Here is a 53,029-nt window from a genome sequence, read left to right on the forward strand (position 1 = left end):
TATATAATTTATTATTACCCATTTTCTTCCAATTACACCTAGGGCTAAAAATTGCCCAGCTTAAGAGTATAGTTACCTTAACGACAATAAACAAAGGATGAACTATGAATAAAAATTACGAACTAATCAAAAGTGAAAATTTCCCTGCTATAGGGATTGAAGCCTTCCACTATAGACATATAAAAACAAGAGCGAATATTGTTTTTGCCAAAAAGGACGATGCCAACAAGACCTTTGGTATTGGTTTTAAAACTCCTCCAACAAATTCAAAGGGCATGGCTCACATCATGGAGCACTCCGTCCTTAATGGATCAGAAAAATTCCCATCCAAGGACCCTTTCATGGCCATGGATTCTTCAAGTTTGCAAACTTTTTTGAATGCCATGACCTATCCAGACAAGACTGTTTTCCCTGTTTCTAGTGAAAATGACAAGGACTTTAAAAACCTCGTTGACGTCTACACCGACGCTGTTTTTGCACCTCTTGTTATAGAAAAAAAGGAAATCTTAGACCAGGAAGGTTGGCACTACGACCTTGATGGCGATAAGGTTGTGGGAGTTTCTGGCGTTGTATATAACGAGATGAAGGGGGCCCTTTCAGATCCAGAAAGCCTTATAGATAATGATATAAATTCATATTTGTACAAAAATTCACCTTACCAATACGAATCTGGTGGCGACCCACGCGTCATTAAAGATTTAACCTATGATGAATTTAAAGAATTTTATAAAAACCACTACCATCCTTCAAATGCCTATATTTATTTTTATGGAAACATAGATGACATTGATACCTACCTGGCGAAATTAGACGAGGACTATCTATCCAAGTACGACTACAAAGACCTAAACCTAGCCATAGAAGTAAAAGAAAATATTTATGAAAACCCAATTGAGTCTACCTATCCAGCAAGTGAGGAAAAATCTGGCGAGGATTATTTGACCTATGCCATGCTTAGCCACTCTGCTCTTGATATCAAGGAAACACTCACAGCTGCTATCCTAGTAAATGCCCTTTTCAACATGGATTCATCAAAAATCAGAACTGAAATCCAAGAAAAACTCGCACCAGAATATTTTTATGCGAGAAATGCCTACGGAAACAGGTCTGCCCTTATAATCCAGGCCCAAAAAACTGATGCAAGCAAAAAGAATGACTTTGTAGGAATAATCGAAAGAGGCCTTAGAAATGCTAGCGAGGGTATCAACAAGGAAGCCCTCAAATCAGCCTTTTCTCTCTTCGATTTTGGTCAAAGGGAAAATCTCAATTCTGTAAATGCCGGCCTAAACTACTACCTATCCATGTCCTTTGATGCTGATCCTTTTGAAGTTTTTAGGTTGGTTGATTATTTAAAAGAATTAAAATCCCTAATCGACACTACCTATTACGAGGACTTTATAAAGAAATTTTACCTAGATAATCCAACTAAACTTGTCCATATTTCAAGACCATCAGTAGATTATAATAAAAATCAAGAGGAAGATTTCCAAAAATACCTGGATATAATCAACAAAGAAATGACTCCAGAAAAACTCGCCCAAATCAAAGAAGATTTGGCAAGGCTAAAGGCCTACCAGGACAGTGAGGATAGCGAAGAAATAAAGGCGATGATTCCAAAACTTGATATAGAAGACGTGCCAACACAGACCAGACCAGTGCCAAGAGAGGTAGAAACCGACAACTTTGAATACGTCTTTAACGACCTTGCCACAGCAGGCTTAACCTACACAGATATGTATTTTAATGTGGGCCACCTAAGTCTTGATGACTTCAAATACGCCCAACTTCTCGGCGAACTTCTAGGTTCCATTGACACAAAAACTATGAAATATACAGAAATTGACGACCTAATCTGGCAAAGGCTCGGCTCACTTAATTTCTCAATTATGACCTTCAAAAAAGGACCAGAAGAAATCGACAGGACCTTTAAGGTATCTTTCAAAACCCTTCCTGCCTACACCAAGGAAGCAACAAAGATTGTAAAAGATTTCATCTCAAATTCCCTATTTGCAAACCAGGCAAGGATTCTTGAGCTTTTGAGGATAAGAAAGGCTGTCTTTGAGTCAAAAATGTATGATACTGGCCACATGATAGCCATCAACAGGGCCAACTCTCACATCGACAAGCACGCCTTTATCCAAGAAAACCTCTCAGGCATAGCCTACTATGATTTCATCAAGGAAAATATCGCCCTTGCTGAAAGTAATTTCAAAGAGCTAAGGGTGCGACTTGAAAATGTTTATAAAAGGATTTTCACCAAGGATCTTTCAATCAATATCACAAGCAAAAAAGCAAACTATGACTTGATGAAAGCAGCGATAAATTCAGAATTTAATAGCCTTGACGAGAGGGAAAATGATGTGGAATTTGCTTTTGAAAGCAGGCCAAGGAAAGAAGCCATAATGACTGATGCCAATGTAAACTACGTTTCAAAATCGGCTAACTTCTACGATTTTGAAGGTGGTTACAAGGGCAAGTTCCTCCTATCTGGCTCAATCATGTCAAACCCTTACCTTTATTCCCTAATCAGAGCCCAGGGTGGTGCCTACGGGGCAGGCATGTTTATATCAAGGTCTATGCTCCTTGCAACCTATTCCTATAGGGACCCAAATATTTCTTCAACTATCGATGCCTTCAATAGTCTTGGAGATATAGCCAAAGACCTTAAAATGACTGATAGGGACTTTGAAAACCAAAAAATTTCTTCTATGGGTTCGATTTTAAGACCAAGAAGTCCAAAGCAAATGGGCGATGCCGACTACTCCTACTTTAGGATTCCTTCTGCAAAAAAAGAAGACGACATCCTAGCTGAAATCAAGTCTGCTAGCCTTGATGACATAAAATCCCTTAGCGAATCTTTTAAAAAGGCCATGGAACTTGATAACTTGGTTGTTTTTGGTGCAAGAGCTGACATAGAAAAAAATAAAGACCTCTTCGATGAAATTAAGGATTTAAAAAATAGCTAATTTAAAGATAATTAATTTTCACATTAAGAATTTTAAAATTTTTTATCCTATAGTATAATTTAAGCAAGAGGAAAATCACCTTTTGCAAGGAGATAAGATGAAGAAAAAAGATAAATTTAGTCAAAAAGATGCTTTTAACATCAATTTTGACTTTGACGATATAGATTTTGAATCTATCGGGGAAACTATAAAAAATTCTGTAAATAAGGCTGTATCAAGCTTTTCCAAGGGATATAAGAAAAATTTACCAGCAGCAAAAAATCCTGATATTTGCGAGCAAAAACCTAAGGAAAAATCCAAGTCAAGCCTCTTAAAAATCGGGGCCTTCATTGTAGGATCGACCCTTTTTGCCATTGGTATGGACACAATTGAAAATTGGGGCCTTGGAGCAAAAATGATCGGCCTCCTATGTCTAGGAGGTGCTGTAGCCGCGCCAGTCCTCATGTGGAAGCTATCTAGCCACTACAAAAGGCTTGCCATAAATTATTCCAGATATAGGCGTGAGCTTGGAAACTCAACCATTATCTCAATAAGAGACTTGGCCAGTGCAGTTTCCCAAACCGAGGAAGAAACCATCAAAGATTTGCTTTATTTTATGAAGCAAAACTATTTCAAACAGGCAAGGATTGTTGAAAATGACTCGATTTTCATCCTCGACATCCCAACCTTCAAGCTTTACAAGGAAAACCTCGGCAGAGTGCCTTCCTACGAAAAAGACCAAATAGGACCTACAGATGACTTTGATACCCAAAAAGCTTCCGATATTCTTACCAATTGCGGAAAAATCCTAATGGATATGGAAGAAAAGGCTAAGAAGATTTCTTCACCTAGCTTTAGGTCTAACCTGGCTCCACTTTTTGAAAACATCAAGGATATCCTAAGTATTTTAGAAAAATACCCGGACAAGGCCCTTGCCCTAAACAAATTCAACGATTTTTACATGCCAACCTCATACAAACTCGTTGAATCCTACCAAGAATTTGAAGCGTTAGAAACCACTGATGCCAAGATTTTGAAGTCTATGGCAGAAATCGAAGGGTCCATCAAAACCATCACCGAGGCCTTTGACAAAATAAAAGTCGACCTCATATCTGACAGGGCCATGGACATAAAGACTGATATTGACACAATTAACCTTGTTTTAAAACAAGAAGGACTAGTGGAAGGAGATTTTAAAGACAATGAGTGATATTGAATTAAAACTAGATGGTATCGAAGAAAACGACGAAAAACTCGACCAAATCCTAAAGGCTGAACCAGAAAAAATCGAAAATAAAATCGTCTTTACAGAAGCTGAGGAAAAGATGATAGACGAATTTTCCAAAAAAATCGACCTAGACAACACCAACATCATCCTCCAATACGGGTCAGGTGCCCAAAAGAAGATTTCAACCTTCTCCGAAAAAACCCTAGACGCTGTAAAAGACAAGGACCTAGGCCAAATAGGAAAGCTCCTAGACACAGTAGTCATGGACATCAAAACCATGGACGATGAAGAAGAGAGCAAGGGACCCCTTGGCTTTTTCAAAAAGGCTGGCAGGAAAATTGAAAACCTCAAGGTCAAATACCAGTCCACCGAAAAAAACATCAATGAAGTTGCCAGAGCCCTAGAGAACCACCAAATCACCCTCATGAAAGACATCTCCATGTTAGATCAAATGTACGACTTAAACGAGGAATATTACAAGGAAATTTCCATGTATATAGAGGCAGGCAAGAGAAAATTAGATGACCTCTACAAAAATGACCTACCTGCCCTAGAAAGAGCTGCAGCAGAGTCAAACCTTCCCCTCGACGCCCAAAAAGTCAACGATCTAAAGGCCCAGGCCAACCGTTTTGAGAAAAAACTCCACGATCTTGACCTAACAAGGATGGTATCAATTCAGATGGCCCCACAAATAAGGATGGTCCAATCATCAAATTCCATTATGGCAGAAAAAATCCAGACAACCATAGTCACAACCATCCCACTTTGGAAAAACCAAATGGTCCTAGCCCTCGGCATGCACCACACCGACCAAGCCATCAGGACCCAACAAATGGTCACCGACCTAACCAATGATCTCTTAAAGAAAAACGCTGACACCCTAAAGCAAAACACAATAGAAACTGCCAAGGCAACAGAACGTGGCATAGTCGATGTGGAAACCATCAAACACACCAACGATGCCTTGATATCAACTATTGAAGAAGTAAGAAATATCCAAATCGAAGGTGCCAAAAACCGACAAAAAGCCCAAGCCGAAATCAGAAACCTAGAAGAAGAACTAAAAAAGAATCTAATCAGGAGAAACTAGGGTATAATATAAATGAGAATGTTTATCAAATAATAAATAATAACTAACTTTAAAGTAAGGCTTTTTTAAAATTTGAGACCCCCTTGAACTAAAAACCGTGTAAGTAAAAAGCTTGCCAAAGGCAAGCCACCCTTTTTTGCCCTCCGCTAAGGAGCCGGCTGCGGGGTGTAACGGGGAGGGGGTTTAAGGGGGAGCCCGATGAGGGACCATCCGGAAGGTCCCTTGGGGCTCCCCCTTTGAACGAAGCAAAATTGTTTATAGTCATAATTTTTTATGTAATGCAATTACAAGGTATTAAGATTTAATAATAATTTATTTTGAATAAAGGGGGACAATTAATTATGCACGACTTTAAACCAGGCGAAAAAATCGAATTCAAGTTCGATTGCCAAATGCTAATCGCAAGAACTGACACAGACTTAGACGAAGACGAAATCTTCGACTATATTTCAGACAACCTAGAAGGTGACAGCCTTCTTGCAGTTGGAGATGAAGATTTAATCAAAATCCACTTCCACTCCAACAAACCATGGGAAGTCCTAGAATACGCAGCAAGCCTCGGCGACATCCACGACATAGTCGTAGAAAACATGCAAAGGCAAGCCGACGGTCTTCAAGGCTAAAACCAAAAAGAGAGCTCGTGAAAGCTCTCTTTTTTATTTCTATTCTAGACTAGGTTCAAATTTTTTATTCACACATCCATGATTTTATAATAAATACCCCAGACTTATCAATTATTATCTTTAACCATAATAATCCTTTGAAATCAAAGAACAACTCAAACCTCCATCACGAACGCAGTGAGAGATCTCCATCGTTCTCTACATCAAGGGTTCCGTAGTTGCATCGTTATTATCTTAATCCTTCATAATTAACCATAAAAAAACCCGATGCATGCGAGAACCCTATTCAGGGAAAACTATAGAGACCTCTCGTCGCCTTGCTTCTCGAGGTGGGAGTCTGTAATTCTTACTTTTTTTCAAAGTTTAAGAGCATATATCATATGAACAATGACATATATTCCCCGAAACCAATATAAACTAACACACACCCATCTCGAACGCAGTGAGAGATCTCCATCGTTCTCTACATCAAGGGTTCCGTATGTGCATCGTTATTATCTTTATACTCATCAAATACCTAAAACTCCCGATGCATGCGAGAACCCAATTCAGCAAGAACTATAGAGACCTCTCGTCGCCTTGCTCCTCGAGGTGGGAGGACGTAATTCGTACTGTTTCCAAAAGTCTGAGAGTAATTTATATATGAAAAACAACATAAATACTCAGAAACCAATATAGACTAACACACCCATCACAAACTCGCACACCAATCAGAAACTCACAGTTGCCATCTCGAACGCAGTGAGAGATCTCCATCGTTCTCTATATCAAGGGTTCCGTAGTTGCATCGTTATTATCTTAATCCTTCATAATTAACCATAAAAAAACCCGATGCATGCGAGAACCCTATTCAGGGAAAACTATAGAGACCTCTCGTCGCCTTGCTCCTCGAGGTGGGAGTCTGTAATTCGTACTTTGCGGTGGGATTTGTTATTCTGACTTTCTTACAAAGTTTAATGCTACTTATTATATAAAAAAGTTAATCCTCATCCCTAATTCATGAGACTACTGAGAAATCTTGGTCTGTCTCAAAATGACGCAATACACTTGATTTTACCACATGAAGGCCTTGCAATCATAGTCTGCTACTTCGCTTAGGCCTAATTTTTTATAAAATTCCTTAGTTTTCTCACTGTCTTCGGTCAACAAAATAAATTGACGGATTTGCTTATTTTCTTGCATGATTTCTTTTAATAAGTAACTACCAAAGCACTGGCCCTGGTAGGCTTTTAAAATCAATAGGTCTTGGAGGTAGCAAATTGTAGCCCCATCGCCTATTGTCCTTGCAAGTCCGATTAATTTTTCACCGTCCCATAGGGTCCACACTTTTAGGGAATTTTCTATTGCCTTCATCAAAAGATCTGGCTCATCTGTGTAGGAAGTCCATCCTGCGTCTTCATAAAGAGCCAAGACTTGGTCTCTTTCTGGTATTATTCCAACTTTTATTTCCATTTTCCTATCTTCCTAGCCCACATATTTACCATTATCCATCACAAAAGGTGGACAGGTGGATGGGTCAGTATAATCTTTGAATTTTTCTTTTAAGTAATCGTAACAAGCCTTTTTGTCTGGGAATTTGATAGCCTGGTAGGGTTCTTCAAAGGAGATTTTTTCTACAAAAAGATAGCCCCCTTCGATTTTTACAAGCACACCAATGTGGCCGATAAACAAATAGTTTCCGTCCAAATTATCATGGATTACCACAGAAATCAAATCTGCCTTGGCAGGAAAAGACCAATTTGCCAAGTAGTCTTCCATCACCTTGCCCTGCTTTATTGGCTCCTTAGAAGCATCCGTAGGCACCCTTGAGAAAAATTTCTTGAAAGCCTCTTCATTGTCCCTATCAAAAATCTTGCCTTCCTTGATTTTTTCCTCATCCATAAAGAGAATTTCATCATCAGCTGCACCTGATTTTCGCTCCTTCATATTGTCTATAGCAAGCAAGAAAGCATTAATCCTGCAATTAGTATCTGGAAATTTTTTCTCTGCCTTTTGCCTATTTTCGATCAAAACACCAGAATCATAGCTAGGCTTTAAGTCCTCTTTGAAGTCCCCGATTAGGTTTTTTTCTCCAACGCTTTGATTGTAATCCTTAACCATAGCTAAAAACTTGTCAACATTCGCCGCTGCCATATCATTGTCAGCACCAAGGTTTTCTTTTAAAACCCCTTCCACAAACTTGAAACTATCTTCATTAGCCATATTAGATAGGCTTGCAGTTTTTATTTCAGTTTTCGCTTTGTTATCAGCCTTATCTGGCATATCTTTCTTGCCACATCCTGTAAAAACAGCGCCCAAGATCATTAAACTTAGTAATATTTTTTTCATAATCCCTCCTTGGGGAATAAAATTTTTTGCAATTGGCATTTATATAATTAATTTTATTTTATCTCAATTCACTCACTTATGCCAATTTCTAGAAAGCTTCGCCCAAGTAAAACTTATGAAAACTCGTGCGATTATTATTAAAAATCACTTGCCATTTTTAAAAAAATTGCCAGGGGTTAAAAAAGATTTTTATATTGATTTTGTAGGAAAAATAAATATAATGAATACAGTATAAGTAAATTAAGATTAAAGGATGATTTATGAATAAATTTAAGAAAACACTCGCAACAGCCCTTGCATGTGCCCTCACCTTTGGCATTGGAACTAAGGCTTTTGCGGATGAAGGAGTGAGAGGCCCATCGCTTTTTGAAATTTTGACAGGCGATACCGGTGGCTCCAAGATAGAAGAAACAAAAAAAACTAGCAAAGAGTCTAGAGAAGAAGTCAATGATTATGAAAAAGATCCTAGCTACCAAGAAGAATTCAAGGCTCGCTATGACCTTTACATGAAAATTCTCGAAGCCAAGGAAATCGAAAAGGTTGACGAAAAGGGCTATATTGATATTTTAAATAAGAAAGCTGCAAGCAAGGAAGACCTTGAAAAAGTCACAGAAGACCTCACAAAAAAAATCAATGACTCAGGCGAAAAAGTCACCCTAGATGTTGATATTGACACAGTCAAGGAAGAAGTAAAAGACTACATACTTTATGGCAAGCTTTTGTTCCTAAACACACTTGATAAGTCAGACATCAAAAACCTCTACCTATTCTATGAGGCAAATGTCAATTCCTACAGCCTAACAAAGGCAGATGAAAATGGCAAAAAACCTTTCAAGCCTGTCCTCGAAGAAATCTACAAATACATCCTAGAAATTGACGAAAAAGTCAAGGAAAAAATTGATATAAGCGAAGAAGATAAGAAAAAAACTTCTGACCTCTTTGAAAAACTTGAAAAAACAATCAAGGACAATCATGAAAAAGTCCTAAGCCATCAAGCAACCAAACTTGTAAAAACATCATTTTTGACAAGTGGCAATGAAATAGACGGCAAAATAAACGAAAATTCTGCCTTCTACAAATCAACAAGACCAGGCATCAAAGAAGCCTACAAAAATCTAAAAGCCAATCAAAGGGACTTCCTTGATCAGATAAACACAAACAACGACGACTATATATCAGACGAAGAAATTAAGGCCAACGGCCAATACACCCTTCCACTAGACGACACAAATTTCATCAAGCCATTCTATGGCAACGCTGAAGAAATAAAAAAATCAGTCGAACTAAGTACCACCCAAGTCCAAGGGCAAACCCCACAAACCACACCACCAACCACCACACCACAAAATCCGGCAACTAGCCTACCAGAAACAGTGACCCTCTCCAAGGGCGACAACCAACTAGGCGCAGGAGATGAAAAATCAAAAGACGTCCCAACCACAGTAACCAAACCAGCCAGCCAAGTAAAAACCGGTATAAGAGGCGTAGGCTACTTGGGAATCGTCCTAGTATTAGCAATCATAGCCTTTGTGGTGTTAGGAAAGAAAAAAGAAAAATAAAGTCAAAAGGACCCACAAGGGTCCCTTTTTGCTTTACAAAATTCAAAAGTTTCTAATTGCCCACGATAAAATACTCAAGTATAGTGATAAAAAAATAATAAGGAGGACGTATGAAAAAGAAAATACTAGTAATCCTTGCCCTATGCTTGGTTTTCACAGCTTGTAAGGCTGATAAGGACCAAAATAAAGAAACTGAAAATAAACCAGTCCAAGAGGTCCAAAGCCAAGAAAAAGAAGAAGGCAAAGATAAAAAAGAAGACAAAGATAAAAAAGAAGGCAAAGATAAAAAAGAAGCTGAAATAGATAAGGAGAAAGAAAAAACCGACGAAGAAAAACTCTCAAAAGACGAAAAAAATTCAGACTCAAAAATATTCTCCATGCTAGAAGACAAGGAATTTGTCGCCTACATCACCGACAGAAGCGATTTTATCTACTTCTACAAAGACGGAACATTTGATGGATGCACCTACTCTGGCGGACCCGAAAAAGTAGCCTGTCTATACACTGGCCGTTTTGGCAAGCCTAGGAAATTAGACGACAAATCCTATAGCCTCACTCTCGAAGAAATAAAATACCAAACCCCAACAAAGGGTAATATTGAAGGCAGCAAAACTAATGACGTATACTACCCATCCATATATTTTGACGAGTCCATGAAAGGCCAAGAATACATTGTCTACCTACCAGGTACAAACCTACACGACCTTGAACAAGTAGGTGTATCCCACGAACTTGGCTATGATGAAAATGTAAAAAATGGGGTAATAAATATGTACACAATAGCCAAAAATCCTGTGAAATCCCTAGATTATCCGGGAGAAGTAATCTTCATGGAAGAAGAAACCAACCGAAAATATTGGTGTGCCAAACCAGAATTAAAGAAAGAAGACCCAGAAAACAACTGTTTCCAAAAACTACTATTCGGAGACAAACCAAACCCTTATAAGGGAAAATTATAATAAAAAGGACCCACCAGGGTCCTTTTTTCTTGGCAAAATTTATCCGAAAATTTTCCCAAATGGAATCTGAAACAAAAATAAAATCAAAATCAAATTTAAAATTGGCTTATATTAGCAAAAAAACCAAAGTCAGCTAATCTTTGCTACGCCAACAAGAAAGACAAAAGCAAAATATTTTAAAATAAAAAGGCTGCAAGTCCTAAAGAGAACTCGCAGGCCTTTTTCTATCTGAGCTAAACTTATTTAAAACCATCCAAAACTTGGACCTTCTTATCCTTATCCAGATAATAAAGCTTGCCCTTAAAAACCCTATAACCATAGGCTTCTAGGTCTTTGGCAACAAAGTCTCCAGTCACGAAATTAAGTATATCCATCTTGAACAAATAAGGATCCTTTTCAGGGTCAATGTAGGTCTGCAAAAGAGCATTAGGGATAAATTAATAACTACATATAAATAGCAAGGGCCTTAACCCTCGCTATTTTCCATGTTTTCTTCGGCTTTTTCTATCCAACTTTTAACCTCTTCTAGCTCTTCTATATCGGCGTATTTTAGTATATAGTTTTTGCAGCCGCTTCTGTAGCTTCTTTTTGTCTTATTGTGTTTATTTTTGCTGTCCCACTTGTCGCGCGCCCTCGCCTGGGCTTCGCTTGTCTTTAATTGCTTTTCCATCTAGGCCGCCTTTCTATGGATTGATTTTATCTTAATTTAGTGTATCATGTATAAGTAATTATTTCCGCTAGTCGGAAGTATTTCCCTAGAAAGCGCAGCAATTCTCCTGTGCTTTCTTTTTTATAAAAGCCAGGCTATTTATTAGCCCGGCTTATTTTTTATTAATCTTCTAGTAGTTCGTAGTATTTTTCGTCAAATTGTTCTTTGTAGAAATCAACTGTATCTCTAGCGTAAGCTTCTACGCCTTTGTCTATGTTTTCGTTTTCGGCATTTAGTAGGAATTCTACATAATCAGTAGCATAATCTCTGTAGAAATCTCTTTTATCTTCGTACCAATCTTCGCTGTAGTCTTTTTCTTCTTCGAATTTTCTTCTTAATTCTTTTACTTCATCTTCTGTTGCAAAATCCTCTAGTTCGCTAGATTCGAAAGCGTCGCTTATTCTTGAGTGTCCGCTTTCTATTTCCCAATCAAGTATAGCTTTGTTTATACCGTAGTAAGTGTCGCTAACGCTTCCGTAATCGCAAGATGGCATTGCGTCAATATCATTATTTTCTGTGTCGACGTAAATTGTGTAGCTTGTTTCTGCGGTTAGTGATAATTCGATAATTAGATCCTCGAATCCTTTTTGGAATTCTTGTCCTCTTACTGTGTAGTCGTATCTGTCTTCATAAGCTTTTAGTTCGTTTGTCATTTTAAATTCTCCTTGTAATTATTTTTTAAAAGTATTTCCCCAACTTTTCTTATATTCCTATCGACTTTTATTGATAATATTTTTTATCAACTAAAGTATTAGTCATGTGTGACCATTTAAGCGCTTTATTATTATCTATGGCGTCTATAAACTGGCTATCAAACGCTTCGTTAATTGTGTTAAGCATATCTTTAATACCTTCTAAATCATGGATTTCTTCGGCGATTTCCTCTAAAAGCTCTTCATCTTCTATCCAATCAAATTTTTCTTTTAAGTTTTCATTCCAACTTTTAACTATTTCCTCTTCATTCTCGCCTTGTGCGTATGTGATGTCGTTAATTAAATCTTTTACTTGTAACATTTTTAAATTCTCCTTGTAATTATTTTTTAAAGTATTTCTTACTTTCTACTTAAATTATACGCTAAGCGTATAATTTTGTCAAGCTTTTTTTGAAAAACTTTTTAAAATTTTTTAAGCACTAAAAAAAGGCCTAGCGTTTAGCCGCTAAGCCCCTTTTTAGTGTAAAGTGAGTATATCTATTTGGATAATTTTAAATTTTTTACTTCGGCTTCGATTGTATTTTCTAGCCATGCGTTCACGTCGCCGTAAGCTTCTTCAAGCGCTTTTTTCGTATCTTCTGAAAGTATTTTTATTATTTCTTTTTTGGCTTCGTTGAAAACTTCTTCTTGCCTTTCTTTTGTAAATTCACCATTCTTTTTAAGTGCGTCTACTGTTTTTTGCGCTCCGGCTTTTACTACGTCAATTATTGTTTTTGTAGCAAGATCTATATATTTATTTAGCTGCTCTTGCTTTGTCCCTTTGTTTTCTTCTTTTAGCTTCTGGGCTTGATAATTTAAAACATTAGCTAAAAAAGTAGCTAGTATTGGTACTACTGCTATTATTAAGGCTGTAAGTGCTGTATTTAATGTATTTTCCATTCTTATTTCTCCTTATACTAATTTGTTTACTTCGGCTTGTACCTGGTTATAGTTGTATCCGGCTGCTTGAAGTTTTCTTTTTCTTTCGCTGCCATTACCCCATTTTCCGGCTATAACCTCTTTTGCTACCTCGGTTACTGACTTTATAGGCTTTCTTAATTGCCTGTTTACTTCGGCTTGCACCTGGTTATAATTGTATCCTGCGGCTTCAAGTTTGCTTTTTCGTGTGGATCCATTTCCCCACTTGCCTTCTAACACTTCTTTTGCTATTTCTGATACTGGTTTTCTAGGTTCGGGCTGTTTTGCTCCGCTTAAAAGCCTGTTTACCTCGGTTTGTACTTGCTGGTAGTTATAGCCTGCCGCTTCTAGGTTAGATTTTCTTTCGTTGCCGTTGCCCCAAGCTCCGGCTAGCACCTCTTTTGCTACTTCTGTGTTAGTTTTCTTGCTGCCTTGGCTTGGTCTTTGTGGTTGGTATCCTACATTGTAGTTGATGTAAGGAATTTTTCCGTGTCTACTCCAACGCCTGCCGTTAAGGCCTGCTATAGGTCCGTGGTTTAAAAGCGCGGTTTCTTGCACTCCGTTAGTCCATTTTGGGGTACACTCTATAACCCTTCCATTTCCTACATATACGCCTATATGGCCCGGAAGCCATACCGCTTCGCCTGGCTGTATGTTATTAAAGTTTGAGGATACTCCTATACACTTATTTATCATTCCGTCCGCTGAAATATCCGGAACGCCATTGCTTGCGTAGATTGCACCGCCCCAAGTGGCATTTCTGTTGCCATTCCAACCCCAAAGAATACCTTTGATTAGGTTGACGCAATCAAAGCCGAAGGCTCCTTGGTTGCCTGCTCTCTTCATTGCTGCTTTTGTGGCTGCGTCATACATATATGGGTATTGCTTGGCTTTATTTTCTACCATAGAATTTGTCATTATTCCGCCGAAGCAACCCCAAGCGTAAATTGTCCTATAGTTATTTTTTACATTATATAGCTTTTTTATAAAATCATTTACATTCATTTTCCCGCTTACTCCTATTCCCGCAGCACTTGTAGCCGCGTTCCATTGGTTAAGATTGTTTTCTTCTATAATTTGTATTAGCTTATTTGCATAGTTAGGGTCGGTCGCGTATCCTGCGGCTTGAATTTCTCTACAAGCTTTTTTGTAGTCTTTTTCGCCCACTACTTTTTTATACCTGCTAAGTCCGGTTAGTAGTTCGCTATGATCTTTGATTGATTCTGCCCAAGAATTATAGGCCCTAAATCCTGCGGTTATGGTTTCGAAATTCCTTCCGTCGAAGCACTCCTGGGTTTTAGTGTTATAAACTTTTCCGTGCCAGTTGCTGCCGGCCTTAATTCCAAAAAGTGCGTTGCCTTTTACGGTTAGTCCGGATTTGCCCCAACCGCTTTCTAGTATAGCCTGGGCTATAGTTAGGCTTGCTAATACTCCGCTTCTTTCTTCTTCCACCTTTGCTAGTGGCCCTATTTTAGCTATGAATTCTTTATTATTCATCTTGCCCCCTATACGCTAGTATTGTTTACGTCTACTGTATAACCTTCTGTTTCTTCTGGGTAAAGCTGCTTCAATTTTATAGCATTTTCTGTCCTAATTACATAGCAATAAGAAAGTATAGCGCCCGTAGTTGGTGCGCCTATAAAGGTAAGCCAAGGGGCCAACTGGCTATAGTCGTACTTAAAAACTATATAGGCCCCAAATCCTACCCCTAAAAAATAGGTGGTTAAGACGGAAGCAACCACTATCTTTTTAAATTCTGGCTTTCTTCCGCCTTTATTTCCCTTTTTCTTTTTGCTTTCTAAGATTTTTTTAAGACAAAAAGTTACTAAAAAGAAGCTTGCTGCACCTAGCAAAAATGTAATTGCTAATTTATACAACTTGATTGCCCCTTTCATTAATTAAATTCATTATGCTGTCTATCCTTTTTTCTGTGCTTAATTGTTGCGCTTCAAGTTTTATAATTCTTTCGGCATACTTGCTAATAGACTGATTAGTTTCCTTTGTAGTCGACTTGATCTCGTTTATCGCTTCGCTTAAATGTGATATTTGCTGACTAATTGTTGCCGACTCTTCGCCATCTTTTTTTGACTCCGTTTTTAGTCCTTTTTGGTATGCAATTACCGTTGAAATTATACCTATCACGGTAGCAACCAAGCCAATTATTAAGTTCGCTTCGTTCATAGCGGCCGCCTTACTGTTCGAATTCTTTGCCAGTAATTATTTTGAATTCTTCCGGGGTAATATCTCCCCAAGGTGTAGCCTTTGTTATTACTAGAGTTTTTAATTCTTCTAGTGTGATCCATTGATATTCCCAAGCCAATTTTAAAAAGTCCATTATTTACCCCCTTTTAATTCTGCAATTTCTTTTTTTAGTCTACTAATTTCTAGCATTTGCATTGCAAATTGCTTGCCTAAAGTTTCTATGATTTTTTCTTTTTCGTTCGCGTCTACGGTAATCTTGGCAATTTGTTTTCCAACTGCCATAAAGCCTTTCTGTTTTTCGGCCTTTTCTTTCTTGATTTCGATTATCGAATCTTTCCTGTGTGTTACTGCCATGCTAGGCCCCCTTTCTACTCAAAGTTACCGCCAGTAGAAGAAATGTAGCACTCGCCTTCGGCTCCGTTTCTTTTGACTGATACGCGGATATTTACGCCCCACTTGCTAGCTGTTTTTGTTTTATTTGATAAAAAGATTTTAGAACCTTTTTCTACTTTCAAGGTTACATCTTCCCAAGTAGGGTTTTTGTCGTATCCATTGTTGCAAATTTCAATTTTGCTTACTGCTCCACTTGGAAGTTTTCCTATAAGTGTTAGCAAAGCTTTTGTTACCATTGCGTCGGAATCTAGCGGGTTTTTTAACTCGAAAAGAATTTCGGTTTCATTCTTTGAGAATTTGAATTCTTTTTCACTTTGTCCGCCTTCACTATCAGTAGCTATAATTTTTATAGTTTGTTCTCCGTTTAGTATTTCTAGCCATTCTGCACTTGAAATATTAAAATTATAGTTAGTTCCGGAAGTTGCGGTAAAGCTTCTTTTTTCTACCCCGTTAAGATATTCTTTGACGTTTAGGCTTTGCCCTGCGTCCGGGTCGGTAACACTATAAGCAAGGCTAAAGGCTCCGGCTTTTGTTCCAAGGCTGCTGCTTGAATTTGAATTTATAACCGGGTCTTCGTTATTGTTTACCATTCTTTCGTTGGAAGTAGCGTATCCGGATTCCAAGCCGTAATTGTCGTAGGCTTTGACCCTATAGCTTACTTTTTGCCACCCTTTAGTGATTGTATCTTGGTAGCTTCTGTTGATTCCTTTGTATATCCTGTCGTAGCTTCTTTCGTCTACTTTTCTTTCAAGTGTATATCCTACCGAATTACCTTCTGGGTCGGTCGAACTGCCCCAAGTAATTTCTACTGTTTTTCCTGCTTGCACCTTTGTTGGTACTGTAATTCCTGTTGGTGTTGTAGGGGGTTGATTCCACTCTATGGTGTATGCTCCGTCCGAATCTGTATTGTTAGATACCAAGATTCCGGATTGTAGATTGCAAAGCGGGCGAACGCCGCCGTTGCCATCGCGCGCGCGGCTCCAGTTCAAGGAACCATCGCTGCTGACATAGCGGACGCTGTACGAATGGGACATATAAGGGGTTCTAAGCCACCAATACCAAGAACTAGAAGAATTTAACCCGCTAGTTTTATAGGTGCTTTTGCTTACTGCTTCTTGGGTTGGGTATGCTTTTCTGCTTGCGTCGCTATCAAATATCGGAAATTTGCTGCCTTCTGCTGTTCCGCCTTCGTTAGCTAGGCCAACTTCTGTGCTTGAAGCCAAAAACATTTTGCTAACTACGCTTTCGCTTCCTCCGCCATCTAGGCTGTGCCTAACGGTTTTTAGGCTAGTTTCCAGCATAGCTTCTTTGAAATTTGCTGAAAAGTTATATAAAAATCCTGGCTCAGTATCGTATGGATTTTGTCTGTCCCAAACATTACCGCTTGATGGCGGAGCGTCGGCTCCGTGTTGGGCTGTGTACCAAGAGTTTTTATCACTATTTAGCCATTGAAGCAAGTTTGAATATTTATAATAGTTATTTCCGTAATCTCTTCTATCGCTATTACTATTCTTTGACTCTTGGGCGTCAAAGGCTTTAAAAGAAATTATTCTATCAGTAATTAAAGTTACCGAATTTGAAGGGTAGCCGCTGTGATTTTTGTCTGCAATCTTCCAAATTATAGGCTTTCCATTGTATTTGGAAAGATTATCTTTGACCTTTGCTCCCACCGGCAAATTACTTAATTTTTGCGCCATTTAATTTCTCCTTTACGATTTTTTGATTGTAGTATTGGTCCATTTTCTTTATTAGGTAGTAACAGTCGCCGTGCGAAGCGTGCGCCTTCCATGATTTGTAAGACTTTTCCACTTCATCTGGTGTAATTTCTCCTTTTTCAAGCATACTTGCATACTTACGGATTTTCTTTTTCATTCGATTTTTGCTACCACGCCTTAACTTTCGAACTACTTTGCCGCTTTCTGTTAAGTAGGTGTGAAATCCTAGAAAATCTATACCGTGACGAAGCGGGAAAATTTGTGTCTTTTGATTAAGTTCTAGTCCAATTCCTTTTAGATACTCTTCTATTTCTCCTAAGCAATACTTTAAGTAGTCTTTGTCTTCATGGATCAAGTAGAAGTCGTCCATATATCTGCCATAATATTTTATTCCTAAGCGTTCTTTTATAAGATGGTCCATATCGTTCAAAAATAATAGGGCTAGCCATTGTGAAAGCTGATTTCCTATAGGAATTCCCGGGTCCACGTCTGAATCTATAATATGGTTTATTAACCATCTGACGTTTTGCTCGTGAAAATACCTTCTTACCATTCTTTTTAATTCTTTATGCTGTATGTTGTAAAAATACTTTTTTATATCGCATTTTAAAACATAGCCTGTCGAATAGCTTTTTATATCCTCTTCGCTTGGCCTTTTCCCTTCGCTTCTTCGCTCTTTTTCCATTTTTGCTTTTCTCGAAAAATAGTAATTTCTTAAAAAGCCTTGTAATCTCTCTAGTCCAAAGTGCGTTCCTTTCTTCGGCTGCGAAGCGTAATTATCTTTGATTAATACATTTTTTAGGATAGGTCTTACTACTTCTTCGCATAGCGCTTGCTGTGCTACCTTATCTTTAAAACTATTTGTTTTTACAAGCCTTTTCTTGGGTTCGTAGACGTAAAATTCGTAGTATTCCGAAGTTTTGTACTTGCCCGTCCTTAAAAGATATTGTAAGTATAAAATAGCTTCTATCTGGTTATTTTCGAATCTGGCTACGCTTTCTTTTTCCCTGTTACCAAGTTTTGCCTTATTAAAGGCTTTGCGTAGGCTCTCGAATTCTGTTAGATCTCTATAATATTTCATTTTTTATCTCTAATTGTGTATAACTCCTTGCCCGTCTTACCTTTTTTGTGCGGTGCTTGGGTATCAATTATCCTGTGTTTACCTTTACGGTGGGAAATGGCTTCCTTTGATTGATAGGGTATTGCTTTCTGCTTTCGCTTACTCGGTCTAACTTACTATCTAAGCGGGCGAACGCCGTTGTTGCCATTGCGCGCGTTGTTCCAGTTCAAGGAACCATCGCTGTTGACATAGCGGACGTTGTACGAATTGGACGTTACAAGCCATTCCCCAAATTTATTTATTTTCTTTGTTTATCCTTCATGTGCCAGCTAACGGCCATATTTTTGACATTTAATATATACCTAGCCCAATACTCGGCTTGGCGGTCGTCAATACCTATGTTTTCATTTTCCAAGCATAAAGTAATTAAAAATAACAAAGTTTTACACTTTGTTATCGCTAGGTTTTGTAATTTCAATCTTTCTTTTAGTGCTTCTTCGTCGTTTGTGTTAAGCTCATTTGCCGTATTTATAAGTTCGTATATATCCAAGCTTATATTTTGCATACGGTTTACAAAGGTAAAGCGGTATTTCTTCGGAAATCTCCTTGGATTGTCCGTAATTTTTATAGTATGATTTGCAAGGTCTTTCGCCTTTGTAAGTAGCTGAAAGTCTTTATCTATTTCTATCATATATGCACCTGCCGCCCCTTATAGCTTGTAGTTCTTCCTCGATCTCTTTATCTCCTTCAAGATAAAACACGCCTTCTTCTTTGATATACATTGTCGCTTTTTTACCGTTGTAAGTTTCGCCTTTTATGACAATTGCTTCTGTATCCTCGCTACACTCTTTACACGGCAATTCTAGGCTTTGGAAAAGGTGTGCAACTATGCAAGAAATTTCTTTCTTTGTTGCTGCGTGTTTTTCCATCTTTAGCACTCTATACGGTTTTTACTCTTATTGTAATTACCTTTAATTAGTTTTATTCCCTCTAGGTCTTTGAAATTTACCGTAAAAGGATTACCAGTAATATCGTTGAAGACTCCGTCTTCTAGCCTTTTTAATTTTCCTTGTATATCTGATAGGTCTATACCAAGTGATAATAGGCCTTGTTCGTTCTTTTCCGCTTTGTTTTTGGCGTTTTCCCAACCGTCTTTTTGGTCTTTTGTAACGTGTATATCTAAGTTTTCTATATGTTCGGTTAGCCCTATCAAGGCCTTGTCATAGTTGGCCACCATTCCTGGTGTAACGTGTATATCTTGGTTTCCGACGTGCGAAATAAATTGGCCGTTATCTGCAAATTGCCCTATGTGTGCGCCTGGGTCCCTGTCGTGATTTTCAAGGTCGGCTTTTGTAGCTGATACCGTGAAAGGGTCGACTTTTAGTTCGATTACTTCCGCATTTGCTATCTCCATGTAAATTACTAGCTTGACTTCGCCTGCTGCGCCTGTAGTGATGACTACTTTTTCGGTATCCGGACAATTCGCAATAACAATCAAATTTCCGTCGTCGTCAAAGGCTCCAATTTCCCTTATTGTGAAGCCGCCTTCATCTGGTGGAATTACCGCTATAATCTCTATTAAGTTTGGGCTGTCGGTGTTTACCTTACATTCTTGCACCGCTCCGCGCCATTTTTCGCCGTTAAGTGCTGTTTGAATTTCTGTAGGTTGGTAGTATTCTCCGCCCCCGTCGCCTGCTGCAAACTCGGTAATATTTACCTTTTTGCCTTCAAGGATTGCTTTTGTTATTTTTTCTTTTCCTTTTGTGGTTACTATAGAACCATATTTTGCCATTGTTTTTACTCCTTTCTTATTTTGGTTTCACGCTTACTTCGATTCTGTAAATCAAGCAATTTGCAAAGCCAATAAACCTGGTATTTGGAATCTCTCTTTTTACATAAGGATAAACCTTCACTTCTTGACCTATTCCTTCACTCGCTCCTATATATAGCCTTCCGGATTGGATAATATCTTCTGGCGTAAAAGGATATATGCCTAAAGTATTACCGATAAGGGCTGCGCTGCCTGCGTATAGGTTGGCTTTGCTTTCCATGATATAGGTAATTTTATTTAAGTGTGATCTTAAATTTTTGTAGTACCTAATTCTATCAAGGGCCATTGCCTGCAAGTTTGCTGGCGCCCCATTTTCCGACGCATTAATCTCTATAGAAAAGGTGTAAGGCTTATCGCCTGTTTCGAACCACTCTTTTATAGTAGTTTTTGGAAAAATATTTCCAAGCGCCCTTTTTACCGCGTAAGGTGTGCCAAGTTTTCTGTATATCTTTATACAGTCTTTTATGATTTCCCTTTTTATCTCTAGCTTATAGTCGTAGTCATACCATAAGACGTTAAGGTCGTAAGCTAGTATATCCAAGGTTTCTTCGTCTAGTTCGTCGATTCTCGAAAAAATAATATTTTTCGGGATCTCTGTATTAATTTTTTGCAATTCAAGCGATATTAGCTTTCCAAGCGCTTTTATATCCTCATTTTCTGCTATAGCTGGCGGAATAGTCTTCGTAAGGTCGAAATTATCTATCCTATTCATCTTCTACGCCCCCATTTATAAGGTTTGCGCTTTCTGCTATCGCTACTGCTGTGTCGCTTACCTCTTTGAATTGTGGCTGCCTTATCTCTACACGCTTGATACCTTCTTCCATAAGCATTTGGTTAAGCTTTGACGGGTTTATATCTCTTCCCATCTTTTCGCTTTGCCAAGCCTTGTACTTTTCTACCGCAAATTTCGCAGCCTTTTCTATACCTTCGGCGCTTAATTGTCCGTGTTTAAATCCGTAATAGCTTATATCTATCTTGTAGCCTACTTTATCCGCTGCCTTGACTACTACCTTATCTGTTAGCGGTCTTATATCTTCTGCGGATAAAAGCTTTTCTATAGCTTTTATAGTTTCTTCTTCCGGCAATCTTCCGTCCTTCATAAGCACCCTAATTTCGGCCACTCCTGGTGTAGGCGATACCGTCTTCACGTCCGCTATACTGGCGTTTGCGGTTTTTGCATAGAATCTATACGCACCTTCCGGCCCTGCTGTACTATAAGTCGATAGGGCTTCCCTGTACCTACTGTATAAGCTGTCGTCGCTTTCTGTATCTGCTCCGCCCGCTGTCGCTGTAAGGTTTTCTATTTTTTCAAGATAAGGTACAAAATCTACTATCTTTGAAATTTGTCCTGGCAAAAATCCGTTTCCAATCTCTCCTACAACCGTACATACCGCTTCTATATCTCCTGCGGTTTCTCCAATAGGGATTACAAGGTCTTTTGTGGTTTCAAAAAATATTTTGCCATCTACTGTTGACCTGCTGCCTTTTGGAATTACTGTCGCTGTTTCTCTCTTTGTAGAAAGCGTGTACCTAATTCTAGTTGTAGCCGCCTGTGGTGGCAATCTCTTAATTGTGTTATTTAAAAATTCGACTAGGTTATCTAAGTATTTACCTTCGGCAAATCTCGGTATATTTTGCTTGGCCGAATAGTCTATAAGCACGCGCTGCTGCACCATAATATCTGCTACCCATAAAATGAAAAGCCTTAAAGGGTCGGCGGGGTATAATCTCTTATTTGCTATACTTTCGTAGCCTTGTATCAGTAGGTTTACAAGCTCTTTTGTATCCGTGTTTACATACTGAATATCCGGCTTTTTTCTTTCGCTACTCATCTTTTATCTTCACCCCCACTACAGGTATAAGCTTTCCTGCTTTTGCTTCGTCTACTTTGAAATTAATCTTCGTTATTTCCGCCCTTGGTTCGTACTTTTCTATAGCGTCTACTATCTCCATGATAAGTTTAGGCTGTGCCACGTTTACTGGTGTGTCTAGCTGTTTGTGGCTCGTTCCGAAATCTCTATCTAGCGGCACGCTATATTTTGGGCTTATCAAAATCATCTGTACGTTTTGTGTTACTTCTTCTATAAGGTTTTTTGGAAATAAATTAATTTGTGAATCTTGCTTTTCTATTGTAATTTCCATTTTGCACCCCTTAATTGTAGGCCTGCAAGGAAATATTTATCTTTGCTGAAAGTAAATTGCCGCGATTGTCAAATTTTTCTAGGTCTTTAGAAGTTTTAGTAATTACCCACCTTCTACCATAAATTTTATTGCCAATTACTAAGCGCATTACTTCGCCTGTTATCCTTGCCCTTGCTATATTGTTTATTTCTCTTACAGGATCTATTCCATAAAATACGGAAAAAGACATATCGAAGCTAATATTATCACTTTCAATTCCTGTATATTCTAGTTTTGGGGCTTGTAAGTGTACGTCATGCGACGCATATTTCGCCCCGGATTCCCACTTCATGTTATCAAAGGTTTTTATGGCATTTCTTGATACATGAAAAGTTATATCTCCTAACGCTCCAATTAGTGCCACACTTTAGCCCCCTTTCTAAAATCCGCCTAAAATAAAGCCGTCGCCAGCACCTATTGACGGAAAAGCGCATAAAACGAATTGACCTACATAAGGTAACCACGGGTGGATTTCCACGTTCAATTCGTGCGTGTGTGGTTCGCCCTGGTAGGTAATAACCTTTTTTAGCTTGACTGTATCCGGCAATTCTTTTTTGTAGCTGTCGCCGCCTAAATTTCTAGGCTCCGAATTGTAGGCTCCTACTCCGTCCCAATTTCCGCCATTGTCTTTTTTGCTAATCTTTATAAGCGGTTGGTTTATTAGAACTTTTAATTCGGCGCTTACCATATCTTCTTTGTCTTCAAAAATAACGCGTGCTGTTCTTTTTTTTACGTCCACGCTTGATACTTTCCCAATTTTGATTTGTTCGTGTAAGTCATTCATCTTTAATAACCTTCTAAAACTTTTCTTAATGATAGGGATACTTTGTATCCACCATTTGAAATATTGTGGTCGGCCGACTGAATCATATATTTACCGTCGTAAATACCCCAACCGTCGATTTTTAGGTTTACGCCTGCTACATAATTGATATTGCCTACCAATTCCAAGCTTGCCTGGGTTTCTTTTTTGTTTTTTTCTCTTAATTGTTTTTTGGCTAGTTTGTCGGCTTCTGCTTTGTCTTTGACTTTTGTATTGATCTTTAAAATCCTACCTGTCGACTGGTCGGCTTTTGGATTTTTAAATTCTCCTTTTATAGTTTCTTTTGTTTTTGGGTCGGTGTAAGTAACTTCGCACTTGCTGTAGCCCGCTTCTATAAAGTTTGTACCGAACGTCCACCTTAAAACATTGCTTTCGCCCCTCTTTATAGTGTCAATAGGGGTTAGTTTTTCGAATTTCGAAGCGTCAAAAAGAACTATCTTTTTGTCGGTAACCTTTAGGCTGATTCCCGCGTCCTTACATAGTTCTTTTAAAAATTCTATATCACTTTTTTTGCTTTGCTCTCTTCTGTCGTATAGTGGGTCTTCTTCGCTTTCAAACTCGCTTTTTAGTTTATTTTTACCGGCTATATCTTTTGCAATAGCTGATAATTTTATATTTTCCCAAGCTTTGTTTTTTTCTTCCGCTATGATCTTTGAGTCGGTAGGAATTGCGCTAGCTTTCAATGTTACTTTTGTAGGCGGGCCGCTTTCGTTCACGGTATCCACCTTAAATTTTCCGCATTTTAATTCTCTTTCGTTTAGGTCTTCGTCAATTTGAATTATGCTCGCTTCAATTTCTCCACCTTTTCCAAATCCTGTTTGTTTTAACCAATCGCGCGCCCATCTGCCTTCTTTGTCCTCTACGGCTATCTGTAGGTCGTCGCTCTCGTCTTCCTCATTATCTGTATAAGTCAAGGAATTTAGGAAGTATTCTAGGTCTTTTGATATATCGGCACCGTCGTACTTGACTTCTAGTTTGGTTCTTCTGGCGTATTTTACACTCATCTTTTGCCACCTCTCTTCCAAGGTGGCAAAGTTAAGTTATCTTCTTTTGGTATATAAGGTATTTTTATTTCGATTCCTGCCGGAAATATAAAAATATCCTTATATTTTATATTTTCTTTTATAAAGAGGTCCATTTTTTCGCAATCTCCGACGGTCTTATAAGCTATGGTGTCCCACTTATCGCCCGCTATTGTTATATATGTTTCTTGCAAGTTTTAGTACCTCCTTCTTCTTCTGTTTTCTTCGTCGTCTTCTATTTCTTCTTTTATTTCTCTTTTTATCTTTTCGTTATTTTCGTCAAGAACCTTTTGCATTTCGTGTGGATCTCCGCTCATCATATAGAATGTTGGGTGGCTATCTATTTGAATATTCATTCCGCCCCCTGCTCCTACAACTGCCATTCCTGGTGCTGGCGCAAAGTTTGGTGTTGGGAAATTTGTTAGCATTTCTTTTGCCGAAATAAAAGATTCTTTTAAGCCTGTAAAAATACCTTTTGTTGTATGGGCTGTGAATACCTTGCTTCCGCCACCGCCCATTACTAATTCTGGCCCCTGTTCGCCTGCTATAAATGTATCTGGCGCGTGTGCCGAACCTTTCCATAATTGAGGTACTAAAGGAATATTTATTCCTTTGCCGCCTACTCCTGGCACCCAATCTGGTATTTTTATTTTATTAAGTCCGCCTATCGCCTTATTTACCAAGCTTATTACTGCATTTATTGGCGCTTTCGCAATTCCAACTAACGCGTCAAAGGCTGACTTAAAGATATTTTTTACCCCTTGCCAAGCTTGACCCCAATTTCCGGTAAATACTCCTGTTATGAAATCTATTAGCCCTACAAATATACCGGTTAGGCCTTGAATTATAGCTGATATTTGCTGTACTGCTGCGCCAAGAACTGTTGTAAATACCGTTGCTAGTGCTTGTATTACTGGCATTAGTACGTTTAGTAGCTCCATAAATAAAGGAATTAAGAAATTAACTATTGGTGCTATATCTTCTGCTACTCTATTTATTGCTTCTGCTAATAAAGGTATTATGGTTTGCGCTGCTCCTGCTATAATTGGCAAAATCTGACTTATCATATCAAGTAAAACTGGTAGCACGGCTTGAAGAACTCCGCCTACTACTTCCGCTACTGTAGTTATAACCGAAATCAAAGTAGGTAGTATAGCTTGCGCTGCTTCCGCAATTACACTAATAATTGTTGATACTGTTCCGGTTAGGCTTTCGATTACGCCTTTGACCGATTCTATTATTGGGCTGCCTTGACTAAATTTATCAAAGAAGCTGCTTACTCCTTCGGCTGCTCCACCGCCCAAGATTCCTTTAATCGCTCCGCCAATTTGCCTTATAGTTGCTACGAACTTATCAAAAATAGCTACGCCGCCTTCTCCGAAGACTCCACGAATTTTTTCGCGTATAGCGTCGACATTTCCCATTACAAGCTTAATGGCTACCGCAATAGCTGTGATTGCTGCAATTACCGGCAAAATTCCGCCGCTCATTCCCATAATTAAGCCTTTGACTTTGCTAATACCGCCTATGAGGTTTGCTGATTTTAGCCTTTCAATAGTTCCTAGTATATCAAATACCCCTTTTTTAGCTTGTAGGAATCCAAGTTTTAGGCCCAAGGCTCCGGCTTTTGCTAGTAGCAATCCGCCTGCAACTTTCGTTAGTAATTGTATTAAGTGCGGGTGTTCTTGGGCGAATTTTTGCACCTTGCCTGTTAAGACTGCGATTTGCCCTGCCCACTCCGTAACCGTCGGCATTAACGTTGCTAATATTTGTGTTCCAACTCCGCCCAAGGATCTTTTTAGTTGGTCCATAGCGTCTTGGAAATTTACCCCTGCGTCGATTGCTTCGTCGCTTAAAACTAAGCCTAGTTCGTGGGCTTTGTCTTTTAGCTCATCTACTGACCCGCCAACTGAATTTAGTAGCGGCATTAGTTCTAGTCCGGATTTTCCGAAAAGGTCGAAGGCTAGCTTTGATTTTTCCGCTCCTTCTGGCATATCTTGCATTTTTCGGACGACTTCTTCCATAACCTGTTCTTGCTTTTTAAGGTTTCCGCTCGAATCTGTAGCCGATACTCCAAGTCTTTTTAGTGCGTCCGCTCCTACTCCGCTGCCTTTTGCCGACTCTTCCATACGGTTTACAAGTGTTTTCATACCCACCTGCATTTTTTCTATATTGGTTCCGGATTGGGAAAGGATAAAGTCCCATTCTTGGAAGCCTTGACGGCTCATTCCTATTTTTTGGCTAAGTTTATCTACCCTGTCCGTAGCGTCGGACGCTTTCTGCATAGCTACCATAGTAGCTGTTCCAACTGCTGTAATTACTCCTATAGTAGAAGTTAGCTGGCTTTTTGTTTCTCCAATAGCTTTTTGGTTTTCCGCTTGCAAGGCTCCAAGCTTGGCTGTCTTTTCTTGGGCTGCCCTAGCTTTTTCTACTTCTTGTGCAAGCCTGGCGCTTTCTTTAGAAAGATTGCTTGTGTCTACTCCTGCTTCTTTTAGCCTTGTTTCGTATTGACTAAGCGAATTGCTAGTTTCATTAATTTTTACATTAACCCTTTCTAGCTGCTCCCTTTTACTGGCTATTTTTGCTGCTAGTCGTGCCGAACTGCCGCCTGCTTTTATTTGCTCCGTTTCAAGGGCTGCAAGTTCTTCTTTATATTGCTTTTGCTTGGCTATGTTGGTTTCTAAGCTTAATTGTGTTTTTTTGTATCCTGCTATATCTCCGGCTGTAGAATTGGCCTTGGATATACTTTCTTTGAGGTCTTGGGTAGCTTTTTTAGCTTGATTAAAAGATTCTTTAAATTTAGAACCCAAATTTGCGTGTAATTTAAACATTAGCTCGAATTCTTTCGCCATTACTTGCCCCCTTTCTGCTGCTCTTTAATGATTTTGTTTGCTGTATCTATCATCTTTGTTAGTTGCCATATAGTAAGGCCTAGAAAATAATTTATTGGTGTGTGTGTAAATATAGCAAGCCTTATAGCTTGTTCCCTGTAATACTGTGGGCTTATAATTCCTGCCCTATTAAAAAATTTCTCGCAGCATTTGCTAACCTGTTAAAATCTCTAAGCGACATTTTGTTTGAAAGTTGATGAGGGAATCCGCCTGCCCTAGCCGCAACCCTTATTTGATATGCTCTTGAGGTTTCGGGAGATACAATGTAAATGTTTTGCTTTTCCATCTCTTCTTCTATCGATAGCGCGTCATGGCCTGTAAGTTTTCCGAAGTCTAGTGTTAATTCATCATACTTTTTGTCTTCATAGTCTAACGGTTTTGTAAGTTTGTACTTTAAAACTGTAAATCTCTCGGGATCAACTTCTATATTTATTTCTGTTTGATCTTCTTCTGCTGGTATTACGTCTATTGCTTTTTTTATATCTTCCATTTTAAAATCTCCTTTTAGATAAATAAAAAACATAGCCATTTTAGGTGGCTATGTTTTCTATATTTTTTATTTTCCTAACGCTTTTCTAACGTCTTCTAGGTAGTCAACGCCGTCTACATAGTAAATAAAGTTGATTATATCAATCTCTACTACTTTTTGACCGTCTATAAATATTGCGTAGTAAGATACGCTGTATTCTCCGCTGCCATCTGTTGGGCTTGCTGAAGCAAGTTTGCCAGGTGCCATTTTGATTGGATTTGCAACTACAACGTGTTTTACTGACTCTACAATGTTTTTACCTGCGTTATTGTCCCATTTTTGTTGGGCTGCTCTTAATTCTATTTGGTGTGCTATAGGTTTTAAAAGCTGTACTGCCGCCCTGGTTGTAGACCTAAAATTTAGTGTAAGACTCATTGGTTCAAGGTGGCCTGTATAAGGTCCGGAAAAGCTACCCGCTATACCTGCGCCCTTGATTTCTTCTGTCATTGAAGATATTTCCGGCAAGGTTGCTTCTGCCATACCTAGAAATTCGTTCGCGCCTTCGTAGACGCTAAAATTTATTGTTCCATTATCTATTTTCATTTTTTACCCCCTTAACTTTGGAAAGCTGCTACTACATAGTCTGGGTCGTACTCTAGGGCGAAGACTATTTCTTGTGCTGGGCTTGGTGGTGTTAGGTAAACGTGGAAAGTTGCCTTACCTGCCATAAGCTCTACTAGGTTATTATCTTCTGGCTTAAATTCCACGCGGCCGCCAAGTAGTTTTCCTTCTGATACAAGGCCATTTAGCCAAATATTGATACTATCTACGATTGATTGCACGAATCTAGGTGTCATTTTTTTATCAACGTTTGACCAATAAGTTAAGATTAAGCTATTGCCAACCCAACCAAACATACGGCCTATAGAAATAAAGTAGTCTTTTACGTCGGTATTAGCTGGGAAGCAAGCTGTTTGATTGCCCCATAGTACATACCCGCCTATAAAATTAATGGCCGTTACTATACCTTGACTGTTTAGGTAGTTTGCTTCTTTTAGGTCTAAAAGAAGTTCTGTTCCGTCTTCTAAGATTGCCCCGTCTACTTTGATAGATTTGTTACTTGGTGATTCTGCTGGGCAAAAATCGTTGTCTACGTCGGTTTTAGCCATTCTTGCTGCCGCCTGGGTTGATAGATGGAATTTTTTATCTCCTAGTTTTACCATTGGCCAGCAAAGAATTTGATACTTCGAAAAGATATTATCTTTTTTCTTTCTTTCGGTTGTATCTCCGTAGGCTTTTACTTCGCTTGAATCTAGGTCTACTACTGCGTGTGCTTCAAAAATTCCGTTGATATTTTCGCATTTTGTGGCCATTACCGCAGCAACTGTACTTTTTTTGCTGAATTTAGGACATAAGATTAGATCTGTAATTATTCCGTATTTAGCAAAAACTTTGTCAATAAGTTCTAGACCTTTATATTGATTTGTTGATACTTCGTATCCGCCTATAATATCTTTTTCGGTAACCTTTGTTGGGTCTACTGCTTCAAAGGATATAGCAAGTTCGCCTGTTTCTTGTCCTATATTGCCACCGTCTAAGATTTCAAGAACTAGATTGTCATTTGTGTACATTAGATCGTAGTCTTGGCCTTTTTCGTGGCCTTTTACTACTACTGTTTCTGCTATTGCTTCAATTGGTAGTAGTACCTGCTTATCACTAACCGGATATTGCTTTTCTTCAACCTGTTTTTTGTGTTTTTTAGGGTCTAGCACGTTTACAAAGACAACCGGGCTTACTCCGTATAACACGAAGTGGCAATACATAACTTCGCATATTGTGTAATAGTCAAAATTATCATTGTATCCTAAATATTTGACTGCTTCAGCATAGGAATTGCACATTATAGGTTCGTTGACTTTGCCGTTTACTGCTTGAATTGGTGCCGTACCAACTACAAAGGCTATACCGCTACCGGCTGTTACTGGTGTTTTGATTGAAGTTTCAATCTGTTTTGTTCTGATTCCATGTTGAAAGGCCATTATTTACCCCCTTCTTTGTTAGCTGCTACAGTAGAAGCAATATCTCTGTAATATTTATTTAAAATATTGCCGTCGCTTTCTACTTTCGCTTTTGCTTCCGCTAAATTTTCTACTGGTATGATTAATTGTTCTAGCTGTTTATACTTTTCAATTTCATTTTTATATTTTTCTTTTATTGCTTTTTTTGTGCCTATGATTAGCGAATTTTTCTTTAAAACTCCGTCTGGCAAGTTTGGCCCAATGTAGCAATAAGTTCTTTCTTCTTCTACTGCTTTTGCTGTAATTGGTTCTTCAATTACTTTTTTTGCTTTTTCATCTTTAGTAGCCATTAAAATTTACCTCTCTTTTTACTGGTGGTAGAGTCCAAATCGTCATCATTTCGCCTAAGTAGTAAGGCCTTGTATCGTCCGGGTAGATGATATGTTCTAGCGGTGGTACAAGCCTAAATTGCTGATCGATCTCTTCGTCTTTTAGAAAATTATATCTAAGTTTTGATATGATATTTAAAAGCGCCATAGATCCTTCTTCTGCGTCTTCTGCATAGGTCGCTACAATGATTCTTATAGAAGCTTGCGCTTCGTCTGGCTCTCCTGGTACTTCGTCGTCTTTTCCTGTAAGGTATTTAATTAAAATATAGGGTATTTGCTGCGTTTCATCTGTTTTTTTAGGTAGATTCATTAAGTAAACCCCTGGCGGTCTTTCTTTCGAATCTTCGCCCCTATTGACTTTTACAGGTAGCATTATATCTTTTGTCTTTTCTTGTATATAAGCTTTTATAGCTTCCATTAAAACTGTCGGCGTCATTATTTACCCCCATATCCTGCCAATAATCTTTCTACTTCATGTTCTAGTCTAGTGTCGAAGGTTTCTTGCGCTTCTTTGTAGACTTGGTCCATTACTACAGAATTACTAACCATAGAACGCATAGAAGAACCCATTAACTGTTCAATTGGTAACCTTGATTTTCCTGTTCTTTCGAAGATTCCTTCTTTTGCTGTTGTTATTTGATTTCTAAAAGCGTGTTCAAGTGCTACAGCTGTTTTTTGTCCGGCAAATACTTTTCCTTTTCCCGGGTACTTTGGTTTTGTTAAGCTATATTTATATAGCGGTATTTGTTGTCCGGCAAAAATTAATGTTGCGCATAGGTCGCTAGTAGTAGCGTTTTTTATACTGTCTTTTGTGTATTCTGCTATTACATTTCTTTTGATTTTATATTCTTTAGTAACGCCTTTAAAAGATTCAGTTTTCGCCTTTGCTATAGCCCTATTTGCTGCGCTAGCCATTGCCCTTTCTGTTCCATTTGGTACTTCGACTAAAAGGTTGCTTATTCTGTCTATTGTGTCTTGGGTAATTGTAATCATTTTTTATTCCATTAGCCTTTCAAGATATAAAATAATTTCTCCCATTTCGCTTTTGACTTTGCCTATGGTGTAAAATTCGTTATTGATTTCTATTTCTTGGCCTTTTCTAGGGGTTTTCTTTAGACTTTCAAGCGATATATGCATGATTAGGTCGACATTATAAAGGCCTTCCGCATTATCGCTTCCGGCCTTTTTTCTATCGTTATATTCGCTGTAATCTAAAACTACTTTAGCGACTATAGGTTCGTTGTCTAAATAAAATTCTGTAATTTCGGCGAATTCACCGGAATTATGGAAAACTTTTTTTATATCCTGGTCCGCTTGATACTTAAAGTCCATTAGTAGACTTCGGCGACAAGCCAAGAATCAACTTCGGTTGGTACAGGGATAAATCTTGAATTTAGCTGTACGAATCTTCTTGCTGGGTTTCTTTCTACCCAAGTTTCTGGCACCATTTCTCCTTCTACTGTTACAAAGCCTTTGGTTTCTTCGTCAATGATTGTATTTGCACCATAGCAACGGCTGTAGTTTGAGTTTGTAGAAAGTAACGCGATTGTCTTTTCTGGTACTAGGGCTTTATCTTCTGGCTTATCTGGGTTTGTCCAATCGTCCAAATAGAATTCGTTGTATTCGTAAATATCAAGTCCGAATTCATTTATAGTACCTACATAAGTAGCGCCGTTTGGTAGCTCTTTAGGTGTGATTGCTGCAAGGTCGTAAGCTTTAGTATCAAGTAAGGCTTGTACTTTCTTATTGTTTAGGAAGTAGTTTACTACGTCCGAAGACATAATCATTACATTACAGTTTACATGGCCTGTTCGCTGTACTTTTAATCTCCATTTTCTAATATCTGCTATTGGATCTGCTGTTTCTGCGTTCCATTTTTCAGCCGCTTTGCTTATAACTTCTTTGTTTTCAAACGCGAAGTCGATTTCCGCTTCAACGCCAGCACCAATTACAGGAATTTTTCCGGTAAATATTGCCTGGGTTGCCATCCACTCTTCGCGGCGTGTAATCATATCTTCGAGTTCCGCCATATCTTTTCCTAATTTTTCCACCGCTCTTTCTGCTGCTGTTTTTCCTGAATAAGGATTCTCGCCAGCTAAACGGTTTAGCAACTCTTCTGCTGTTGTAATTTTGTTAGGTGCCATAAGTGGTGGCTCATAGCTTGCTGTTTGGTATCCTGCGTTTGGTACTGTTTTTCCGCCAATCATTGGGTGTACGAATGGCGCTAATCTTCTATTTCCTTTTACGAAATCTATATCGATTCTTTTTGTCGGAAAAGTTTCAATGTTTCTGAAAAATGTATCTCTTATAAAAGTAGAAGTTCTTGGCAATCTCTCTACTAGGGTTCCTAATGTTTTTGTTTCAAATAAATCTGGCATTTTTTTCTCCTTTACTTAATGAATATTGAAATCTTTCTAAGTGGCGCCTTTACTTTATCAACTGTGGCTGTGCCATAGTCTAGTGCGTCCGCTCTAAAGTCGCCTGTAAGATATACGGCCACTTTTTCGTTAGCCTTCGCTTCATCTACTGTAATTCCGTATATATCGCCTAAATTTTCGGCTGTAATTTTAGCTAGCTTGCCAGCTGTTAGGGCTACTACAGTATTTTTTCCTATATTTTCTTTTGCTTCGACTACTTCGATTTCTACAGGAAAATCTCCCGCATAAATGTTGTCGCCTTCGTAGTTTTCTTTTTTAATTTCGTACATTACTTGTCCCCTTTCTTACTTTGTTTTTGGGTATGCTTTGTCTATAGCTTCCAAGAATTCGTTTTTTTCTTCTGTTTTTTGTCCTTGGCTGCCTTCTACTCTATCCATACCGGAATTTTTAACGTCTTTTTCTCTATCTTTTATATAGTTTTGTCCTTTTAGCTTTTGGGCATTTAAAATTTTAATTGCCACTTCGCCAGCTGTAATTTTGGTTTTGTATTTTGCGTCGTTTACAATCTCTTCTGCGCCTGGTGCTGCAATCTCTTCTATAGCTTGTAAGCGGTCTAATTCTTCTTTCTTTGCCGCTTCTTCAATTTCTTTTACAAGCTCCGGATAAGCTTCCTTTAGTTCTTCTACAGTCTTAATTTCTTTTGTTTCGGTTTCTGTAGTAGTTGCTGTTTCTTTGTTTTCGTCCATTGCTTTTACTTCCTTTCTTTCGTTGGATTTTATATTAAAATCATTGCCGTTGGCGTGGTGATTTTGGCTATGATCTAATACCGTATTTGGTAAATTCTTAAAGTCGGATACCATAAGTACCCCGTTTACTTTTATTTGTCCGTCGGCGGTTGCTGCTACGTCGGCTTCTTCAAACATTAAGCGGTCGCAAAATCCTGCGTCTACTGCTTCTTGGCCTGTGTACCATGTTTCCGCTTCCATAAGCTGTGCTAGTTCTTCTTCTGTTTTACCTGTTTTGGTCTTATATGCGTTTATGATTGATTTTTTGATTGTTTCTAGCTGTTCTATATACTTTATTAAGTCCTTAGCGTTGAAGTAACCTTCAAGGCCGAATAGCGGGTCGTGAATCATAAGGCTACCATTAGGTGCTATTTCGATTTCGTCGCCCGCCATAGCAATTATTGTGGCGGCCGAAGCTGCCCAACCGTCAATTTTAACAATCTTTTTAGCCTTGAATTCTTTTAATCTCGAATATATAGCTGTCGCTGCGAATACGTCGCCGCCTGCACTATTAATTCTTATAATTAAAGTGTTTATATCCTCTTGTTCTAAGTAGGCTAAATCGCTTGAAAAAAATTCCGGGTTAATCTCTCCAAGTTCCCAATCTATTTTGTCGCTTATGTTCCCATATATTGTTACTTCTGCTATTCCTTCTTCTTGTATTGCGAAGTTCCAAGCTTTTTTAATTTTGTTCTTCTTCAACTTTCGGAATCTCCTTTCTAATCTCTTGTATCAGTTCTTCTTCTTGCTTTAATTGACTGATATTTTTGTAGTAGTCCGTGCCGTTCATTTCTTTAGCTTCTTTGCTTCTTGTAGAAAATCCATTCTCTACCCTCTTTTGTGCTGCTGCTACTTCTTGCGTAGGGTTTAACAATCCTTGGGCTGGCCCGTTCCACTCCGCGCCGCAATAAGCTTTCTTTGTAAGTGGATCGCCGAAAAACCCGGGCGCTTCAATCCTGCCTTTTGCTACTGCTTCTGTTAGCCATTCTTCGTAAATTGGTTGGCAAAAATCCGCTGCCAGCCATTCACGGTACATTCTGAAAGATTTCCAAGCTTCAAGAAGTGCTGCCCTTGAAGCGCTGTAAGAAGCGTTGAAATTTTTTAGTAAAAGTTCGTATGGAATTTCAAGGGCTGCGCCTATCTGCCTGCAAATTGCGGTAACGAATCCGTCAAAGGCTGCGTTTGGCCTGCCTGGGTTTACAATGTTTGCCTTTTCGCCCTCGTTAAGGTCTATAATTGCCCCTGGTCCAAGTTCGATAGAATTTTCTGTGTATCTGTCTACCTGTTCTTCTTCTTGCACAATTTGGCCGAATGGTGGTTCGCTGCTATAGCTTTCTTTTTCAATGAAGACTGTTAGCAATCCGCTTACAACCGCAGCTACTAGCTCGGCTTCTGTGTATCGTCCTAGCTGCTTTAAACTTTCTATTACTGGGGCAAGGAGTGGCACGCCCCTTCTTTGCCCTATTCTTTCACGGTTCATTAGGTGTAGCACGTTTTTTCTACCGGTGTTTTTTCCGTAAGCTTCGACTCTTACCCATTCTTCTTTTTCCGTTAAGTCTTTAGAATTTGGGTGCCTGTTGCATATATAGTAGGCTATTGTTTCGCCGTTTTTATTACTTTCTACGCCATCTATGATATTTTTATCCTGGCTTTTATCTTTAGGCGTGGAAATTCTATCCGCTTCTATTAGTTGTATTCTTAAATCGTAGGGCATGGCCACCCTTTCTGTTGTCGGTAATAAAACTATTACGTCGCCGGATATTAGCCAATTTAAAAAGGCTAGCTGCTGCAACTCGTAGAAATTATCAAATCTTTCTATATCGCAGCTTGTACTGTCCGCCCATAGTTTGAATTCTCTTTCGATTTTTTGCTCTAGGCTCCTTGCTTCTTTGGCCGAAATTCCTATAGCTTCGTAGTCGATTTGACTTTTTAAAAGTAAGCCGCCGCCAACTACATTTGTTCTACAAGTTTTTACTGCACCTGTGGCAAGTGGCACGCCCATAAAAAGATCGCGGCTTCTTTGCCTTAATATCGTTAAGTTGTCTTCTATATCTTCTTTATGGCTTCCGCCGTCCGCTCTCCAACCTATAAGGCTTTTTTTGCTCCTAGAAGCTCCGTAATTACTGTATCCGGAATTCAAAATCTCTTTTACCCTGCCTAGTGCTAGGGCTTCTATTTCCCTTCTAGTGGCTTCATTTTTCCTTTTGTTGGGTTTTAGTATATCAAATAGTCCCATAGTACCACCTGTCTTTAAATATCGCGTGGGACGGCAATATAAGTCCTATTGCGTCCCTTGTAGTTGTCTATCGTGTCTAATCTGTCAATTTCTTTTCGCCAATATTTTTGTTGCTCTCTTATTTCGCTTAAATTCGCCCTGGTTAAGCTTCTGCTGCCTATGGTGTAGCTTTGGCTTGTAGCTACTGCCATTTCTGCTTCTAGCCAAATATTGTAGTGCTTTAGGGCCTGTTCTCTTCGAAGCTTAATTTCGCTTTTATCCATCTATCTTAACCCCCTCGATCTGACGTTTATTTATAGTTTATTTAGTTTAAAAGTTATCCTTGACCATAAATAATTTTTCATATTTGCTTTCATGACTTCCGCCCTGCATTGTTGACCTAGCCTTTGTAAATTCATAGACTATTTCAAAATCATCTGGCATACTATATCCACTTATTAAGACTACATTTTCTTTGCTCATTTCCTTGCACCGCTTGTAAAAGTTTTCGTAGTCTATATTGTTATTCCTATATACTTTGTTTGTATCTTTGTATGGTGGGTCTAAATATATGATTGAGTTTTTTATATCTGAAAATTCTTTATAGTCTTTGTTGTAAATCTCTAGGTTAGGGATAACCTTCATATTTTCCAAATGTACAAGTCTTTCTAATTGTTGAATTCTCAAGCTCTTGGCGGGTGTACCCCCCCCCGATATTTTTTCGACTTGTTGTATTTGTTGAAGTTGCTGTAACTGTGTGATCTCTTTATTTTTATATGCTGCCTTTTTGAAAGTTTCGGTTTGCTTATAGCCTTCAAAGCAATCATGGTTTTCTATTATCTTTCTTGCTAGCTTATATTTAAAATCAGAAAGGTCTTTACTGTATAAATAGTGTTTACTGTTATTTCCAAATGAATTAATTAATAGTTTTAAGTGGTCGTCTATTGTTTTATTTTCTTTATCTCTTATCTTGAAAAACTCTTCCCTGCTGCAAATTAAAGTTTTTAGGTATTCCCTGTCTTCTGATAAGATTTTTTGTATCATCTGCCCAGGTATAGGGTCTATATCGTTATAAACTACGTTTAGACCTTGAAGTTTGCACTCTAAGGTTATAGCGCCACCGCCGCCGAATAGGTCGTATATAGTTTTGTCCGTTCCGAAATTCTGCTTTATAATCTCTATAATCTTTTTAGATATTTTCTTTTTGCTGCCTATATATGGTAAGCCTATTGGCCTACCTTTTCTTATCTTCTTTTTATCTAAAATTAGTTTCATTTTTATTTTTATCTATTGTCTTAACCCCCTAGACCTTACGTTTCTTTGCGGCTTACTTGGGTTTTCCGGAATCTCTTTTTTAAGAATAGGATTTGTGATTTCAAGCGCCGCCGTTGCGTAGTTTCTAATATCTAAAGGTTCGTTTCTTTTAATTCCCTTTTTAAGTTTCCATACATACTGCGCACGCCCTTTTTTATAGCTAATAACCATCTTTTCGCTTGTAAGCCCTTTAAAATACTCTTCTGTATATCCTCGGCCTTCGTCTTCCGGAAAATGGCAATAGTTAGGTCCTGGCTCTTCTACTGCTAGCCTTTGGTATAGTATAGCTTTTCCTGTATCTACTCCAAGGGTGAAAAGTGGCGTCTTATAAGCATTTGATATAGACGGTTTAGAGTAGTAAGGCGTTTGCGCTCCGCCACGGCCTTTTATGGCCCATATCCTGCGGCTAATTCTTTTCTTGGCAAATTTATAAACTTCTTGGGTAAAGTGTCCGCCGGAATCTATACAGGTAGAAAGAATTTTAAGTTTGCGTCCGTCTTTTGTTTCAAAGGTCCTACCTAGAAAATTATCTAAGTCTTGCCATACGGTTTCAGTTTTTAAATCGCCGTAAATTTTTTTGTAGTAAATACCCCATGATTCCTTTTCTTCGCCCCAACCTACCACCTCTACTTCGAAGCGGTCGTCTTGTACGTCTACGCCAGCCGTTAAGACTATTACTTCTTCTGGCACTTCGCAGCCGTATTCTTCTAGTCGGTTGAATAATTCTTCCATTTCGATTTCTTCTCCTTCTTCTTCCCAAGTTTGCCCCATTTCGGTATTTGTCCAAGCTTTAAGCAATTCTATATTCCCTTTCTTTTTTTCTTCGTTTGCTACTAGAAATTTTTCTACAATATCTGCCCAAGATACAAAAAGCGAAGCTAAGGCGTTTAAATGAAAGCCCTTGACCGCTCGCCTTGGGTACTTGAAAATAAATTTCCCTTTATCGAAGTTTGACTTCCAAGCGTATTCACTCGCTATAGCTCCGCAATGGCGGCAAGTGTATTCAATTTCTGATAAATCTTCTTTGTCGAATTTTATATAGGCCCATTCTAAAGGGTTATATTCTCCACAATGAGGACAAGGGACGTTCCATTCGCCCTGGGTGCTGTGTTCGTATTCGACTTCAATTCTACTTACGTCTTTAATTGTCGGTGTTGATACGCAAACAATTTTTTTGTTCCAAAAAGTGGTAAGCCTTTTTGTGGCAAGTAAAAGCGGGTCGCCTTCAGTTCCTGCTGTTACTGGGTATCTGTCAATTTCATCTGCAAGCAATATCCTTATAGGTCGGCTTGCAAGGCTCGAAGGGCTGTTAGCTCCTACCATTGTTACATGGCCACCCGGAAAAATCTTTTGTAGGATTGTATTTCCGCTTGTCCTTGACTTATCATCTACCTTGTCTTGCAATATTGGCGTATCTCTTAACATAGGCGAAATTCTGTCCTTGGAAAAAGCTTCTGCCATCTGTATTGTTGGTTGTAGAATCATAATCGGGCTGGGGTCGTAGTGCATATAGTAACCTAGGGGGTTAAGTATGCAAGCGTCCGACTTTCCAATCTGTGCTGCGCTCATAACTACAACTTTTTCTACTCCGACTTCGCCTATAGCGTCCATAATCTCTTTTTGGTATGGCGCTTTAGAAGTCTTCCATCTTCCGGGTTCCGCCGAAGCTTCCGGGCTAAGTCTTCTGTACTCGTCCGCCCACTCGGTAATTGTTATTGGTGGCGGCGGTTTTAAGCCAGCAAAGATTTTGCAAAGAAGATCAAATGTATTTTTTTTAATTTTTTTCTTCTTTTGTGTTTTCTTCAATTTCCGCCCCTTCTTCTGACTCTATAGAAAAAGCGGTCGGAAAGTCTGATAACTCGTTCAACCCTTCTTCTACCGCTTCTTGTAGTATCTTATATATTTTTGTCTTGTCTTTTAAGCCAGCTAATACTGGCGATAATTTGGCGGGTATTGCCATAAGTCTTACTTTGAAGTTTGTTAGCATATCCGCCATCACTTCTTCAATTTCCGAAGTTTCGTGCAAATCTCTTTGTCTAATTTTTAGATCAAGTTCTTCATTTTGTCTTTTTGCTTTTACAAGCTTTGCCCTTTCTTCGTAGTAGTTTAAATTTTCTTCTATCTTTGAATTACCTTTTAGGTAATCTATATAGGCGTGATTTGTTTCTAGTAATTTATAAAGGCCCGGCATTGTTTCTTCGATTATTCCTTCATCTCTTAATTGCCTTACTCGCCTTTCGCTTATATTAAGAAGCTTGGCTATAGCCTGCGTACTATATAATTTTACTTTGGCCATACAAGCCCCCTTTTTATTTTAATTACTTTTGAATAATTATTCGTTATTGAAATTTCAAGGCCCCTAATACTTTCTAGCTTTTGAATTTCCGGAAGTGGTTCAAAATTTTTCATACCTAACTATATTTTGGGCGTCGCCGTACCCGCAAACGAAAAAATTTTCTTGAAAGAACCTATTTTATTTTTTAGATCTCGTCAAGCTCGCCGTCCAAATCAAATTCAAAGGCTCCTTTTATCTTTTCTTTTGATAAGTCGTATCTCTGTTGATCAAGTTCTATGCGCCTACAGTCAAGCTGGTAGGTCTTTATACTATCAAGTAGCTTTATAATCCTTCCGTGGATTCTATCAAAGGCTACTAATAGTTTTTGCTGTCTTTCAAACTTGCTGTCCCTTGTAACCGTCTTCAATGTCGGTTGCAACTTTTTCATCTTTTCTTCACGTTCGGCCGGATCTAGTTTTTCTAATAAATCTTTTGTTGGTAAAGCTTGCATTTCTGATTCTCTCGACAAGTACAATCTATCTTCCGGTTCCTTGTCAAGTTCATCTAGCTTTCGCCTAATATCTTTTTCCTTGGCCAGCAAGATTTTAAGTTCGTTCTTTAGGTTGGTTTCTGTATCTAGTGTAAGACTTGATATATAGGCTTGGTCTTCTGGTGGTAGGTTGTCTAAATCTATACTGCTGTATCCGCCGTGGGTTTCGGCGTTCTTGTTTCCTTTTGGCGCTCCTGCTCCCTCGGCGTTCTTATTTCCGAATTGTCCGCCGCGTCTTCTCTCTTTTAGTTTGTCGTCCCACTTATCGCGGTACTTCCATTGACTAATTGTTGCCGGCTTTACTTTTATTTTTTCTGCAATTTCTTTAACCTCTAATCTGCCTTTTGACTTTCTATAAAGCTCAAAGGCTAAATCACGTTCAGGTCTTCTTTTTTTAGCCATCTTCTTTTTCTCCTTTCGCGGCCGCTTTTTTGTCTTCTTCGTTTGTTTCGCTGTTCCAATTTTTCAGCCACGGAAGAAATTATAAAAAAATACGAACTTCAATTTTTAGAAGTTCGTTTGAATTTAGCTATTCCCGCTTGTCTATATATATTCTTCACTGTATCCATTATAGCCTATAAATCGGGCAATGGCGGGCAATCTTTCGCCATTAGCTAAAATAATTGTGAATGTATATATTTTTCTCGAACTTCTTTTCTAATTTCTTCAAGGCTTCGCTTCTTATGTTCTTACATTGCCTAACAGAATAAAAGCCCCTGGCTATCTTTTCCCACCTATAATTCATGATATAGAAATCATATATTACTTTGTGTTCGCGGTAATCTAGGCTTTGAATTTCCTTTAAGATTTCCTTATACAGGTTATCAAGTCTTTTGTTTTTTTCTTCCAAGCTCCTTATTGTTTCGCTTATACCGTCCGGCACACTAAGCGCCAGGTCTTCTGTAATCTTGGATATATGATTCTTGGCCTTCGGCATACCGTCTAGCTGGCTGTTGCTTCTTGGCAAGTAGAATACATCTTCCAAATTATTTATAACCCTGCGATTAAGTTTTATGGCCTGCGGAATCTCTCGACAATAATCAATGATTTCTACAACGTCTTTCATAGGCGCGCCCTCTTTTTCTTTTCACTCAAACTACCCCTTTATCAAATCTTTTATAAACTCTTCTTTTGCTTGACCTATATAATCTTCAACGGCAAAGTTTATCTTTTCCGCTGCCTGTAAATTTCCTATGATTTCATCTTCTGCGCCGGCCATCTTCAAGCACTCGTCGCACACGCCGATTTTCCTATCGACTAGAATTCTATTATCGCAAAATTTACAAGTCTTGTACTTCTTATCCATCTAGCTTATCTTTTATGTTTTCTAAAAACATAACGCCTTTACGCCATGGGATCTCCCACCTTTTGAGGTCGTCGGCCCTGGCGGATTGTTTTCCTATAATCTTTTTCATATCTCGCCATACTTCCCACGGCACGAAAAAGTAACGGTTTTTTATACCGACGCACACGCCCGCTATTGCTCCAAGCTTTAAGTGTTCGTCTAATACTTCCGCTTGCTTATCTGTTATAACTTTTTTCTTGATAACTTCTGTACTGGTGTACTTGGCTTCAAAAATTATAGACCTACCGCCTTTTAATGTGCCTTGGAAGTCCGGCTGCGCCCTGGCTGTAAATTGGCCGTGAAATTTTCCGCCTTTGAATTTCTTTATCACTCTAAAAGGTTCTGGTGTTTTGCTTACTGCTGCTAGTCCATAATCTATATAGTGCTTGCAAGCATACTCGATACCCTGTTCTAAGCTGTGGCCGTAGGCGTTATTCTTTAGGTTTCTATATGCTTCAAGTGCTTTTTTGTTATCCATGTGCATAACTCCTTTTCTTGTATTGTGGATAACCCTTTCTTAACTTTGCCCTGTGGATAACTTTTATTGTTTATAATTCTACTTTGTGGATAAGTATTACAAGTGTTTATATTTTCCCTTTGTGGATAAGTCTTTATGTTCGGGGTTTCTTTTTTCGTAGTTTCAAGTATATACTCCAACCCGTGAAATCATTGTATATAGCTTCAAATCCATATAGCTTGTCCCTAATCTCATAGCCCGGATACATTTTTTCCCAATAGCTAAGACTTTCTGGGAATAGCGCCAGCTTGATTACTTTTTTTCTAGAATACTTGTGATCATTGTTTCTTTCTGTCGGTCTTTCTAAGTTTTGGCTGCAAGTCCACCTTCTTTTCTGGGTTGGGTTTCCTTTGAGGTAGTTCGCTAGGCCTGCTATACCTGTGTTTGTATCCGGCTTTATCCTGTCGCAATTTGCAAAGCCTAATCTCTTTCCTTTATCTTTGCCCCTGCTCCTACTCCATAGGTCTTCTACTACGTCCCTGTCTAGTCCGTCATTCATAAGAATATGATGATGAATTCTTACTGGCTTGCCGTCTTTTCCCTCTCTCGAAGAAGTAACGATAATGTATTTCAAATCTTCTAGGCCCTCTTTTTTTCTTCTTCGCTTTATCCTGCGTATATAATTTGTAGCTTCCTTTTCTGCTTTTTCTACTGTAGCTGGTAAAAAATATTCATTGTAGGTAAGTGTTACCGAATAACCGCCCCCACCGAAATTTGTTTCTACTACCTGGTTGAATTTTCTTCTTGCGTTTCTATCATTCAAATTTTTCTGTGCGGGTATAGATACTTTTTTCTTCTTGGATCTCTTACCTTTTCTTTGTTCCAATTGATTTTCTGATATAGGATATATATCAACTTCCAAATAATCTTTCCCGCACTGAATTTTCTTTTCTCTTATAAAAGTTTTTGCCATTAATACCACCTGCTTTTATACTTCGGTCGAAAAGATAATAACTAATACAAGCCCGCAAGGCGGTATCTACTCCGCCAATTTTAGCTATTGTTATTCTCTTTTCTTTTGCTTTTAACCTTTTGCCGTGGTATAATGTATCTGTGGATATTCTTTGTCTTTGCCCTAAAGATAAGATAAAGATTAATACCAAGGCGGGGTGCTTGAAAAAGCACCCTTTCTTTTTTTACTTATTTCTTCTTCTAGCGTCTTTGTCTACTAAATTTCCAAATCTAAAAGCTAATATCAATAATGGGAATATAAGGAAAAATCCTTCGCCCCCTATAGCCCTGTATCCTCTTTCTATATATGCAAGCTTGGCCAAACATATATAAACTATCAAGGATAAAAAACAAAATATAATTACTTGCGGAGAAAATACCCTGGCCATGATTGAAGGCCTTCTTCTTCTGTACTTTCCGTCTACAATCTCTTTTGCTTCTTCTATATAAAGTTCTTTTAGTTCTCTTCTTCTTTCGTTAATCTCTCGGTTATACCTTTTTTGCTTAAAATTAAGGTCTTCCATCTCTAGTGTCTTTTCTGTATAAAGTGCTGCCAGCCTTGCTGCCTTTTTACTTTCTTCTAATAAGTCCCTATCATTTCTTTTGTCTTTGTAATTAATTTTTATTATCTCGCGATCCATTGTTTTTCCTCTCTTACTTGCGGTATATCTTCCTTGCCTTCTTCTTCATCTAGTCCGCCAAGACTAGATAAGTTTTCCATATCTTCTTTTTCTTCGTGGGTTTCTGCTACTGTTTCTTCTTTTATTTCTCCTGCTGCGTTTACTTGCTTAATTAGCTCATTGTCTAATTTGACTAACTTTTGTAATAGTTTGTGTAAAGAATCCTGGGAATCGGTCGGCTTGCCTTGGCCTGTTAGGGTTGTAAGCCTTGCCATTTCTTCTTGGCACTCTCCTAAAATCCTTTCTACTTCTTCTTGTCCGAATATTTCTATTCTTTCATCTTCGCTTTTTTCTATCCATTCAAGCGGGCAAATAACCACGCAGCTTTGGTTCATATCTAATAATTCGGCACTTGCCTTAAAAGTTCCTTCGCTTTTTCTATAGATCAAAGCACTAATTTTTCGATACTTGATATTTCTAAAAAATACCGGTCTTTCTTCGTATAAAAGCTGTTTTGCTTCTTTGTTTGTAATAGCCATTGTCCTTGCCCCTTTCTTATAAGTCGCTTTCTTTTACAAAAATTCCATTTACCATTCGTCCCTTGCGGTCTTTTATCTCTTCGTAAGCTTCTTCGATACAATCTTCAATACTGTAGCCAAGCTGCATAGAAAGTGCTGTAAGTACGACGTATATATCGCCTATACTGTCTTTTACTTGGTCCGGTCGATTTTTGGCCAAGCCTTCTGCTAGCTCGCCTGTTTCTTCTACAAGTTTAAGCATTTGCCCTTTTGGGTCGGCTGTATCTAGGTTCCTATCTCGAATCCAATTTTTGATTTTTCCTGTTATAGTGATCTCTTCTACTTCTTTGTCGCTTCTTATCCTGCATATCGGGTGTACCTGGCCGATAAATTGCGGAATGTGGCACGAAATAGTTTTTTTCTCGCCTATCACGCAATTATAGTAAGCTTTGTTTTTGCCTTTATTATCTGGCGTAAGAATCCGCCACCAATCTTTGGTAAAGGGTATAAGCCCCTTGTATCTCTCGAATTCTTCTGCTGATAAAAGACTAATTTTATCTATACAAGTTCCGTAATTTTCCTGGCCATCTAGCGCCTTTAAATCTCTTTCAAAAAATAAGAAATCTTCTTCGCTTGCGCCGTTGTCGATTAGTGCGTTGTAAAAGTTTATATTAAGCCATTTTCTAAGTTCCGCATTTTTCCAATTATTGCCATCTTCGCTTACTCTTCTTCTGACCGGTAAGTGCTTCTTGGTAATAGCTAAAACTCCTTCGTCAAGGTCGGCAAGCTTTATCCATTCAAACTTACCAAATTTGAAAACTTCGCCGGCTTTTAGCTCTTCTAGTCTTCGCATTGCTTTTCTTCCTTATCCAATCTATAGTCTTCAATCCTGCTAAAGACTCCTAAATAATCTTCTGATCGGTCTATGTGTGTAAAGAATTTTCTTAAAGTCTTTACCTCTTCTACATAGGCTTTTGTTTTGTCAAAATCGTAATCAAATTCCGCAAGTAGTATAGGTATCTTTTCTTTAAGCCTTATTTCTTCATCTACTAATAAGCCGTGTATAAGGTTTGCTGAATATTCGGTTATTTCAAATCCTATTCTTTTTACTTCTATGTTTTTTTGTGTATCTTCCATCTTTTGCCCCTGTCCTAAATTGCTACCTTTTCTTTCGCTTGGATCTCTTCTTTTTTCTCGATCTCTTTTACAATTACTTTTGCCCCCTCGGCCTTGCCGGAAAGCTCGTAAAGTTTTTTCAAGAATTTTTTTGCGTCAAACTCTTTCATTTTTGGCCCCCTGCCTTTAGCTAAATAAGCTTATCTGGCCGTCGTCTACTTTTGAAATTCGTAGCTTGTCGTTTTCTATATCCATTGCAAGGTCTTCTGTGATTGCATAGTCCGAAGTAGAATCTGTCTTTTTGAGTGTTGACTCTACTTTGTAGTCAATTATCGGTCTTTTAAATAGCTTTATCTCGAAGTCATCGGCGCTTCTTGGTATCTCTAGTTCCTTATTAGCTCCGCTTACATTTATCTTTAAAGTTATTTGGCCAGCTTCAAAATTACCCGCTGCAATTTCTGTCATAACCTCGTACAACTTGGAATCCACTTGGAAAACTAAGTCGCCAAATATATTTTTGTCTTCTATACTAAGCATTAGCATTTTTGCCCCCTTTCTTTCCGCATTTTATGCAAATTGTAGTATCTTTTGGTAGCCTACTAGAAAAAATTCTTTTGCCCTTTGGCCTTATAATCTTGCCTTTTTTAAAATCGTGCTTACAGGCCGCCTGGTGGAATTCTTTTTTTACGCTAATTTCCATTGTCCCTTCTTTGGTTAGAAAGGTAATTTTTTTGAAATTAGTATCCATAGCTTGCGACTACCTTTACTTTTTCCGCCTTTAGATTTTTAATCCTGTAAATTTTGCCGTTAATATCTATAATGTGGTAATTAAATTTATTGCTTTCTAGGATTTTTATTTCGCTTTCTTCCGCTGTAAATCCATATGTGTGGCCTAGTGCCATCTGGCAAATAACTTTAATATCTTTTAGGCTCCTGTCCTTGCACTTGCAATTCTTACAACCCTTGCAATCATGCTTCATTTTTTAATACTCCTTCGTATATGTTGCCTATTACTTCTATTTCTCCTGGGTCCTTATATTCAAAAAGATAGTGTGGCGGCTCGTCTACGCTCCAATCGTCGCCTTGTACCGTCCAAGCTAAGAACTCATTGCTCCAATAAACTATTACGTTTTCTTCTAGGCTGCCATCTCCTGCCTTGCTTTTATCTTTCCAATGTAAAATATCGCCTTCGTAAATCTCTTTTCCGTTCTTATCTGTAATTCCGGTAAACCTCATTAGTTTAATGTCTTCAAAGTCCATATAATAAACTGGTTCGCCATCTTCGGTGCAAACTGTTTGCTTGATATACCAATCTACGCAGCAAACGCCTTTCATTTTGTCATTGAGTTTGTCCCAAGCCCTGTATTTATCCATTTTCTTTGCCCTTTCTTTCCTCAATCTCTCCTATAAGTTCTTCTAGCATTTCTGCTTCTTCTTTCTTTGCTGCTTCTTCAATCTCTTTAAAGTAATTTTCTATGGCTTTTCTTATCTCTAAGTACCTTGGGTCCTTGTCCGCCCTAAATCTTTTTGCGTCAAGATCCATAAGCCCCAAAAAGTTTGCTTTTTCGAATAATTCTTCGCCCCAAATATCGCTATATTGGGTTTTGAATTTTAGTTCCTTGTATCTAGTGCCTACCATTCCTTGGATATTTAGGTAATGTAGGCCTCCATCTTCGCCTAGAATAAAAAGGTCGTGAAAATCTCCTATGATTTGGAAGCCTTCTTCTTCGTACTCGTCGGCAATTTTTAAAAGTGGTACATTTATTAGCATTTCTTACCTTCTTATTTTTTCTGAAAGCTTCTAAGAATTTATCGACAATTTCCCTTGCCTTTTCTATCAAAGCGTCTACTGCCTTGTCAAAGCTTTTTATAATCTCTAAAAGCCTTCTTTCTTCTTCACTCATTTTTCGCCCCTTTTTTTATATCCTTTTGTTTTCATACAGTAGATACCGTCGCCCAAGTCCTCGACGTAGTAGCCTTTCTTTTTCCATTCTTTAACTAGCCTTACTTTTTCTTTAAAATCTCTATAAGGAATATATATAATTGTTACAGGTCGCATTTTATCTTCGGGCGGCTTTTCTGCCGCCTTAATTCTTTTATAGGGCCTGCGCTTCTTTGCTTGCAAGGCTGGTATTATCTCCCATCATCTGCAAGCCTGCTAAGGTCCCCTTAATGTAATATTGCATTGCTATTCTTTTTTCTGTCGGAAGCTTTTCAACTTCTGAAAGTGTTTCTGCTACTGTCTTTAATTCGTCCTTGTCAATCTCTTCTACTTTGTTATTTTTTTGGATTTTAACTTCCATAATCTCTTTTCCTTTCTTTTTCTCTTCGTTATTGTTCATGTTGGCTTCTATCCTTTTCATTTTTTGCCCCCCTATTCTTTAAAATTCATAAAGACGTTGCCGCCCTGGTTTGAATAACTATTGAAGTTTTCCCTATAATCTCTTAATTCTTTTTCGCCTGCTTCTAAGGCTTTCAAAGCTTCTTTTGCTTCTTCGTAGCTTTTAAATTGTATTTCTAGCCTTACTTGGTTGTCCGGGTTAGTGATTGTTTTAGGGAAAGCGGCTAAGGTGTCGCCATATCCATAAACTTCTGGGAAATTTTCTTCCCAATCCTCGATTTGAATATCAATTCCGCGTGGTGTCTTTGTTTTTTCTAATACTTGCATTTTCTTTGCCCCTTTCTTTTTAATCTCCTATATTGGTATAATCTTTTTAGGAGGTGTTTTATGAAATTTAATCGTCCGGATAATATTTCCGACAATGCTTATCTTGTCCTTGAACAAGTTTGCGATAACTATTTACTAAACGATAGCGTGGAATTTGAAGACTTCTCTAATATCGATTTATCGCTTGAAGATATGAGAAAAGCCTTTCAAGAACTCCATGATAAAAGATTTGTATTTTATCATAATGACCTTGGCGGAGAATATCTATACGCCCTTGATAGAGTTGTTTATTTAGTCCGTGATTATCAAAACAAATACTTAAATAAACAATAATCCGGAATAGCTTTGTCTTCTTTATTGATTACAATAAAGTTGATAAAGCTATTTTTCTTCATTTCTTCTTCATCTAGCCCTAAGTCGTCATTGACTACATAATGTATGTGGGCGGTATCTCCTCTTCTTTGAATTAATTTTATATAGGTGAATTTCTTCTTGTCCTTGTCTTTTTCTTTAAATAGCTTATAAAAAAAGCTTTCAACTTCTTTTTCCTTATCTCTTGTGCTTGCAATTGTTATTGAAGTAATCATTTTCTTTGCCCCCTTTTTGTTATCTCTGTGTCTATTATATAATTCTTTGTGTATTCTGTCAAGGCCTTTTGTTGTCTCTGTGTACTTTTTTATTGATTTTATTTTAAATATGCTGTATAATAGTTTTTGAAAGGGGGATTCCTATGAACGAAAATATAAAAAAATTAAGACAAGAACTTGGTTTGACTATGGAAGAGTTCGGGAAAAATCTTGGCGTTACACGTTCCGCTATATCAAATATTGAAAATGGATATAGAAATCTAACTGAACAAATGATTTTAGCTATATGTAATGTTTATAACGTCAATGAACAATGGCTTAGAAATGGAACAGGCGATATGTTCGTAGAAGATACTGATTCTTTGATAGAAAAAATAATATCTGATTATCCATTAGATAAATTAAGCCAAACAATCTTAAAAACTTACATTGAATTAGATCCTAAGAAAAGAGAAATTTTCAACTATGTTATGAAGCAAATAGCCGATAGTATTATGGCTTCTAGTAAAGAACAGGCTATTAATGGTATAAATGATGTTATTTTAAATTCATCTGCACCGGACAACATAAAAAAAGATTTGTACGGAAAAGCCGCTATGGTGTTTAATGATTCTTTTTCATATATAGGTAATGAAAATATCGAAGAAGTGGAACAAGAAGAACTATCCGAAAAAGAACAATACTTGAAGATGGCGGAAGAACAGTACGACAAAGAAAAAGAACAGGAATTAAAAGCCTCTTCTGCGAAAGAATCAGACGTGGGATAAAGCCTTGGTATGGCAAATATTAATTCTAAATAAAAAAGAAGCTAAATAATAGCTTCTAAAGAAAGGTGGTAATTAAATTGATTAAAGGTAGGTGTAAATTTTTAAAAGATTGGCCCGACTGGGATATTAATATTCACGAACAAGAAGCTCAAATAGAAAGACAAGGCCGTTCAATCCACTATCCTTTTACTTTTACTATAGATAAAGCTAAGAAAGTGGGTAGGTTTTCAAGTACAAGCGTACTTCCATATTATGATACTTCGCTTTCTTCTTGTACTTGTTTTGATTTTCAAGAAAGAAAGTTGCCTTGTAAACATATTTATAGGTTAGCTGTTGAACTTGGTTATATAGAAATTATTAACCGCCCAAGCTTTGATAAAAAAGCTGTAGAAGAAATAAGGTCTTCTGATGATATAGACGCAGCACCGGATCAAGTAAAAAGACAAAAAAGCGCTTTGAAGTGTAAGCCTATTGAAATTGATTTCGAAAATAAGTGTGGCACTTTTAAAGGCTCCGGAAAGAATCCATATCATACTACATTGAATGATTGTACTTGTCGTGATTTTACTGTTAGAAATTTACCTTGTAAACATATTTATAGGTTAAGAATGGAATTAGAAAATCCTACTAGTAAAAAAGAATTGCAAGAAAATCTAAATAGTGAATTTGAAAAAGATTATGGTAAAGATTTATTAAGAAAACTTAGTCAAGAAGCAGCAACAGCTTATATTTATAGTATTTCTTTTGATTGGTCTTCATCTTCTAAAATTAAAGAAGATATTTTAAATGAACTTGTAAAATCAGAATTAGTTGAAATTTCTAAAGATTTACCTATTACATTAAAGTTTTTACAGAAAAAAGATTTATTTTTAATTTGTGATGAATTTGATGTACAGTATAAGCGTAGTTTCAGTAAATCCTCTTTAATTTCCGCAATAATAAATGGTCTTGATTCTAATAATACTAATAATTTAATGGAAAAGTTACCTTTTTCTATTAGAAGAAATATTAAGGCTGAAAATATTTTCGGCTCTATAAAGTATTTGTATCACAAACTTTACCCTACAGATTATAGCGAATATACTGTAGATTTCTAAATAAAAAAGCCATAAGGTGTTGGCGCACCGTATGGCAAGGAAAGTTTTTTCTACCGCAAAGTAAGAAATTTATAAGGTCTTTCCGCTTATATTATACCATAAGCGGGCTGGCCTTTCCAATTAAGGGGGTCTTAAATGGAAATGGTAAGGGCCGCACTCTATATAAGAGTATCGACGGAAGAGCAAGTCCGCGAAGGCTATAGCGTAGACGCACAAAAAGAAAACCTAATCCGCTACGCAAAATTTAAAGGCTATACAGTAGTCGACATATACGCCGACGAAGGGATAACCGCAAGAAAGAAATACACTAACAGAAAAGAATTCATGCGCCTACTTGACGACGTAGAAGCCGACAAGATAGATATAATTTTATTTATCAAGCTTGATAGGTGGTTCCGTAACGTGGGCGACTACTACAAAGTTCAAGAAATATTAGAAAGAAATGGCGTAGGTTGGACGGCTACCACCGAAAATTACGATACAACCACCGCAAATGGTAGGCTTTATGTAAATATAAGGCTAGCTGTCGCCCAAGATGAAAGCGATAGGACAAGCGAACGTATAAAATTTGTCTTTGATAAAAAAATAAAAGATGGAGAAGCCATCTGGGGCAAGCCACCTTTTGGATACAAGATAAAAAATAAAATCCTAGTAAAAGACGAAGAAGTCGAAGGCTTCATAAATGAATGTTTTGAAAGTTACAAAGTTTTAAGAAGTATAAACGCTGTCGCAAAAACCATGAATCAGAAACATAATAAAAAAATATCTTATACAACTTATAGTCGCTTTTTAAGAAAGAATTTAGACTTCTATAAGGGTAAGTATAAAGACAACGAAAATTATTTCCCACCCTATCTAAGCGAAGAAGACTACGAAGAAATCCTGGCCATAAACAAAGCTAGAAGCGGAAGATTCGGAGGAAAAACTTATAACTATATCTTTGTCGGTCTTCTGGCCTGCGCCTGCTGCGGCTACAATATGGGGTCGGCTGGCTATACCACCAATAGAAGAACCAATCAAAAATACAGGTACTACAAGTGCGGACGCTCAACCGTAAAAGTTTGTGAAAATAATCTAAGGATCCAAGAAAAGAAAATCGAAAATTACCTACTTGAAAATATCGAAGATGAAATAAGGAAATACAAAGTAGTTTACAAAATAGAAAAAAGTGAACCAATAAGTCGCCCGGTCGCAGCAAAAAACAATATAAAAAACAAAATAAATAGGCTGCGTAAACTCTACCTAGAAGAAGTAATCGAACTAGAAGACTACAAAAAAGAATACGAAGTCTTACAAAAACAATTAGATCAAGTAGAAGAAGAAATAAAGACGCATAAAAGATTTCAAAAAAAGGATTTTTCCGCCTTGGATAAACTCCTGCAAAGCGACTTCGAAGAAATGTATAATAACCTAGACAACCTGCAAAAACGCGCCCTGTGGCAAAGTGTAATCTCTAAAATTTATGTAAAAGGAAGCGAAATAGTAAAAATTGAATTTAAATAAAGGGATCATTTTTTTGATCTCTTTTTATTTGTAGTTATTTATACACTCCGTTTGGCCCAGCTGAAACAAACTCAGTACCTTCTTCTGTTGGGCAGTTAATGCCGTTAATATAACATTTGCCCTCATCATCAAAGTCTAAATCAAGAATATCGTAAATTTCCTTGCCATCCTTGTCATATTTAACTGATGATAGCCATGTAAAGCCCTCTACATCCTTGACTTTTTCAGGCTCTTGGTCGTAGCCCTTAGTCAAATCAAGCCTATACATTGTTACCAAAAAGTCACCAGGCAAATCAAGTTTATTATAAAGAATTTCCTTGTCAGTAAAACCAATAGACTGCAAAAATTCATTTTCTTTCTTTATCTTAAGAGCCTCGAAAATATTGGTCTTGCCAGTTTTAAGGTCTATCTCACCATAGGCATAAAGATAACCAAATTTATTAAGGTCAGTATCGCCCATAAAATGCCCATAGACCTTATCGCCAACCATAGCAGATGGCAAAAATTCTTGGCCCTCAATCTTGTAAATTTCCTCAAAATCCTTGCCATTAATCTTCATAAGAGTGCTAGAATTATCACCATTAATACCAAAGAGAAAAACATCATCAGACAAAGGAACAGGATAGGTATAAGTATCATCGCCAAGTTTCTTCACATACTTAATGACATTAACAATCTCTCCATCCTTGACAGTAACAAGGTCATGATTAGAAAAGAAAAAATCATCCTCCTTTAAAGAAGCTTGAACTGAACTATCCTCAGCCTCTTTTGCCTTTTTATCATCAGAAACTTTCTCATCATCCTTAGCCTTATCCTCATTCACTTGACTAACACCCTTAGCCCCATCATTAGCCTTATCAACCTCATTGCCACAAGCAGAAAGGCACAAAGCCAAAGCCAAAATCCACAAAAACTTCTTCATAAAAACTCCTTAAAAAACAATAATCATCCCATCAAAAAACCAGAAAATCCTCAACGAATATCTTCTTGTTAAAAATATTATAACATATTTTATTGGGGTAGGGCAATGATGGGGGTGCGGGAAGCCCAATTAGCTAACCATTAAAACAAGTTAATCTTGGCAACAGTCATAATCCTCGGAAAATTAATAGACAACAAATTCACCGGAGGCAAAGGCCTGTACCAAGCCGCCTTTTAGAAATATGGAGAATCTTATTGACTTTAGAAAACAGAAAAAAATCGCATGGATTACACAAATAAAACATCTATTAATAGATAAATTACCAGATGTTTTTGTTAATTCATCACGAAAATATAATCCAACTTGCATAAAACTCTCCCTGCAATATAATGTAATTACCATAAAGAGAAGGTTAGAGACAAGCTCGACGATCCTTCAGCAACCTGGTCATGACTAAGGTGCTAAAGCTTGAATGATGGGGCAGTGCGCATCCATCGTCGATGGGTGTTTTTTTCTTCTCAAAAAAGGAGGAATTTATGGAAAATAGAACAGTAAAAATAAGTTTCTTAGTAGCAGATGACGACCTAAAAAATGGAGACGCAAAATTAGTAGACTTCTTAGAAAAAGAAGGATTCAGCCAGCATAACCCTAGTGGCTATAGCCCTATATGTCCATGGATCTTTGTAGATCTCAACCAAAAACTCTACGGAAGAGCCAGGATTGGAGTAAAATTTGGCACCATAATAGGAGATCACGCCATCAAAGAAGAAGAATTCTACACCATCTACAAAATATACAAACAATACGAAGGAAAAGAACTCTTCACATTCAAAAAAGAAAGATTTGACTATAATGA

73 protein-coding genes and 1 riboswitch are annotated in these 53,029 nt (G+C 37.9%); of the genes, 11 read left to right on the forward strand and 62 right to left on the reverse strand.

The features are described from left to right. The first annotated feature begins 104 nt into the window (after window positions 1-104). The 4 genes from HMPREF0072_RS07930 to HMPREF0072_RS07945 all read left to right on the forward strand — a co-directional run bounded on the left by HMPREF0072_RS07930 (window position 105) and on the right by HMPREF0072_RS07945 (window position 5,886). Window positions 105-2,966, forward strand: a complete 2,862-nt coding sequence (locus tag HMPREF0072_RS07930; RefSeq protein WP_004829018.1) for an insulinase family protein — start codon at window positions 105-107, stop codon at window positions 2,964-2,966. A 97-nt stretch (window positions 2,967-3,063) separates the two neighbouring features. Beyond that, window positions 3,064-4,155, forward strand: coding sequence for a 5-bromo-4-chloroindolyl phosphate hydrolysis family protein (locus tag HMPREF0072_RS07935; protein ID WP_004829020.1), 1,092 nt, complete (start codon window positions 3,064-3,066; stop codon window positions 4,153-4,155). Next, window positions 4,148-5,263, forward strand: a complete 1,116-nt coding sequence (locus HMPREF0072_RS07940) for a toxic anion resistance protein (protein ID WP_004829022.1) — start codon at window positions 4,148-4,150, stop codon at window positions 5,261-5,263. Before HMPREF0072_RS07935 ends, HMPREF0072_RS07940 begins: the two co-directional genes overlap by 8 nt. Before the next feature lie 341 nt (window positions 5,264-5,604). After that, window positions 5,605-5,886 (forward strand): fatty acid kinase subunit FakA-related protein, encoded by a 282-nt coding sequence (locus HMPREF0072_RS07945; RefSeq protein ID WP_004829025.1) that lies wholly within the window; start codon window positions 5,605-5,607, stop codon window positions 5,884-5,886. A 1,053-nt stretch (window positions 5,887-6,939) separates the two neighbouring features. Here HMPREF0072_RS07945 and HMPREF0072_RS07950 read toward each other — a convergent pair. After that, the gene (locus HMPREF0072_RS07950) at window positions 6,940-7,338 is read right to left on the reverse strand and encodes a GNAT family N-acetyltransferase (protein WP_004829028.1); all 399 of its coding nucleotides are present in this window, start codon (window positions 7,336-7,338) and stop codon (window positions 6,940-6,942) included. Window positions 7,339-7,350: 12 nt separating this feature from the next. Further along, window positions 7,351-8,214, reverse strand: coding sequence for a DUF4300 family protein (locus HMPREF0072_RS07955; RefSeq protein WP_039931286.1), 864 nt, complete (start codon window positions 8,212-8,214; stop codon window positions 7,351-7,353). Window positions 8,215-8,474: 260 nt separating this feature from the next. Here HMPREF0072_RS07955 and HMPREF0072_RS07960 point away from each other — a divergent pair, with 260 nt between their 5' ends. Both HMPREF0072_RS07960 and HMPREF0072_RS07965 read left to right on the forward strand, forming a co-directional pair. Further along, window positions 8,475-9,773, forward strand: coding sequence for a hypothetical protein (locus HMPREF0072_RS07960; RefSeq protein ID WP_004829033.1), 1,299 nt, complete (start codon window positions 8,475-8,477; stop codon window positions 9,771-9,773). 110 nt (window positions 9,774-9,883) lie between these two features. Beyond that, window positions 9,884-10,732 (forward strand): hypothetical protein, encoded by an 849-nt coding sequence (locus tag HMPREF0072_RS07965; RefSeq protein WP_004829036.1) that lies wholly within the window; start codon window positions 9,884-9,886, stop codon window positions 10,730-10,732. Window positions 10,733-10,971: 239 nt separating this feature from the next. Here the strand turns inward: HMPREF0072_RS07965 and HMPREF0072_RS12610 are convergent, their stop codons facing one another. From HMPREF0072_RS12610 to HMPREF0072_RS08230, 58 genes are all read right to left on the reverse strand, one after another. Next, a complete protein-coding gene (locus HMPREF0072_RS12610; protein WP_004829038.1) occupies window positions 10,972-11,106 on the reverse strand; it encodes a hypothetical protein in 135 nt (44 codons plus the stop codon). Window positions 11,107-11,198: 92 nt separating this feature from the next. Continuing rightward, the gene (locus HMPREF0072_RS07970) at window positions 11,199-11,402 is read right to left on the reverse strand and encodes a hypothetical protein (protein ID WP_004829040.1); all 204 of its coding nucleotides are present in this window, start codon (window positions 11,400-11,402) and stop codon (window positions 11,199-11,201) included. A 161-nt stretch (window positions 11,403-11,563) separates the two neighbouring features. Continuing rightward, a complete protein-coding gene (locus tag HMPREF0072_RS07975) occupies window positions 11,564-12,094 on the reverse strand; it encodes a hypothetical protein (protein ID WP_004829041.1) in 531 nt (176 codons plus the stop codon). 67 nt (window positions 12,095-12,161) lie between these two features. Continuing rightward, the gene (locus HMPREF0072_RS07980) at window positions 12,162-12,455 is read right to left on the reverse strand and encodes a hypothetical protein (RefSeq protein ID WP_004829043.1); all 294 of its coding nucleotides are present in this window, start codon (window positions 12,453-12,455) and stop codon (window positions 12,162-12,164) included. Window positions 12,456-12,631: 176 nt separating this feature from the next. Beyond that, window positions 12,632-13,033, reverse strand: coding sequence for a hypothetical protein (locus tag HMPREF0072_RS07985; RefSeq protein WP_004829045.1), 402 nt, complete (start codon window positions 13,031-13,033; stop codon window positions 12,632-12,634). A gap of 12 nt (window positions 13,034-13,045) precedes the next feature. Then, window positions 13,046-14,548, reverse strand: a complete 1,503-nt coding sequence (locus HMPREF0072_RS12505; protein WP_004829046.1) for a mannosyl-glycoprotein endo-beta-N-acetylglucosaminidase — start codon at window positions 14,546-14,548, stop codon at window positions 13,046-13,048. Between the two features lie 8 nt (window positions 14,549-14,556). Further along, a complete protein-coding gene (locus HMPREF0072_RS08000) occupies window positions 14,557-14,928 on the reverse strand; it encodes a hypothetical protein (protein ID WP_039931287.1) in 372 nt (123 codons plus the stop codon). Continuing rightward, complete coding sequence (locus HMPREF0072_RS08005) at window positions 14,921-15,232, reverse strand: hypothetical protein (RefSeq protein WP_004829050.1); 312 nt, start codon at window positions 15,230-15,232, stop codon at window positions 14,921-14,923. Before HMPREF0072_RS08005 ends, HMPREF0072_RS08000 begins: the two co-directional genes overlap by 8 nt. A 10-nt stretch (window positions 15,233-15,242) precedes the next feature. Beyond that, window positions 15,243-15,386: an XkdX family protein gene (locus HMPREF0072_RS11380; protein ID WP_004829052.1), complete on the reverse strand. Its 144-nt coding sequence runs from the start codon at window positions 15,384-15,386 to the stop codon at window positions 15,243-15,245. Further along, window positions 15,386-15,607, reverse strand: coding sequence for a hypothetical protein (locus HMPREF0072_RS08010; RefSeq protein ID WP_004829054.1), 222 nt, complete (start codon window positions 15,605-15,607; stop codon window positions 15,386-15,388). The genes HMPREF0072_RS11380 and HMPREF0072_RS08010 overlap by 1 nt, the downstream gene beginning before the upstream one ends. A 14-nt stretch (window positions 15,608-15,621) precedes the next feature. Then, the gene (locus HMPREF0072_RS08015; protein WP_004829056.1) at window positions 15,622-17,343 is read right to left on the reverse strand and encodes a DUF6273 domain-containing protein; all 1,722 of its coding nucleotides are present in this window, start codon (window positions 17,341-17,343) and stop codon (window positions 15,622-15,624) included. Beyond that, complete coding sequence (locus HMPREF0072_RS08020) at window positions 17,324-18,442, reverse strand: RNA-directed DNA polymerase (RefSeq protein WP_004829058.1); 1,119 nt, start codon at window positions 18,440-18,442, stop codon at window positions 17,324-17,326. The genes HMPREF0072_RS08015 and HMPREF0072_RS08020 overlap by 20 nt, the downstream gene beginning before the upstream one ends. Window positions 18,443-18,597: 155 nt before the next feature. Continuing rightward, window positions 18,598-18,723 carry a DUF6273 domain-containing protein gene (locus HMPREF0072_RS12825; RefSeq protein WP_369073164.1) on the reverse strand — a complete coding sequence of 42 codons (126 nt, stop codon included), beginning with the start codon at window positions 18,721-18,723 and terminating at the stop codon, window positions 18,598-18,600. Beyond that, on the reverse strand, window positions 18,720-19,112 hold the full coding sequence (locus tag HMPREF0072_RS08025; RefSeq protein WP_004829059.1) for a four helix bundle protein: 393 nt from the start codon (window positions 19,110-19,112) through the stop codon (window positions 18,720-18,722). The genes HMPREF0072_RS12825 and HMPREF0072_RS08025 overlap by 4 nt, the downstream gene beginning before the upstream one ends. Then, entirely contained in the window at window positions 19,096-19,350 is a 255-nt protein-coding gene (locus HMPREF0072_RS08030; RefSeq protein WP_039931289.1) for a hypothetical protein, read from the reverse strand. The genes HMPREF0072_RS08025 and HMPREF0072_RS08030 overlap by 17 nt, the downstream gene beginning before the upstream one ends. A gap of 2 nt (window positions 19,351-19,352) precedes the next feature. Beyond that, window positions 19,353-20,213 carry a phage tail protein gene (locus HMPREF0072_RS11140; RefSeq protein ID WP_004829063.1) on the reverse strand — a complete coding sequence of 287 codons (861 nt, stop codon included), beginning with the start codon at window positions 20,211-20,213 and terminating at the stop codon, window positions 19,353-19,355. Window positions 20,214-20,229: 16 nt separating this feature from the next. Continuing rightward, window positions 20,230-20,964, reverse strand: coding sequence for a phage tail protein I (locus HMPREF0072_RS11145; RefSeq protein WP_004829064.1), 735 nt, complete (start codon window positions 20,962-20,964; stop codon window positions 20,230-20,232). Further along, complete coding sequence (locus HMPREF0072_RS08045) at window positions 20,957-22,084, reverse strand: baseplate assembly protein (RefSeq protein ID WP_004829066.1); 1,128 nt, start codon at window positions 22,082-22,084, stop codon at window positions 20,957-20,959. Before HMPREF0072_RS08045 ends, HMPREF0072_RS11145 begins: the two co-directional genes overlap by 8 nt. Further along, on the reverse strand, window positions 22,077-22,394 hold the full coding sequence (locus HMPREF0072_RS08050) for a GPW/gp25 family protein (RefSeq protein WP_004829069.1): 318 nt from the start codon (window positions 22,392-22,394) through the stop codon (window positions 22,077-22,079). The genes HMPREF0072_RS08045 and HMPREF0072_RS08050 overlap by 8 nt, the downstream gene beginning before the upstream one ends. 10 nt (window positions 22,395-22,404) lie before the next feature. Then, window positions 22,405-22,797, reverse strand: coding sequence for a phage tail protein (locus HMPREF0072_RS08055; protein ID WP_004829072.1), 393 nt, complete (start codon window positions 22,795-22,797; stop codon window positions 22,405-22,407). A gap of 15 nt (window positions 22,798-22,812) precedes the next feature. After that, window positions 22,813-23,217, reverse strand: a complete 405-nt coding sequence (locus HMPREF0072_RS08060) for a hypothetical protein (RefSeq protein WP_004829074.1) — start codon at window positions 23,215-23,217, stop codon at window positions 22,813-22,815. 2 nt (window positions 23,218-23,219) lie between these two features. Then, on the reverse strand, window positions 23,220-24,260 hold the full coding sequence (locus HMPREF0072_RS08065; protein WP_004829076.1) for a phage late control D family protein: 1,041 nt from the start codon (window positions 24,258-24,260) through the stop codon (window positions 23,220-23,222). Further along, complete coding sequence (locus HMPREF0072_RS08070) at window positions 24,257-24,472, reverse strand: tail protein X (protein WP_004829079.1); 216 nt, start codon at window positions 24,470-24,472, stop codon at window positions 24,257-24,259. The genes HMPREF0072_RS08065 and HMPREF0072_RS08070 overlap by 4 nt, the downstream gene beginning before the upstream one ends. A 3-nt stretch (window positions 24,473-24,475) precedes the next feature. After that, on the reverse strand, window positions 24,476-27,130 hold the full coding sequence (locus HMPREF0072_RS08075; RefSeq protein ID WP_004829081.1) for a phage tail tape measure protein: 2,655 nt from the start codon (window positions 27,128-27,130) through the stop codon (window positions 24,476-24,478). A 151-nt stretch (window positions 27,131-27,281) separates the two neighbouring features. After that, window positions 27,282-27,659, reverse strand: coding sequence for a phage tail assembly protein (locus HMPREF0072_RS08080; RefSeq protein WP_050755275.1), 378 nt, complete (start codon window positions 27,657-27,659; stop codon window positions 27,282-27,284). Between the two features lie 66 nt (window positions 27,660-27,725). Then, on the reverse strand, window positions 27,726-28,241 hold the full coding sequence (locus tag HMPREF0072_RS08085; RefSeq protein ID WP_004829085.1) for a phage major tail tube protein: 516 nt from the start codon (window positions 28,239-28,241) through the stop codon (window positions 27,726-27,728). Between the two features lie 11 nt (window positions 28,242-28,252). Next, window positions 28,253-29,677 (reverse strand): phage tail sheath family protein, encoded by a 1,425-nt coding sequence (locus tag HMPREF0072_RS08090; protein ID WP_004829087.1) that lies wholly within the window; start codon window positions 29,675-29,677, stop codon window positions 28,253-28,255. Next, the gene (locus HMPREF0072_RS08095; RefSeq protein ID WP_004829089.1) at window positions 29,677-30,006 is read right to left on the reverse strand and encodes a hypothetical protein; all 330 of its coding nucleotides are present in this window, start codon (window positions 30,004-30,006) and stop codon (window positions 29,677-29,679) included. Before HMPREF0072_RS08095 ends, HMPREF0072_RS08090 begins: the two co-directional genes overlap by 1 nt. After that, window positions 29,996-30,481: a hypothetical protein gene (locus tag HMPREF0072_RS08100; protein ID WP_004829091.1), complete on the reverse strand. Its 486-nt coding sequence runs from the start codon at window positions 30,479-30,481 to the stop codon at window positions 29,996-29,998. The genes HMPREF0072_RS08095 and HMPREF0072_RS08100 overlap by 11 nt, the downstream gene beginning before the upstream one ends. After that, window positions 30,481-31,038 carry a phage tail protein gene (locus HMPREF0072_RS11150; RefSeq protein ID WP_004829093.1) on the reverse strand — a complete coding sequence of 186 codons (558 nt, stop codon included), beginning with the start codon at window positions 31,036-31,038 and terminating at the stop codon, window positions 30,481-30,483. The genes HMPREF0072_RS08100 and HMPREF0072_RS11150 overlap by 1 nt, the downstream gene beginning before the upstream one ends. A 3-nt stretch (window positions 31,039-31,041) precedes the next feature. Further along, window positions 31,042-31,377 (reverse strand): hypothetical protein, encoded by a 336-nt coding sequence (locus tag HMPREF0072_RS08110; protein ID WP_004829094.1) that lies wholly within the window; start codon window positions 31,375-31,377, stop codon window positions 31,042-31,044. After that, the gene (locus tag HMPREF0072_RS08115; protein ID WP_004829097.1) at window positions 31,377-32,423 is read right to left on the reverse strand and encodes a major capsid protein; all 1,047 of its coding nucleotides are present in this window, start codon (window positions 32,421-32,423) and stop codon (window positions 31,377-31,379) included. Before HMPREF0072_RS08115 ends, HMPREF0072_RS08110 begins: the two co-directional genes overlap by 1 nt. Before the next feature lie 11 nt (window positions 32,424-32,434). Next, entirely contained in the window at window positions 32,435-32,752 is a 318-nt protein-coding gene (locus tag HMPREF0072_RS08120) for a hypothetical protein (RefSeq protein ID WP_004829099.1), read from the reverse strand. A gap of 15 nt (window positions 32,753-32,767) precedes the next feature. Continuing rightward, window positions 32,768-33,910, reverse strand: a complete 1,143-nt coding sequence (locus HMPREF0072_RS08125) for a head maturation protease, ClpP-related (protein ID WP_004829101.1) — start codon at window positions 33,908-33,910, stop codon at window positions 32,768-32,770. Beyond that, a complete protein-coding gene (locus tag HMPREF0072_RS08130) occupies window positions 33,891-35,444 on the reverse strand; it encodes a phage portal protein (RefSeq protein WP_004829102.1) in 1,554 nt (517 codons plus the stop codon). The genes HMPREF0072_RS08125 and HMPREF0072_RS08130 overlap by 20 nt, the downstream gene beginning before the upstream one ends. 14 nt (window positions 35,445-35,458) lie before the next feature. Further along, on the reverse strand, window positions 35,459-35,707 hold the full coding sequence (locus tag HMPREF0072_RS08135) for a DUF6148 family protein (RefSeq protein WP_004829104.1): 249 nt from the start codon (window positions 35,705-35,707) through the stop codon (window positions 35,459-35,461). 46 nt (window positions 35,708-35,753) lie between these two features. After that, the gene (locus tag HMPREF0072_RS08140; RefSeq protein WP_004829107.1) at window positions 35,754-36,698 is read right to left on the reverse strand and encodes a DNA adenine methylase; all 945 of its coding nucleotides are present in this window, start codon (window positions 36,696-36,698) and stop codon (window positions 35,754-35,756) included. Between the two features lie 12 nt (window positions 36,699-36,710). Then, window positions 36,711-38,543, reverse strand: coding sequence for a phage terminase large subunit family protein (locus HMPREF0072_RS08145; protein WP_004829108.1), 1,833 nt, complete (start codon window positions 38,541-38,543; stop codon window positions 36,711-36,713). Beyond that, on the reverse strand, window positions 38,512-39,033 hold the full coding sequence (locus HMPREF0072_RS08150) for a hypothetical protein (protein ID WP_004829110.1): 522 nt from the start codon (window positions 39,031-39,033) through the stop codon (window positions 38,512-38,514). The genes HMPREF0072_RS08145 and HMPREF0072_RS08150 overlap by 32 nt, the downstream gene beginning before the upstream one ends. Next, window positions 39,021-39,146 (reverse strand): hypothetical protein, encoded by a 126-nt coding sequence (locus HMPREF0072_RS12615; RefSeq protein ID WP_004829112.1) that lies wholly within the window; start codon window positions 39,144-39,146, stop codon window positions 39,021-39,023. The genes HMPREF0072_RS08150 and HMPREF0072_RS12615 overlap by 13 nt, the downstream gene beginning before the upstream one ends. Window positions 39,147-39,217: 71 nt before the next feature. Further along, window positions 39,218-39,964 carry a phage terminase small subunit gene (gene terS, locus HMPREF0072_RS08155; protein WP_004829114.1) on the reverse strand — a complete coding sequence of 249 codons (747 nt, stop codon included), beginning with the start codon at window positions 39,962-39,964 and terminating at the stop codon, window positions 39,218-39,220. Window positions 39,965-40,172: 208 nt separating this feature from the next. Beyond that, entirely contained in the window at window positions 40,173-40,628 is a 456-nt protein-coding gene (locus HMPREF0072_RS08160; protein WP_004829115.1) for a hypothetical protein, read from the reverse strand. A 30-nt stretch (window positions 40,629-40,658) separates the two neighbouring features. Then, entirely contained in the window at window positions 40,659-40,868 is a 210-nt protein-coding gene (locus HMPREF0072_RS08165; RefSeq protein WP_004829117.1) for a hypothetical protein, read from the reverse strand. After that, window positions 40,861-41,385, reverse strand: a complete 525-nt coding sequence (locus HMPREF0072_RS08170) for a Holliday junction resolvase RecU (protein ID WP_004829120.1) — start codon at window positions 41,383-41,385, stop codon at window positions 40,861-40,863. Before HMPREF0072_RS08170 ends, HMPREF0072_RS08165 begins: the two co-directional genes overlap by 8 nt. Before the next feature lie 133 nt (window positions 41,386-41,518). Continuing rightward, window positions 41,519-42,337: a hypothetical protein gene (locus tag HMPREF0072_RS08175; RefSeq protein ID WP_004829122.1), complete on the reverse strand. Its 819-nt coding sequence runs from the start codon at window positions 42,335-42,337 to the stop codon at window positions 41,519-41,521. 223 nt (window positions 42,338-42,560) lie between these two features. Beyond that, window positions 42,561-43,016: a hypothetical protein gene (locus HMPREF0072_RS08180; RefSeq protein WP_004829123.1), complete on the reverse strand. Its 456-nt coding sequence runs from the start codon at window positions 43,014-43,016 to the stop codon at window positions 42,561-42,563. Continuing rightward, on the reverse strand, window positions 43,001-43,534 hold the full coding sequence (locus HMPREF0072_RS08185; RefSeq protein WP_004829125.1) for a hypothetical protein: 534 nt from the start codon (window positions 43,532-43,534) through the stop codon (window positions 43,001-43,003). The genes HMPREF0072_RS08180 and HMPREF0072_RS08185 overlap by 16 nt, the downstream gene beginning before the upstream one ends. A gap of 16 nt (window positions 43,535-43,550) precedes the next feature. Further along, window positions 43,551-44,366 (reverse strand): MazG nucleotide pyrophosphohydrolase domain-containing protein, encoded by an 816-nt coding sequence (locus tag HMPREF0072_RS12510; RefSeq protein WP_004829127.1) that lies wholly within the window; start codon window positions 44,364-44,366, stop codon window positions 43,551-43,553. Beyond that, window positions 44,354-44,650 (reverse strand): hypothetical protein, encoded by a 297-nt coding sequence (locus HMPREF0072_RS08195; protein WP_004829129.1) that lies wholly within the window; start codon window positions 44,648-44,650, stop codon window positions 44,354-44,356. Before HMPREF0072_RS08195 ends, HMPREF0072_RS12510 begins: the two co-directional genes overlap by 13 nt. 14 nt (window positions 44,651-44,664) lie before the next feature. Then, window positions 44,665-44,799 carry a hypothetical protein gene (locus tag HMPREF0072_RS12620; RefSeq protein WP_004829131.1) on the reverse strand — a complete coding sequence of 45 codons (135 nt, stop codon included), beginning with the start codon at window positions 44,797-44,799 and terminating at the stop codon, window positions 44,665-44,667. Between the two features lie 16 nt (window positions 44,800-44,815). After that, window positions 44,816-45,172 carry a hypothetical protein gene (locus tag HMPREF0072_RS08200; RefSeq protein ID WP_004829133.1) on the reverse strand — a complete coding sequence of 119 codons (357 nt, stop codon included), beginning with the start codon at window positions 45,170-45,172 and terminating at the stop codon, window positions 44,816-44,818. Then, window positions 45,159-45,329: a hypothetical protein gene (locus HMPREF0072_RS08205; RefSeq protein ID WP_155811900.1), complete on the reverse strand. Its 171-nt coding sequence runs from the start codon at window positions 45,327-45,329 to the stop codon at window positions 45,159-45,161. The genes HMPREF0072_RS08200 and HMPREF0072_RS08205 overlap by 14 nt, the downstream gene beginning before the upstream one ends. Window positions 45,330-45,366: 37 nt before the next feature. Then, on the reverse strand, window positions 45,367-45,609 hold the full coding sequence (locus tag HMPREF0072_RS08210; protein ID WP_004829138.1) for a hypothetical protein: 243 nt from the start codon (window positions 45,607-45,609) through the stop codon (window positions 45,367-45,369). After that, window positions 45,599-46,003, reverse strand: a complete 405-nt coding sequence (locus HMPREF0072_RS11155) for a YopX family protein (RefSeq protein WP_004829140.1) — start codon at window positions 46,001-46,003, stop codon at window positions 45,599-45,601. The genes HMPREF0072_RS08210 and HMPREF0072_RS11155 overlap by 11 nt, the downstream gene beginning before the upstream one ends. After that, a complete protein-coding gene (locus HMPREF0072_RS08220; protein ID WP_004829142.1) occupies window positions 45,996-46,400 on the reverse strand; it encodes a hypothetical protein in 405 nt (134 codons plus the stop codon). The genes HMPREF0072_RS11155 and HMPREF0072_RS08220 overlap by 8 nt, the downstream gene beginning before the upstream one ends. Window positions 46,401-46,529: 129 nt before the next feature. Further along, window positions 46,530-46,688 carry a hypothetical protein gene (locus HMPREF0072_RS12015; protein WP_004829143.1) on the reverse strand — a complete coding sequence of 53 codons (159 nt, stop codon included), beginning with the start codon at window positions 46,686-46,688 and terminating at the stop codon, window positions 46,530-46,532. A 37-nt stretch (window positions 46,689-46,725) separates the two neighbouring features. Then, on the reverse strand, window positions 46,726-46,992 hold the full coding sequence (locus tag HMPREF0072_RS08225) for a hypothetical protein (protein WP_004829145.1): 267 nt from the start codon (window positions 46,990-46,992) through the stop codon (window positions 46,726-46,728). Between the two features lie 11 nt (window positions 46,993-47,003). Beyond that, window positions 47,004-47,297, reverse strand: coding sequence for a hypothetical protein (locus HMPREF0072_RS08230; RefSeq protein ID WP_004829146.1), 294 nt, complete (start codon window positions 47,295-47,297; stop codon window positions 47,004-47,006). A gap of 60 nt (window positions 47,298-47,357) precedes the next feature. Between HMPREF0072_RS08230 and HMPREF0072_RS08235 the strand changes: the two genes are divergently transcribed. After that, on the forward strand, window positions 47,358-47,630 hold the full coding sequence (locus tag HMPREF0072_RS08235) for a hypothetical protein (RefSeq protein ID WP_004829149.1): 273 nt from the start codon (window positions 47,358-47,360) through the stop codon (window positions 47,628-47,630). Here HMPREF0072_RS08235 and HMPREF0072_RS08240 read toward each other — a convergent pair. Then, entirely contained in the window at window positions 47,603-47,884 is a 282-nt protein-coding gene (locus tag HMPREF0072_RS08240; protein ID WP_004829152.1) for a hypothetical protein, read from the reverse strand. The genes HMPREF0072_RS08235 and HMPREF0072_RS08240 overlap by 28 nt on opposite strands. A gap of 143 nt (window positions 47,885-48,027) precedes the next feature. Here HMPREF0072_RS08240 and HMPREF0072_RS11160 point away from each other — a divergent pair, with 143 nt between their 5' ends. From HMPREF0072_RS11160 to HMPREF0072_RS08255, 3 genes are all read left to right on the forward strand, one after another. Beyond that, window positions 48,028-48,651, forward strand: coding sequence for a helix-turn-helix domain-containing protein (locus HMPREF0072_RS11160; RefSeq protein WP_004829153.1), 624 nt, complete (start codon window positions 48,028-48,030; stop codon window positions 48,649-48,651). Window positions 48,652-48,728: 77 nt separating this feature from the next. After that, window positions 48,729-49,748, forward strand: a complete 1,020-nt coding sequence (locus HMPREF0072_RS08250) for an SWIM zinc finger family protein (protein ID WP_039931293.1) — start codon at window positions 48,729-48,731, stop codon at window positions 49,746-49,748. Window positions 49,749-49,883: 135 nt separating this feature from the next. Beyond that, window positions 49,884-51,251: a recombinase family protein gene (locus HMPREF0072_RS08255; protein WP_004829157.1), complete on the forward strand. Its 1,368-nt coding sequence runs from the start codon at window positions 49,884-49,886 to the stop codon at window positions 51,249-51,251. A gap of 34 nt (window positions 51,252-51,285) precedes the next feature. On the opposite strand, the gene HMPREF0072_RS08260 is transcribed toward HMPREF0072_RS08255, so the two are convergent. After that, on the reverse strand, window positions 51,286-52,173 hold the full coding sequence (locus HMPREF0072_RS08260; protein ID WP_004829159.1) for a hypothetical protein: 888 nt from the start codon (window positions 52,171-52,173) through the stop codon (window positions 51,286-51,288). A gap of 395 nt (window positions 52,174-52,568) precedes the next feature. Continuing rightward, window positions 52,569-52,680, forward strand: a riboswitch (SAM riboswitch). Between the two features lie 29 nt (window positions 52,681-52,709). Between HMPREF0072_RS08260 and HMPREF0072_RS12170 the strand changes: the two genes are divergently transcribed. Then, a partial coding sequence (locus HMPREF0072_RS12170; protein ID WP_039931294.1) for a hypothetical protein occupies window positions 52,710-53,029 on the forward strand: 320 nt, incomplete at its 3' end.

Origin of the sequence: Anaerococcus lactolyticus ATCC 51172 (assembly GCF_000156575.1) — a bacterium.
GTDB lineage: Bacteria > Bacillota > Clostridia > Tissierellales > Peptoniphilaceae > Anaerococcus > Anaerococcus lactolyticus.

Coding starts and splice junctions, on each gene's coding strand:
- HMPREF0072_RS07930 (WP_004829018.1), top strand. CDS start 105: ATGAATAAAAATTACGAACTAATCAAAAGTGAAAATTTCCCTGCTATA.
- HMPREF0072_RS07935 (WP_004829020.1), top strand. CDS start 3,064: ATGAAGAAAAAAGATAAATTTAGTCAAAAAGATGCTTTTAACATCAAT.
- HMPREF0072_RS07940 (WP_004829022.1), top strand. CDS start 4,148: ATGAGTGATATTGAATTAAAACTAGATGGTATCGAAGAAAACGACGAA.
- HMPREF0072_RS07945 (WP_004829025.1), top strand. CDS start 5,605: ATGCACGACTTTAAACCAGGCGAAAAAATCGAATTCAAGTTCGATTGC.
- HMPREF0072_RS07950 (WP_004829028.1), bottom strand. CDS start 7,338: ATGGAAATAAAAGTTGGAATAATACCAGAAAGAGACCAAGTCTTGGCT.
- HMPREF0072_RS07955 (WP_039931286.1), bottom strand. CDS start 8,214: ATGAAAAAAATATTACTAAGTTTAATGATCTTGGGCGCTGTTTTTACA.
- HMPREF0072_RS07960 (WP_004829033.1), top strand. CDS start 8,475: ATGAATAAATTTAAGAAAACACTCGCAACAGCCCTTGCATGTGCCCTC.
- HMPREF0072_RS07965 (WP_004829036.1), top strand. CDS start 9,884: ATGAAAAAGAAAATACTAGTAATCCTTGCCCTATGCTTGGTTTTCACA.
- HMPREF0072_RS12610 (WP_004829038.1), bottom strand. CDS start 11,106: ATGGATATACTTAATTTCGTGACTGGAGACTTTGTTGCCAAAGACCTA.
- HMPREF0072_RS07970 (WP_004829040.1), bottom strand. CDS start 11,402: ATGGAAAAGCAATTAAAGACAAGCGAAGCCCAGGCGAGGGCGCGCGAC.
- HMPREF0072_RS07975 (WP_004829041.1), bottom strand. CDS start 12,094: ATGACAAACGAACTAAAAGCTTATGAAGACAGATACGACTACACAGTA.
- HMPREF0072_RS07980 (WP_004829043.1), bottom strand. CDS start 12,455: ATGTTACAAGTAAAAGATTTAATTAACGACATCACATACGCACAAGGC.
- HMPREF0072_RS07985 (WP_004829045.1), bottom strand. CDS start 13,033: ATGGAAAATACATTAAATACAGCACTTACAGCCTTAATAATAGCAGTA.
- HMPREF0072_RS12505 (WP_004829046.1), bottom strand. CDS start 14,548: ATGAATAATAAAGAATTCATAGCTAAAATAGGGCCACTAGCAAAGGTG.
- HMPREF0072_RS08005 (WP_004829050.1), bottom strand. CDS start 15,232: ATGAACGAAGCGAACTTAATAATTGGCTTGGTTGCTACCGTGATAGGT.
- HMPREF0072_RS11380 (WP_004829052.1), bottom strand. CDS start 15,386: ATGGACTTTTTAAAATTGGCTTGGGAATATCAATGGATCACACTAGAA.
- HMPREF0072_RS08010 (WP_004829054.1), bottom strand. CDS start 15,607: ATGGCAGTAACACACAGGAAAGATTCGATAATCGAAATCAAGAAAGAA.
- HMPREF0072_RS08015 (WP_004829056.1), bottom strand. CDS start 17,343: ATGGCGCAAAAATTAAGTAATTTGCCGGTGGGAGCAAAGGTCAAAGAT.
- HMPREF0072_RS08020 (WP_004829058.1), bottom strand. CDS start 18,442: ATGAAATATTATAGAGATCTAACAGAATTCGAGAGCCTACGCAAAGCC.
- HMPREF0072_RS08025 (WP_004829059.1), bottom strand. CDS start 19,112: ATGATAGAAATAGATAAAGACTTTCAGCTACTTACAAAGGCGAAAGAC.
- HMPREF0072_RS08030 (WP_039931289.1), bottom strand. CDS start 19,350: ATGGAAAAACACGCAGCAACAAAGAAAGAAATTTCTTGCATAGTTGCA.
- HMPREF0072_RS11140 (WP_004829063.1), bottom strand. CDS start 20,213: ATGGCAAAATATGGTTCTATAGTAACCACAAAAGGAAAAGAAAAAATA.
- HMPREF0072_RS11145 (WP_004829064.1), bottom strand. CDS start 20,964: ATGAATAGGATAGATAATTTCGACCTTACGAAGACTATTCCGCCAGCT.
- HMPREF0072_RS08045 (WP_004829066.1), bottom strand. CDS start 22,084: ATGAGTAGCGAAAGAAAAAAGCCGGATATTCAGTATGTAAACACGGAT.
- HMPREF0072_RS08050 (WP_004829069.1), bottom strand. CDS start 22,394: ATGGAAATTACAATAGAAAAGCAAGATTCACAAATTAATTTATTTCCA.
- HMPREF0072_RS08060 (WP_004829074.1), bottom strand. CDS start 23,217: ATGAATGACTTACACGAACAAATCAAAATTGGGAAAGTATCAAGCGTG.
- HMPREF0072_RS08065 (WP_004829076.1), bottom strand. CDS start 24,260: ATGAGTGTAAAATACGCCAGAAGAACCAAACTAGAAGTCAAGTACGAC.
- HMPREF0072_RS08075 (WP_004829081.1), bottom strand. CDS start 27,130: ATGGCGAAAGAATTCGAGCTAATGTTTAAATTACACGCAAATTTGGGT.
- HMPREF0072_RS08080 (WP_050755275.1), bottom strand. CDS start 27,659: ATGGAAGATATAAAAAAAGCAATAGACGTAATACCAGCAGAAGAAGAT.
- HMPREF0072_RS08085 (WP_004829085.1), bottom strand. CDS start 28,241: ATGAAAATAGATAATGGAACAATAAATTTTAGCGTCTACGAAGGCGCG.
- HMPREF0072_RS08090 (WP_004829087.1), bottom strand. CDS start 29,677: ATGGCCTTTCAACATGGAATCAGAACAAAACAGATTGAAACTTCAATC.
- HMPREF0072_RS08095 (WP_004829089.1), bottom strand. CDS start 30,006: ATGGCTACTAAAGATGAAAAAGCAAAAAAAGTAATTGAAGAACCAATT.
- HMPREF0072_RS08100 (WP_004829091.1), bottom strand. CDS start 30,481: ATGACGCCGACAGTTTTAATGGAAGCTATAAAAGCTTATATACAAGAA.
- HMPREF0072_RS11150 (WP_004829093.1), bottom strand. CDS start 31,038: ATGATTACAATTACCCAAGACACAATAGACAGAATAAGCAACCTTTTA.
- HMPREF0072_RS08110 (WP_004829094.1), bottom strand. CDS start 31,377: ATGGACTTTAAGTATCAAGCGGACCAGGATATAAAAAAAGTTTTCCAT.
- HMPREF0072_RS08115 (WP_004829097.1), bottom strand. CDS start 32,423: ATGCCAGATTTATTTGAAACAAAAACATTAGGAACCCTAGTAGAGAGA.
- HMPREF0072_RS08120 (WP_004829099.1), bottom strand. CDS start 32,752: ATGTACGAAATTAAAAAAGAAAACTACGAAGGCGACAACATTTATGCG.
- HMPREF0072_RS08130 (WP_004829102.1), bottom strand. CDS start 35,444: ATGGGACTATTTGATATACTAAAACCCAACAAAAGGAAAAATGAAGCC.
- HMPREF0072_RS08135 (WP_004829104.1), bottom strand. CDS start 35,707: ATGGATAAAAGCGAAATTAAGCTTCGAAGAGAACAGGCCCTAAAGCAC.
- HMPREF0072_RS08140 (WP_004829107.1), bottom strand. CDS start 36,698: ATGAAACTAATTTTAGATAAAAAGAAGATAAGAAAAGGTAGGCCAATA.
- HMPREF0072_RS08150 (WP_004829110.1), bottom strand. CDS start 39,033: ATGGCCAAAGTAAAATTATATAGTACGCAGGCTATAGCCAAGCTTCTT.
- HMPREF0072_RS12615 (WP_004829112.1), bottom strand. CDS start 39,146: ATGAAAAATTTTGAACCACTTCCGGAAATTCAAAAGCTAGAAAGTATT.
- terS (WP_004829114.1), bottom strand. CDS start 39,964: ATGGCTAAAAAAAGAAGACCTGAACGTGATTTAGCCTTTGAGCTTTAT.
- HMPREF0072_RS08160 (WP_004829115.1), bottom strand. CDS start 40,628: ATGAAAGACGTTGTAGAAATCATTGATTATTGTCGAGAGATTCCGCAG.
- HMPREF0072_RS08165 (WP_004829117.1), bottom strand. CDS start 40,868: ATGGATAAGAAGTACAAGACTTGTAAATTTTGCGATAATAGAATTCTA.
- HMPREF0072_RS08170 (WP_004829120.1), bottom strand. CDS start 41,385: ATGGATAACAAAAAAGCACTTGAAGCATATAGAAACCTAAAGAATAAC.
- HMPREF0072_RS08175 (WP_004829122.1), bottom strand. CDS start 42,337: ATGGCAAAAACTTTTATAAGAGAAAAGAAAATTCAGTGCGGGAAAGAT.
- HMPREF0072_RS08180 (WP_004829123.1), bottom strand. CDS start 43,016: ATGGATCGCGAGATAATAAAAATTAATTACAAAGACAAAAGAAATGAT.
- HMPREF0072_RS08185 (WP_004829125.1), bottom strand. CDS start 43,534: ATGGCTATTACAAACAAAGAAGCAAAACAGCTTTTATACGAAGAAAGA.
- HMPREF0072_RS12510 (WP_004829127.1), bottom strand. CDS start 44,366: ATGCGAAGACTAGAAGAGCTAAAAGCCGGCGAAGTTTTCAAATTTGGT.
- HMPREF0072_RS08195 (WP_004829129.1), bottom strand. CDS start 44,650: ATGGAAGATACACAAAAAAACATAGAAGTAAAAAGAATAGGATTTGAA.
- HMPREF0072_RS12620 (WP_004829131.1), bottom strand. CDS start 44,799: ATGAAAGAGTTTGACGCAAAAAAATTCTTGAAAAAACTTTACGAGCTT.
- HMPREF0072_RS08200 (WP_004829133.1), bottom strand. CDS start 45,172: ATGCTAATGCTTAGTATAGAAGACAAAAATATATTTGGCGACTTAGTT.
- HMPREF0072_RS08205 (WP_155811900.1), bottom strand. CDS start 45,329: ATGGAAATTAGCGTAAAAAAAGAATTCCACCAGGCGGCCTGTAAGCAC.
- HMPREF0072_RS08210 (WP_004829138.1), bottom strand. CDS start 45,609: ATGAAGCATGATTGCAAGGGTTGTAAGAATTGCAAGTGCAAGGACAGG.
- HMPREF0072_RS11155 (WP_004829140.1), bottom strand. CDS start 46,003: ATGGATAAATACAGGGCTTGGGACAAACTCAATGACAAAATGAAAGGC.
- HMPREF0072_RS08220 (WP_004829142.1), bottom strand. CDS start 46,400: ATGCTAATAAATGTACCACTTTTAAAAATTGCCGACGAGTACGAAGAA.
- HMPREF0072_RS12015 (WP_004829143.1), bottom strand. CDS start 46,688: ATGCGACCTGTAACAATTATATATATTCCTTATAGAGATTTTAAAGAA.
- HMPREF0072_RS08225 (WP_004829145.1), bottom strand. CDS start 46,992: ATGAAAAGGATAGAAGCCAACATGAACAATAACGAAGAGAAAAAGAAA.
- HMPREF0072_RS08230 (WP_004829146.1), bottom strand. CDS start 47,297: ATGCAAGTATTAGAAAAAACAAAGACACCACGCGGAATTGATATTCAA.
- HMPREF0072_RS08235 (WP_004829149.1), top strand. CDS start 47,358: ATGAAATTTAATCGTCCGGATAATATTTCCGACAATGCTTATCTTGTC.
- HMPREF0072_RS08240 (WP_004829152.1), bottom strand. CDS start 47,884: ATGATTACTTCAATAACAATTGCAAGCACAAGAGATAAGGAAAAAGAA.
- HMPREF0072_RS11160 (WP_004829153.1), top strand. CDS start 48,028: ATGAACGAAAATATAAAAAAATTAAGACAAGAACTTGGTTTGACTATG.
- HMPREF0072_RS08255 (WP_004829157.1), top strand. CDS start 49,884: ATGGAAATGGTAAGGGCCGCACTCTATATAAGAGTATCGACGGAAGAG.
- HMPREF0072_RS08260 (WP_004829159.1), bottom strand. CDS start 52,173: ATGAAGAAGTTTTTGTGGATTTTGGCTTTGGCTTTGTGCCTTTCTGCT.